The sequence below is a fragment of the Kitasatospora sp. NPDC058243 genome (assembly GCF_042882025.1).
GTDB lineage: Bacteria > Actinomycetota > Actinomycetes > Streptomycetales > Streptomycetaceae > Kitasatospora.
On sequence record NZ_JBHVWW010000057.1, the window covers coordinates 1 to 45,304 of the forward strand.

At 70.8% G+C, this 45,304-nt stretch carries 27 protein-coding genes, 2 pseudogenes and 1 CRISPR repeat array; of the genes and pseudogenes, 17 read left to right on the forward strand and 12 right to left on the reverse strand.

Annotated features, from left to right (window positions below; genetic code table 11):
- Positions 1-548: 548 nt before the first annotated feature.
- Positions 549-686 (reverse strand): annotated as a pseudogene (locus ACFVX9_RS29300) (exodeoxyribonuclease III); the annotation flags it as partial.
- Positions 687-811: 125 nt separating this feature from the next.
- Between ACFVX9_RS29300 and ACFVX9_RS29305 the strand changes: the two are divergent.
- Positions 812-2,332 carry a recombinase family protein gene (locus ACFVX9_RS29305; RefSeq protein ID WP_387984390.1) on the forward strand — a complete coding sequence of 507 codons (1,521 nt, stop codon included), beginning with the start codon at positions 812-814 and terminating at the stop codon, positions 2,330-2,332.
- 548 nt (positions 2,333-2,880) lie between these two features.
- Here the strand turns inward: ACFVX9_RS29305 and ACFVX9_RS29310 are convergent.
- Positions 2,881-3,051: a hypothetical protein gene (locus ACFVX9_RS29310; protein ID WP_387984392.1), complete on the reverse strand. Its 171-nt coding sequence runs from the start codon at positions 3,049-3,051 to the stop codon at positions 2,881-2,883.
- 3,492 nt (positions 3,052-6,543) lie between these two features.
- On the reverse strand, positions 6,544-10,158 hold the full coding sequence (locus ACFVX9_RS29315; RefSeq protein WP_387984394.1) for a hypothetical protein: 3,615 nt from the start codon (positions 10,156-10,158) through the stop codon (positions 6,544-6,546).
- A gap of 454 nt (positions 10,159-10,612) precedes the next feature.
- Between ACFVX9_RS29315 and ACFVX9_RS29320 the strand changes: the two genes are divergently transcribed.
- Positions 10,613-12,394, forward strand: coding sequence for an ATP-dependent endonuclease (locus ACFVX9_RS29320; RefSeq protein WP_387984396.1), 1,782 nt, complete (start codon positions 10,613-10,615; stop codon positions 12,392-12,394).
- On the forward strand, positions 12,378-13,052 hold the full coding sequence (locus tag ACFVX9_RS29325) for an SAM-dependent methyltransferase (RefSeq protein ID WP_387984398.1): 675 nt from the start codon (positions 12,378-12,380) through the stop codon (positions 13,050-13,052). Before ACFVX9_RS29320 ends, ACFVX9_RS29325 begins: the two co-directional genes overlap by 17 nt.
- A 1,360-nt stretch (positions 13,053-14,412) precedes the next feature.
- Here the strand turns inward: ACFVX9_RS29325 and ACFVX9_RS29330 are convergent.
- Positions 14,413-15,672, reverse strand: a pseudogene (locus tag ACFVX9_RS29330) (ISL3 family transposase).
- A 1,270-nt stretch (positions 15,673-16,942) separates the two neighbouring features.
- On the opposite strand from ACFVX9_RS29330, the gene cas3 reads away from it, so the two are divergent.
- From cas3 to cas7c, 4 genes are all read left to right on the forward strand, one after another.
- Entirely contained in the window at positions 16,943-19,081 is a 2,139-nt protein-coding gene (cas3, locus tag ACFVX9_RS29335) for a CRISPR-associated helicase Cas3' (protein WP_387984399.1), read from the forward strand.
- Positions 19,082-19,507: 426 nt separating this feature from the next.
- Entirely contained in the window at positions 19,508-20,239 is a 732-nt protein-coding gene (gene cas5c / locus ACFVX9_RS29340) for a type I-C CRISPR-associated protein Cas5c (protein WP_387984400.1), read from the forward strand.
- A 2-nt stretch (positions 20,240-20,241) separates the two neighbouring features.
- The gene (cas8c, locus tag ACFVX9_RS29345) at positions 20,242-22,104 is read left to right on the forward strand and encodes a type I-C CRISPR-associated protein Cas8c/Csd1 (RefSeq protein ID WP_387984401.1); all 1,863 of its coding nucleotides are present in this window, start codon (positions 20,242-20,244) and stop codon (positions 22,102-22,104) included.
- A 32-nt stretch (positions 22,105-22,136) separates the two neighbouring features.
- Entirely contained in the window at positions 22,137-22,994 is an 858-nt protein-coding gene (gene cas7c, locus ACFVX9_RS29350) for a type I-C CRISPR-associated protein Cas7/Csd2 (protein ID WP_387716853.1), read from the forward strand.
- Between the two features lie 86 nt (positions 22,995-23,080).
- A CRISPR array of direct repeats spans positions 23,081-24,623; the repeat unit is 20 nt; unit sequence GGGCGGCCGAGGATCGCAAC.
- Between the two features lie 1,848 nt (positions 24,624-26,471).
- Here the strand turns inward: cas7c and ACFVX9_RS29355 are convergent.
- The gene (locus tag ACFVX9_RS29355; protein ID WP_387984424.1) at positions 26,472-27,266 is read right to left on the reverse strand and encodes an exodeoxyribonuclease III; all 795 of its coding nucleotides are present in this window, start codon (positions 27,264-27,266) and stop codon (positions 26,472-26,474) included.
- A gap of 286 nt (positions 27,267-27,552) precedes the next feature.
- On the opposite strand from ACFVX9_RS29355, the gene ACFVX9_RS29360 reads away from it, so the two are divergent.
- Positions 27,553-28,326, forward strand: coding sequence for a GntR family transcriptional regulator (locus ACFVX9_RS29360; protein ID WP_363376523.1), 774 nt, complete (start codon positions 27,553-27,555; stop codon positions 28,324-28,326).
- 215 nt (positions 28,327-28,541) lie between these two features.
- Here ACFVX9_RS29360 and ACFVX9_RS29365 read toward each other — a convergent pair whose 3' ends face one another.
- The 3 genes from ACFVX9_RS29365 to ACFVX9_RS29375 form a co-directional block, all read right to left on the reverse strand.
- Positions 28,542-29,720, reverse strand: a complete 1,179-nt coding sequence (locus ACFVX9_RS29365) for an ROK family protein (RefSeq protein WP_063346257.1) — start codon at positions 29,718-29,720, stop codon at positions 28,542-28,544.
- Between the two features lie 248 nt (positions 29,721-29,968).
- Positions 29,969-30,328 (reverse strand): hypothetical protein, encoded by a 360-nt coding sequence (locus ACFVX9_RS29370; protein WP_387984403.1) that lies wholly within the window; start codon positions 30,326-30,328, stop codon positions 29,969-29,971.
- 20 nt (positions 30,329-30,348) lie between these two features.
- Positions 30,349-31,929, reverse strand: coding sequence for a hypothetical protein (locus tag ACFVX9_RS29375; protein WP_387984404.1), 1,581 nt, complete (start codon positions 31,927-31,929; stop codon positions 30,349-30,351).
- 278 nt (positions 31,930-32,207) lie between these two features.
- Here ACFVX9_RS29375 and paaK point away from each other — a divergent pair, with 278 nt between their 5' ends.
- Positions 32,208-33,584 (forward strand): phenylacetate--CoA ligase PaaK, encoded by a 1,377-nt coding sequence (paaK, locus tag ACFVX9_RS29380; RefSeq protein WP_380485065.1) that lies wholly within the window; start codon positions 32,208-32,210, stop codon positions 33,582-33,584.
- Positions 33,585-33,710: 126 nt separating this feature from the next.
- Here the strand turns inward: paaK and ACFVX9_RS29385 are convergent, their stop codons facing one another.
- The gene (locus ACFVX9_RS29385) at positions 33,711-34,526 is read right to left on the reverse strand and encodes a hypothetical protein (RefSeq protein WP_380485063.1); all 816 of its coding nucleotides are present in this window, start codon (positions 34,524-34,526) and stop codon (positions 33,711-33,713) included.
- 55 nt (positions 34,527-34,581) lie between these two features.
- Positions 34,582-35,184, reverse strand: a complete 603-nt coding sequence (locus tag ACFVX9_RS29390) for a hypothetical protein (protein WP_380485061.1) — start codon at positions 35,182-35,184, stop codon at positions 34,582-34,584.
- Positions 35,185-35,319: 135 nt separating this feature from the next.
- Between ACFVX9_RS29390 and ACFVX9_RS29395 the strand changes: the two genes are divergently transcribed.
- The 6 genes from ACFVX9_RS29395 (at position 35,320) to ACFVX9_RS29420 (ending at position 41,565) form a co-directional block, all read left to right on the forward strand.
- Positions 35,320-35,997, forward strand: a complete 678-nt coding sequence (locus ACFVX9_RS29395) for a response regulator transcription factor (RefSeq protein ID WP_380378996.1) — start codon at positions 35,320-35,322, stop codon at positions 35,995-35,997.
- A gap of 1 nt (position 35,998) precedes the next feature.
- Positions 35,999-37,522, forward strand: coding sequence for an ATP-binding protein (locus ACFVX9_RS29400; RefSeq protein ID WP_387984405.1), 1,524 nt, complete (start codon positions 35,999-36,001; stop codon positions 37,520-37,522).
- Between the two features lie 94 nt (positions 37,523-37,616).
- Complete coding sequence (locus ACFVX9_RS29405) at positions 37,617-38,615, forward strand: substrate-binding domain-containing protein (RefSeq protein WP_387984407.1); 999 nt, start codon at positions 37,617-37,619, stop codon at positions 38,613-38,615.
- Between the two features lie 89 nt (positions 38,616-38,704).
- Positions 38,705-39,481: a class I SAM-dependent methyltransferase gene (locus tag ACFVX9_RS29410; protein ID WP_387984409.1), complete on the forward strand. Its 777-nt coding sequence runs from the start codon at positions 38,705-38,707 to the stop codon at positions 39,479-39,481.
- A gap of 66 nt (positions 39,482-39,547) precedes the next feature.
- Positions 39,548-40,015: a GNAT family N-acetyltransferase gene (locus tag ACFVX9_RS29415; protein WP_387984410.1), complete on the forward strand. Its 468-nt coding sequence runs from the start codon at positions 39,548-39,550 to the stop codon at positions 40,013-40,015.
- 137 nt (positions 40,016-40,152) lie between these two features.
- On the forward strand, positions 40,153-41,565 hold the full coding sequence (locus ACFVX9_RS29420; RefSeq protein WP_380485052.1) for a pyridoxal phosphate-dependent aminotransferase: 1,413 nt from the start codon (positions 40,153-40,155) through the stop codon (positions 41,563-41,565).
- A 68-nt stretch (positions 41,566-41,633) separates the two neighbouring features.
- On the opposite strand, the gene ACFVX9_RS29425 is transcribed toward ACFVX9_RS29420, so the two are convergent.
- Together ACFVX9_RS29425 and ACFVX9_RS29430 are read right to left on the reverse strand one after the other, a co-directional pair.
- On the reverse strand, positions 41,634-43,070 hold the full coding sequence (locus ACFVX9_RS29425) for an aminopeptidase P family protein (protein WP_387984412.1): 1,437 nt from the start codon (positions 43,068-43,070) through the stop codon (positions 41,634-41,636).
- Between the two features lie 220 nt (positions 43,071-43,290).
- Positions 43,291-44,331 (reverse strand): Scr1 family TA system antitoxin-like transcriptional regulator, encoded by a 1,041-nt coding sequence (locus ACFVX9_RS29430; protein WP_380345191.1) that lies wholly within the window; start codon positions 44,329-44,331, stop codon positions 43,291-43,293.
- Positions 44,332-44,438: 107 nt separating this feature from the next.
- On the opposite strand from ACFVX9_RS29430, the gene ACFVX9_RS29435 reads away from it, so the two are divergent.
- Positions 44,439-44,777: a hypothetical protein gene (locus tag ACFVX9_RS29435; RefSeq protein ID WP_380378983.1), complete on the forward strand. Its 339-nt coding sequence runs from the start codon at positions 44,439-44,441 to the stop codon at positions 44,775-44,777.
- Positions 44,774-45,001 (forward strand): hypothetical protein, encoded by a 228-nt coding sequence (locus tag ACFVX9_RS29440; protein ID WP_380345195.1) that lies wholly within the window; start codon positions 44,774-44,776, stop codon positions 44,999-45,001. The genes ACFVX9_RS29435 and ACFVX9_RS29440 overlap by 4 nt, the downstream gene beginning before the upstream one ends.
- The last annotated feature ends 303 nt before the right edge of the window (positions 45,002-45,304 follow it).

Genomic DNA, 45,304 nt, shown 5'->3' on the forward strand with positions numbered 1-45,304 from the left:
GCGGGACGCAAGTGAGATGACCTCTCATGCCATCAGTGTGCTCGCGACCACTGGCAGCGCCCCCGCGGCCCGGCAACGCCCATCTGTGACACGGCGGGCGGCGACGACCGGCGGGTGCTGGCGGGTGCTGGCGGTGCTGGGATTCCGAAGGAACCGGTCGGCCCCGGGCGCTCGCCGAAGGCCCGGCCGACGCGGGGGCGGCGAAAAGGTTGGTGTGCAGGGCCGACGGAACCGGGTAACGTCTTTGCCATGTTCTTCCAGACGCCGACTTACGAGTGAGCGCGCTGGGGGTCAAGGGGTTGCGGGCGGTGGCCGTATCTAGAGGGATGTTCGGGTCTGGATCGTCGGGGGAGCTGATCTGGGGCGGACAGGTGCTTCGCTTGTGGAAGCAGGGTCACGTGAATCGCTTTGCTGAAAAATCCACTCCGGGAGTGCCGTGCGACTTCCTTCGCCGCTGGCGTATTTGCTACCGAGAGGAAGCCCCGACGTGTGGAATGCCCCGCGTCGGGGCCGCCTCTTGATTCTGTCGAACTACCAGTTTCTGCTGCCTAGTTGTTCAGATCGAACACTGCCGTGACCGGTGCGTGGTCGGACCAGCGCTCGGTGTGGGTGGCGGCCCGCTCGACGTAGGCCTCGACGGCCTTGGCGGCGAGGCCCGGGGTGGCGACCTGGAGGTCGATGCGCCAGCGGAACGACACCTTTTCGAAAAAGGTCCACCCGTTCGAGCGCAGCCTGTTCGAGGGTGCCTGCTGGCCTGGGCGGTAGGGGACCTCCTGTGAGCATCATGACGGCTTCGGCGCCGGTTCGGGCAGTGGTGGGTTCGCGTGTCTCGGACACGCACGGCAACGAGGGCAAGGTCTCGCACCTGATCCAGGCAGAGACAGCGACCCGGCACGCGGTCTCGAAGGAGTGGGAGATCGTCGGGTCCTTCGAGGACCTGGACGTCTCCGCGGAGGTCACGCCGTGGAAGCGTCCGGACCTGGGGCCGTGGCTGACCGAGCGGCAGGGTGAGTGGGACGCGTTGGTGTGGGCCAAGGTGGACCGGGCGTTCCGGTCGGCGAAGGACTGTGCGGACGTGGCGCACTGGGCTGAGGAGAACCACAAGGTCCTGGTGTTCACGGACGACGGCATTACCCTGGACTACCGGGAGGGCCAGGAAAGGTCGTTCGGGAACGAGCTGGCCAAGGTCTTCCTGATGCTGGCGTCGATCTTCGCGGAGATGGAGCTCAAGCGGATCAAGGCCCGCGTCACCGCCGCGCACAAGCACTTGCGCAAGACGGACCGGTGGGCCGGCGGGCAGCCGCCGTACGGGTATCGGATCGTCGACCGACCTGGCGGTGGCCGCACCCTTGAACCGGACCCGGTGACCTCCGAGGCCGTGCGGTACATGGGCAAGCTGCTCCAGGAGGGGCAGAGCCAGTGGATGATCGCCACGGCCCTGGAAGCAGCCGTCTTCGACACGCCATCGATGCACGCGTTCAAGAATCAGGGCGAGTCGTATTCGAGCAAGCGCAAGACGCCGCTATCGAATCACTGGAACCCGACCAGCGTGGGGAAGATCCTGCGCTCGCCGGCGACGATGGGCCTGAAGCTGACCGGCCGCTCCGTGAAGGCACGCAAGATCGCCCGCGACGCCAAGGGTCTGCCGATCCGGATGGCCAAGCCGCTGTTCACGGATGAGGAGTGGGCCGCGATCCAGGCGGCGATGGACGAGCGGTCGGTCACCAAGGAACGATCGAACGGTGCCTCGCCCTGGCTCGGCGTTGCGCACTGCGACCGCTGCGGCGACCGGTTCTACCGACAGGTGAACCTCGCCAAGAACGGAAAGATCTACGAGTACTACCGCTGCGCGAAGTCGGCCGGGAAGCCGGCCTGCAAGGGCCAGTCCGTCAAGGGCGAGCGCGTCACAGCGGCAATCACCGTCCTGGTCGAGCGCCTGGCCGGGCTGGCGATGACGGTGCGCAGGTTCATCCCCGGCGAGGACCACACCGAACAGCTCAACCACGTCACCCAGGCCATGAAGGACCTCCGCGAGGAGAAACGCCGCAACCTGTTCGACTACCCCGGCGGCGACGACGAGTACGCCGAAGCCCTCGAAGTCCTGGTTGACGAACGCCGCCGCCTCGCCGCCCTCCCACAACGCCCCTCCGCCTGGGTCGAGGCCGAGACCGGCCAGACCTTCGCCGACGCCTGGACACAGGCCGACCAGGAACACCGCCGCCAGCTCCTCCTCGGCCTCAAGGCCCGCCTCTACATGACACCCGCCATCGAAGGCTGGTACCTACCCGCCGAACTCGAAGCACGCGTAGGACACGTGAAGTGCGCAGCGTGACCTGGATCGTCGTCGGCCGGAACTCGTCGTGGGTCGGGGCGGGCCTCGTCGTGAACGTGGTCATTTCCGCAAGAGCGGACATGTCGGCGCCCTCGCGGAGTGTGGCTGGCAGGTCGCCGACGTGTCCGCTGGAGTCGAGGAGTTCGGCGTCCACCACACAGCTGATTGGCATCCGCAGGGGCAGGTCCCACGCGAGTACGGCGTCCGAGGATGCCAGGCCTGTGAGCCAGCGCGGAAGAGGGAACCGGCTGGCGGGCGTCTCTCCGTGACGGCCGTGGCGAGGCCGGCAATCAACTCCTCGATCAGTGCCTGGTTCTTATGAGTTCGCGCCTTCAACGACTCGATAAGTGGTTGCAGCCCTGGTATCCGGGAAGGCCGCCGTGATGACCCTGCACGTCGGCGGCGAAGGGAAGCCCTTCGCAGGACGCGGTCGGCCACGCCCCGGCGTCCTTGTGAGGGACGCTGACCTTGCCGCCGTGGGCCTCGGCGATGTGCAGACTGTGCTGCCAGGGACAGGGCCCCTCGCCGACGTCGTGTACCTACGCCAGCTACTCGGCAAGCTCGTCGGCGTCGATGGAAGTGGCGAACTGCTCTGCCAGCAGGGCTGATCCGCGCAGGTGCTCCTCCAAGGTGTGACGTTGGCCTGATAGGTTTCGGCCGTGCGCCCACAGCGGCGTCACATCGCTGCTTGAGTCCTCCATAACGATCAGATTTCTCATGACCCGGACCGTACCGCCGTCGGCCGACGTGCGACGGGCATGATTCGGAAGCCGATGGGCACAGGCGACGCGCGTTTCACGCCGAAGTGAAATGCCCGAATCAGGCACATCCGATTTCTGGAGTACCTCTTGGCTTGGCGTGGGATGGCCAGTTGTTGCTGGGGTAGCCAGTGGCGGTCGCCATCCAGGACGACCGAGGATCGCAACCGTCACCATGCTCACGGTGGGACGGGTGCGGGGTCGTGGTGGTCGCCCTCCCGGGCGGTCGAGGATCGCAACGAAGGCGCGAAGGCCGTGATGTCCATCGCCGCCGAGGTGGCGGTGGCCCTTCCGGGAGGCCGAGGATCGCAACCAGGAGTGGAAGGACGACATCATCTCCGTTGACCCGGCGGTCGCGCTCCCGGGCGGCCGAGGATCGCAACGACCGCTGCTCGTCGACATCGCTAACCAACGTGGCGGTCGCACTTCAAGGCGGCCGAGGATCGCAACTCGCCCCACTTGCCCAGGTTCCGGCCGCTGCGGCCGGTGTGGCGGTCGCCCTCCAGGGCGACCGAGGATCGCAACACCGCGGCGCCGCTAGCCGGCGACGACCTCGTCGAGGTGGCGGTCGCTCCCCGCTGTGGCCGAGGAGCGCAACGACATCATCACCCGCGCCATTCAGTCAGGCGTCGAATGGCAGTCGTCCTTCGCGGTGGCTGAGGATCGCAACCACGGTCACGTCCGGCCTGGTTGGTGGGCTAGGTTGGTGACGGTCGCCGTTGGAAGCGGCCAGGGGTTACAACTCGACCACGACGGCGCCTGAGCAGTGGGCATCCAGCAGTGGCGGTCGCTCTCCTGGGCGGCTGAGGATCGCAACCAGACCGGTTGATGGAAGTTGACAGAGGTTCTGCACAGTGGCGGTTGCCCTTCAGGGCGACCGAGGCTCGCAACACTGGCATCACCGTCCACTACGGCGATGGCGTGTCCGTGTGTCGGTCGCCCTCCCGGGCAGCCGAGGATCGCAACGTCGACTTCGACGGGCGCCACGTCCTGGTGTTGATGATGGCGGTCGCCCTCTGGGGCGGCCGAGGATCGCAACCTCAAGAGTGCCCTGAACACGCGCATCGCCGCCGAAGTGGCGGTCGTCCCCCCGGGGACGGCCGAGGATCGCAACGCTTCGGTGGCCGATCTGATGGGCCGGCTACTGCCCGAGTGGCGGTAGCCCCCCCCGGGGGGGGCGGCCGAGGATCACAACTGCGTGCGGATCCAGCTGAACAAGCGAAACACGCCATGGCGGTTGCCCCTTGGCGGCCGCGGACTGCGGTGCTGAAGTGGACATTCAAGCGGGCCCCAGGCAGCTACCCCGCAACTTGAGAACTCAACAGTGGACGTGCATTCGGACCGCGGCCAGGCCAATGCCCTCTTGGGCCGCCGAGGATCGCAACCGTCCCCGCCCCTCGGCCGCGGGGCGGCCTTGCGGTGTGGCGGTCGCCCTTCGCGGCGGCCGAGGATCGCAACGCCCTGGTCCCGGCTGGCCACGGTCGGCGTGCGGCGGTGGCGGTCTCCCCCGGGGCGACCGAGGATCGCAACACCTCCTACCGCCGTCTGCTGCCCTACCTATCCGAGGCGGCGGTCGCTCTCCGGGGCGGCCGAGGAGCGCAACGATATCCATGCGTGGGCCGAGACCGAATCTGCCGCGGTGGCGGTCGTTCTTCGGTGCGGCCGAGGATCGCAACGTCACGGCGACGCCGTACGGGAATCCGGCGTGAACGGTGGCGGTCGTTCTTCGGGGCGGCCGAGGATCGCAACATGCACAAGACCGTCGAGCTCGCCTACCGCACTGGTGGCGGTCGCCCGTCGGGGCGACCGAGGATCGCATCCACTGGAAGTCGAGCTCTGCCTGGGCCTGTTCCAGCAGGTGGCGGTCGGCCTCCGGGGCGGTCGAGGATCGCAACAAATTGTTGACCACCGCGGAGGAAGACGGTCCGCTGATGGTGGTCGCCCCCCGGGCGGCCTAGGGTCGTAACTTGATCTTGGAGATGATCCGGCCGCCGATGTCGGCGGTGGCGGTCGCCCTATGGGTTGGTCGAGGATCGCAACGTCGTGCAGGACGAGACGGGCTTGTGGACGGTCGCGTGGCGCTCGCCCTTCGGGGTGGCCGAGGGTCGCAACAGCATGCTGCGCCACGGCTGGGCCTGCCTCCCGCTGGTGGCGGTCGCCCTGCAGGGCGACCGAGGATCGCAACACGCACGTTCCGCACCTGGAGCCGGCCGAGCCGTCCCGTGGCGGTCGCCCCCGGGGGCTGAGGATCGCAACATCGGCTTCGGCCCGAGCGCGCGGTTCCTGCAGCAGCGTGGCGGTCGCCTTCCCGGGCGACCGAGGGCCGCAACCACGCGCCGTAGGCGGTGGCCGTGGTGAGCGGGTAGGTGGCGGTTGCCGTCTGGGTGACCGAGGACCGCAACACCTTCTCTCTGGAGGGCTGTGCGACTGCCTCTCGTGGCGGTCGCCGTCTGGGGCGGCAGAGGATCGCAACGTCGAGGAGGTCATCCGCCTCAAGCCCGCCCTCACCTCGGCGGTCGCCCTCTCGGGCGGCTGGGGATCGAAACAGGACGTCCTTTGCGGCGGTCCAGGCCACCCCGGCCGTGGTGGCCGGCCTCCGGGCGGCCGAGGATCGCAACCTCAACTCCCTTAAAGGGGGTACTCCTTGAGTGACTGTGGCGGTATTCCTCCGGGGCGGCCGAGGATCGCAACGTGACCAACGCGCCGTTCACAGCGGTAGCCGGATGTGGCGGTTGCCCTTCGGGGCGGCCGAGGATCGCAACCCGGAGGGCCGGCGTGCAGGGCGTCCAGCAGCCCCGTGCCCGCTGGCCGGTCGATGAGCACCTTCGGGCCCGCACCCCACAGCGGGCGGCCCGTTTCGGTGTCCTCAAGGACACTGCTCATGATGCCCGGCACCACGATGCAGGCATCCCGAGTTCGGTCGTCGAAAACCTTCGGCATCCCGGTGTGCGGCACGACACCGAGGTATCGACTGAACTCATTACTCGTAGTTCCCACGTCACTTGACGATAGGGGAGAAAACTCGTCGGCCGCGTGGGCTTGGGCTAGAAAGGGCCTCAGTGTCAAGGATCCGACTGCAGCCTGGGGTGATGGCACGCGCCCGATCTGCCGGCCGGGCAGGGTCTTCCGGCGGTTACGTCCGATGGTGTCCACCCTCCCTGCGAGCAGGCCACGGCCCGCCGGGCCGGGTTCGGCTCCAGGCCACCCTCGTCGTCTGCGGCGCCACCACCCCCGACCGCTCTCGGCATCCCGCCCCAGGTTGGGCTCTGCCCAGTTCGTCGCCCTCGAAGTCCGTGTCAGTTTGCCTGATGGTGGCCCCGCACGAGATCGCCCTGGGGTGCCGTGGTGGGGGCGTTCTGCCTGGTGGCCCGGAACCAGGTTTCCCCGGCGTTGTTGCGATGCGGCTGAAAGTCCCCGATGTGACGGGTGGACTCCCCACAACCGTCCCGACCGTCAGACGACGGCTTCGAGGAAGTCGGCGTACTGGGCGAGGGCCTCGCCCAGTTGCCTTCGCCCTGGTGTGTCCGGTCGGGCCGCAGTCCACAGGGCGATGCCCGTGCGCTTGATTTCGTCCAACCGATAGCTGGGCAAGCCGGTGCCGGAGATGTCCTCGTACAGCGTCAGTAGTGCGGCGACGATGCGGTGGGCCGTTTCTGCGTCGGGGTGCTGGGCAGCCCGACGGGCGACGGCGTCCGCAGCGGACACGGCTGCGGTCTGCTCGACCGTGAGCGCGGTCATCTCCAGCCACACCGTGTCGTCCAGGGCCTGCGCGTAGACGAATTTGCCAGCGCCGCGCAGGTGCCCGGCGTCGTCGGGCAGATCGAGGCCGAGAACGTCGCGCCACAGGTCGACGGCACTTGTGAAGATGCCCTCGTTCGCCTCGGTGGCCTCGGGGGGCAGGAGCCGCCCGACTACGCTCAGCAGGTGGGAGACGGCGGCGGCTCCGTCGTTGTCGGTGGCCAGCAGCGCGAGGAACGCCTGGCGGCCGCCGAGCGTGGCGGGGTCGATCAGTAGGAGAGCCGCACACACCTCCCACATCGTCTGGTTGACGCGGTCGTGCTGGCGCAGGTGTTTGGCGAGCTGGCCGCGGTCGAGGCGGCGCAGGAGGTCTATCGCGGCCTGGTCGGCGACGCCCCTGGAGGTGATGCCGGTGAGGGCGGGGCAGTGCGGCCGTTCCAGGTCGAACAGCTGCGCTCGGTGTTGCTCGGCCCAGTCGGGGGCGTGTTCCAGAAGGGCGGGGAGGCGGTGGCCGATAACGGCCAGGGCGCGGTGGTTGGTGCCTGCGTCGAGGAGGTCGGAGAGGACATCCTCGGCCGGGGCGGGGAGCTCGTCCGGCCCGGCGGTCCGGTTCAGGCCCCAGTTGATCAGAGCGTCCAAGGCGAGGCCGCTGATCTCGCCGTAGGCGGCCCTCAGTGGATCGTCGGCCGAGGGGCCGGTAGGTACGATCCAGGTCGTGACAACGGCGGTGAGCCACTCGGTGACGAGCGGTTCGACCGTCCCGAGGTCGACGCCGCAGGCCCACGCCTCGTCCAGGTGCAGGCACAGGGTGAGCTGCGTCTGGGTCGCGCCGGACGGGTCACGGCCGGGGTCGGCGACCAGCTCCCACAGTGCGTCGATGGCCGCGCGCCAGGTTGCGGCCGGGTCAGGGAGCGGGCACGGTTCGGCGGTCAGCGGGGTGCGCAGCGCGGACAGGTAACTGTGCTGCAGGGCGGGTTCTTCGAGGGCAGCGACCACCGTCGGGACGGAGCCGGTCCAAGAGGCGGGGTCGGCGGTGACGAGCTGGCCGAGGATGATGCGGGCGTAGTCGGGGGACAGCGCGCCGGTGCGCCGGCGGTCGAGCAGGGTCGCAGCGGCGGCCAGCGCGCCCTTCTCAGAGGCCAGCTGGGAGAGTTCCCGCACGGTGGTGGCGAAGTGATCGAGGTAGGGGACAGGCCGCAGGCGGGTGAGCGGCTTGCGGGGTGCGGCGCCGACCAGCTCGGCTATTGCGTCGACCACGGGCTGCCACGGGGCAAGGACGGCGGGCGGCAGGACGGGGGAGAGTCCCCAGACCGTGGCCCAGCCATCTGGCACCCTCACCGGCCAGCCCGCGAGGGCTTGCAGTCCGTCGTCGAGGGCCGACCCTGCCGGGGCCGGTCCGAGCGCCGTCGTCAGCAGCGCTTCCAGGTCGGGCAGGGCGTCGGGTCGGCAGTGCTCGAGGGCGGCGGCGACCAGGTCCACGATGTCGGCACCCACCCGCGCGACGGCGCCGAGCCGGGAGAGGACGTCGTGGGCGGCCGACAGCCAGGTCTGTTCGTCGTCCTCGTCGTCCTGCTGCCTGGGAATGGTTTCGAGCAGGTGCGCGGCGAGCAGGCGGTCCGTCCAGCGGCGCGGGCCGGGAAGGCCCGCCCACCCGGCGGTTCGCTGTGCGAGGGTGACACCGCCTGCGGCCTCGGTCCGTGCGAAGTCGAGGAGGGCCCGCACCGCGATGCGGGCGACGGAAGGAGTGAAGTCGTTCGCGGAGACAACCTGTCGCAGGTCGTCCGCCACGTCGAGGTCGGCGAGCTCCAGTTCCGATTCCATGGCGCCAGCGGCAACTGCTGTCAGCGCGGCGCGCACCGCCCGGATCACCGCCGTGTCCCGCAGGCCGCTCGCGCTGTAAGCGGCCTTCTGCAGTTCCGTCAGCTGCTGCTGGATCTCCCAGCGCTGCCCGGCGCAATGCTCCACCACGTGCAGCAGCACGCGTTTGGCGACCTCAACCCACGCCGGGTCGCGCTCGATCGCGGGGACGTCGAAAAGCCACAGCACCACCAGCTGCCACAGGGCATCGATCGGGAAGCCGTCGCTTCCGAGCACGGCGCGGACCAGGGACGTGCCCGGCCCGCCGATCCGGCGCGCCACCTGCAGCAGGCCGGCCAGCACTTCGGGGTCCACGCCGCGGAAGGCTGCCTCCTTCTCGCTGAGCCAGGCCAACGCCCTATGCGGGTTCGTGGCGGCGACGCGCTCCAGGTACGGCTGAGCCGGCCAGTGCCCGCGCTCCGGCAACAGCCGCTGATCACTGACTAGGTCCAGCCAGCCGGGGCTGACCGCGTGCACGAAGAAGTACCGGACGGCGCGCGGCTGCTGGAGCGCGGCGACCACCTCGCCGTCTTCTGGCGTCGGCCTCTGGGCCCGGACGAGTGGCACCAGCAGCGGCGCCAGTCTGGGCAGGCCGAGCACCAGCTGCTCCACGTGAGCGACGAGATCGGCGAACAGCTTGCGCGTGCTCGCCTCCCCCTCCCCAGCGCTGCCGTGGAGCACGCTGGAGGTCTGCTGGTAGAACTTCGCCCACGCCCGAAACGCTTCCTGCTCACCCAGCCCAGGGACGCTGCCCGTCCGCTGCTGAACGATGTGGGCCAGCTGGCGCCGACGGAACGCCCCGCCGTCCTGCTGTTCCCGCATGCGGTAATCGAACGCCTCCCGCAGACCGGCCAGACCGTCCGCCCGGGCGGCGAGCTCGGCCGCGCCAGAGTGGCGCCGCGCCTGCTGCAGCCGACGCAGGACCGCCACCAGGGCCCGCTGATCCTCAGGCGTGGAAGGCAGGGCCTCCAGCGTTGCGACGGTGTCGAGGAGTTCGAGCTCGGCCTCGTACTGCGGCCGGGGGTCGACTGGGCAGGGAAGGCGGTCGGGGGGAATTCGGATGAGCCGCTGGATGCCCGCTCCGACGCCGGCTTTCGGCTCCAGGATGTCGGGGATGTCTGCCGTGCTGTCGAGCGCCTCGGCCAGCCTCTCCATCGCGGTCTGCTGTCCCAGGGACCGCTTCAGTAGGGCGGCGACCTCCTGGTTGACCCTTTCCTGGGCGTCGCGCGGTCCTTCGAACGCCTCACCAGCCTCCTTGAGGAGGCTGTCGATCGCGGATCGGCAGGACGCGAGCGCGCTCTCCAGCGGTTGCGACCACCGGTCGGTCTCGGCGAGCTTCTGCTGTGCGTCCCGCAGGTGACCGAGTGCTCGGATTCCGTTGGGTCCAAGGTTGGTGAGGGCGTCTGCGAGATGGGAGCCATCGGCCAGCCGGGACGCGTCAACGCCCGCGCCGGGCGCGTCGGGAGGGATCACCGCGCCACGCTAGCAGTGCGCGCGCCGATCAGGGCGAAGTTCTCTTGGCGGAGGCGTTGACGGGGATGGCGCCCGGGCCCGGCAGGACGGGGTACTGACCGCTGCCTTGCTCAACTACCTGGTTGAAGACATCGCGCTCGGTCCCGCAGGGGTGCGGGCTCGGTCGTGATCATTCCTTCTACTCGAGGCCCGGGATGGTCGAAGGGTTGTGCGGGCGGAGACTTGAGCCTGGATCCATCATGTCGCATCGCACTGACGACCCTCCAGCGGGCGCTCCGGAAGCCGGGAATCGCCGAATCGGGCGAGCTGCGCGTGGGGCCGAAGCCGTCGTCAAGAGGGGGCCCAGCGCCGCGCGGACTATAGCGCGTCTTAGCTCGCCCTGGAATTGATTATCTGGAATCCGTCTGGAGGAGTACTGTCGGATCCTACCTGATTCTCTCCTCCGGAGCCTTGTATGCGCGCGACTCGCCTATCCCTGCGGAACTTCCGCGCAATAAGGGAAGTGGACATCGAATTCGACAAGGTAACGGTGATTTCCGGCAAGAACTCCACTGGTAAGTCGAGCGTACTTGAAGCCCTCCATCACTTGGCGGGAAACTCCCTTCGGCAAATCACGGAAAGCGTCGGCCCGTTCAGTTCCACCGCTTCTGGCGAGCTGTCGATTTCGTTCGATGATCTTGAGCTCGACCTGGTCGGCGAGGCGTATGCCAGGAGGCTGGGCAAGCTGGCCGTGCGAGCTCCCGGATACATGAGGCGGGTCGCCTTCCAGGCTGACGGCACCCGTGCCCTGACCAGCAGCGAAGAGCTGAAGGTGGCCTTCTCGCCGGAGTTTCGAGCCCAGTACCCCTTCGCTAATACGACGCTCGTACGCCCGGGCGAGGCATTCGCGATATCCGGCCGCCCCGTCATCGGCCTCGGAGTACCGTTCAACGCCCAAGCGACAGTTCAGTCTCACGCCGGGTACAACGATCCGACCGTAGACACCGAGGGCTACCTGGCTTTCCTCGACTACCAGGCCCTGCTGACTGAAAGGGACGGCTACCAGGGCGACGACGGATTCACCGAGATCGCCGAGCTGTTCCGCGATGTGACCGGCCGCCAGCTCCTACGCCCTGCCTCCAGCAAGGTCAGCGGCTTTACCCATCTCGCCGTCGCCCTGCCCAACGGCCGACGCCATGGCCTGGAGGGGCTGTCCAGCGGTGAGCGGGGCGCACTCGGCCTGCTGTGCCTCGGCCACCATCTGCGATCGACCAGGGGAATCGCCCTGCTCGACGAGCCCGAGCTCCACCTTCACCCGTCACTCGCTGCCACGGTGGTCTCGGCCTTCCTGGAGCTAGCGTCGGCGGCGCAGGTGGTGATGGTGACGCACTCGCTGGAGGTGCTGTCCGCCGTACCGGCCGACCGGGTGATTGAGCTGACGAGCAGTGACCAGAGCGGAAACCAGGCACGGCACCAAACCGCCGCCTACGGCCGCCTCAGCCGGGTCGCGGCAGGCAGCATGCTGGCCGAGTTCGAGATCATCGTGGAGGGTGAACGTGACAGTGACGATCTCCACACACTCTTCCCCGGCGAAATGGGACGCGCGAAGGTCATCAAGGCAGGAAACTCCAACCAGGCCCTGACCTTTCACCGGCATCACCAGGACACTGAGGTGCCCCGACCGTGGATCGTCCTGCTAGACCGTGACCTGCGAACAGCGGCGGAAGTGGACGCCCTCCACGCGCGCTACCCGAACCTGCACGTCTGGCCGCTGCGCGCCATCGAGAGTCTGATCCTTCACCCCCCGCTGGTCGCAGCGGTCTACACCGACAACGCCCGGCACCTCACCACCGAACAGGCGCAGAGCCTGCTCTGGGAGGCCGCCCTGGACCTGAAGAATGGCGTGGTCGAGGCGCTACTCGAGCACGAGCTCAACCGGCTCCACCCGACGCCCAAGAAGGGGAACGCCTCCTACGAGGAGCATCGCCGAGCGATCGCGCAGGCCGAGCTCGACCGCGCCGACTCCGCCGCACAGGCCCGAGCGGAGCTCGCCGCGCAGGTCGAGCAGCGCTGGGAGGCCGAGTGGCTGACCCTGGCTGACCCGAAAGTCCTCCTGGCCGTCTTCCACCGTCGGTCGCGATTGTTCGTGACACCCGAGGACCTGCGGGCGGCCCTGATGGCCCGGGCCGGGCGGGACGAGAGCGTCCGCCATCCGGCACTGGAGGAGTTCCGGTTGAAGCTTGCCAGCCTGCGGTAGGCCGGCCACTTCGCGCGAACAGGCCGCCAACCGCTCCACCAACGCCCCCGCCCAGGCCGGCATCGCCCAGTTCCTCGACATCGGCACCGGCATCCCCACCTCGCCCAACCTCCACGAGGTCGCCCAGGCTGCCAACCCGTGGGCCCGGGTGCTCTACACCGACAACGACCCGATCGTCCTCGCCCACGCACAAGCCCTGTTACTGAGCAGCCCCGAAGGGCTGACCACCTACCTCCAGGCCGACGTCACCGATCCGGACGCGATCCTCACCTCACAGGAACTGGCGCGGAAAATCGACGTCACCGCCCCTGTGGCCCTGAGCCTTAACGCCCTGCTCCACTTCGTTCCCGACGACCAGAACGCCTACCGGATCGTGGGACAGCTCAAGGACGCCCTCCCCAGGGGCAGCGCCCTGGTGATCAGCCACGGCACCCCCGACTTCGGACCGGCCGAGGCCGCGTGGATCACCCAGGTCTACGCCGCCGCCGGCACCACGGTCCGCATGCGCACCCGTGAGCAGATCGAGCGGTTCTTCGACGGCTGGCACCTCCTCGACCCAGAGGTCTGCCCTACCCACAGGTGGCGGCCGGACGGCTCTGAGCAGGGGGTCACCGAAGCCCAGGTGAGTGCCTACGCCGCCGTCGCGGCGAAGCGGTGACACGTGCACCCAGTGAAGCGCCATCGGTGCCAGCGGATGCAATCGTTCGCTGACGAATCCCGGATGTCGACAGCCTTCCGGCCGGGCCCGGGTCGGGGTCCTCACCAACCAGGACGCGCCGCCCCGTTCCGGTACGTGCCGACGGTCGACCTGAGGTATAGCGGGAGTTCCGGGAGCTGCCCGACGGTGTGCCACAGAAGGTACTCGCGGACCCGGCCGGCGACGTGGCGGTCGTTGATCTCCAGGACGGTGGTCGGGCCGTTCGCCTTGATACGGACACACTGAGGTTCGGGGGCATGGGGGGCGGGGGCATGACCTTCGGAGTGTGGGGTGGAGTGGCGGGCGGCTGAGGATCGCAACCTCATGGCCCGCCGCGGCCGCAAGACGGTCACGAGTGGCGGTCGCCCTTCCGGGCGGCCGAGGATCGCAACTCCTTCGCCATGTCGGTGCCGTACTACACCCACTGGAGTAGCGGCAGCCCTCCTGACCGGCCGGGTATCGTAACCACATCGAGCTGTACGGCCTTCACCAGCTCCAGATCAGTGGCGGTCGCCCTCGTGGGCGGTCGAGAATCGCAACTAAGTATCCGGCGCGGACGGGTCTACCCAGCGTGCGGTGGCGGTCGCTCTCGCGGGCGGCCGAGGATCACAACGCCCCGCACTACCCGGAGATGCGGACCTACAGCCTGCGGTGGCGGTCGTCCTCCTAGGCAGCCGAGGATCGCAACACCCTCAAGCAGCACGATGGCCTCCACCCGGAGGAGTGGCGGTCGTTCTTCTGGGCGACCGAGGATCGCAACCTGGACGGCGACTGGGACATCTTCACGGGCCATATGGTGGCGGTTGTCCTCCCGGGCGGCCGAGGATCGCAACATTGAGGCCCACACGGTGAAGCCCGCCGGACACGCGGTGGCGGTCGCCCTCCCGGGCGGCCGAGGACCGCAACTCTTAAGGGTGTCCGACTGGTGGGTGGACCCCCGTCCGCGTGGCGGTCGCCTTCCCGGGCGGCCGAGGATCGCAACCACATCATCGTGGACCCCGGGCACAGAGCCGAAGAGTGGCGGTCGCCCACCGGGGCGGCTGAGGATCGCAACGGCATCCGCGTGATCAACCACCGCTGGCCCCCAGGCCGTGGCGGTCGCCCTCTGGGGCGAGCGAGGATCGTAAGGCCAGCTCCACCTGGTGCTCGCGCACGATCCACAGGTGGTGGTCGCCCTCCGAGGCGGCCGAGAATCGCAACTCGTCCGGGAGGGAACGGATGTGGCGGCGTAGCCAGGTGGTGGTCGTCCTCCGGGACAGCCGAGGATCGCAACAGCAGGCCGGTGCCCACGCTTTTGGGGCTCTCCTGCTTGATGTGTGGGTCAGGCTGTCGCGGGTTGGCGTCCTGGGAGGGTGGGGCGAGGGCCCGCCAGGGTGAGCATGACCAGGGTGATGACGGCGTCTGCGGAGTGGAAGCCGAAGCCTCGGCGGATGATCAGTCGGGTCTTGGTGTTGGTGGACTCGATCAGTCCGTTGGACAGGCCGGTGATCAGCGCGGCGCGGATGGCGTCGTAGTGGCGCACGATCGTGCGTTGGAGATCGACGAAGGCGGGGATGCGGTAGCGGCGGGCCCAGCCGATCCACTGGTCCAGGGCCTTGAGGGCGGCGGTCGGGCGGCGCTTGGCCAGGGCGAAAACGGCTCGTAGGGCTTCCTTAGGCGCCAGGCGCGGTGCAGGCGCGGGTCTGTGGCCGCGATCCAGGCGGGCTTGGCGGCCTGGCGGTCAGTCAGGTCCTCGGCGTTCTTCCACAGCGCGAAGCGGGAGTCCTTCAGCGCCCTCGCCTTCTCCCGGTCGCCGAGCTCGCGCCGGGCCCGGTTCCACGAGGCCCGGCGCTCGGTGTTCAACGCCTCGGTGGCCCAGGCGACCACATGGATGGGGGTCCCCCCGGGCGGAGCTTGGGGGAGGGTCCATCACCCGCAGCACGCGCGGTGCCCGATCGGCGATGACCTGGGCGATCCAGGCGGCGCCGTCGGCACTGATGTGCGTCAGCCGCGCGGCCCGGACCTCGCCGAGTTCGTCGAAGAACCGGGCGAGGACGTCGGTTCCGTGGCCGTCGGCCATCCACACCACACGGGCGGTGTCGTGGTCGACCACGACGGTCATGTAGCGCTGGCCCTTGCGGTAGGAGATCTCGTCGATCCCGATCCGGCGCAACCCCGCCAGCCGGTCCGTGCCCCGGTCGCGGTCGGCGGTGTAGCGCTCGACGATCCTGCCGACCGTGCGCCACGAGCAGCGCGACAGCTCGGCCGCCGCGCTCTTGGAGCATTCGGCGGCCATCCATGCGGTCTGCTGGTCGAAGGCCAGGGTGTGGCCGGCGTCGTGCCGGGCCCATGGCACCGCTGCCACGGTCGGGCCGTGCCGGGGGCAGGCGACCCGCGGGGCGTCGGCCTCCAGGAACACCCGCACCGCCCCGTGGTCCAGGTCGCGCCACCGGCGCCGGCCGCGTCCCCGGTCGTACCAAGGAGCCGGGCGCCGGCACAGTCCGCACCGTCCACGCCGCCGCGCGTCAGGCCGTACCGACGCGACTACACATTGTTCCGATTCGTCCCAGCTGGCACCCTCGACCACGGTGTTTTCGACCATCAGGGTGCGCTTCCATATGCTGAAGGCAGGCACGCCGTCTCTCTGCTTGATCCAATTTGGGCTTCGACACCTCAAGGATCACAGAAGACGGCGTGTTTCACGTCCAGCCGCAGATCAGCGCACCCACACATGCGGCAGGAGAGCCGCTTTTGGCCCGGCGCCAGTGGCGGTCGCCTTCCGGGGCGGCCGAGGATCGCAACACCGGTTTCGCGTCCGCGCGGTCGTACAGTGGGGTGGCGGTCGCCCTTCGGGGCAGGCGAGGATCGCAACCTGTCCCGCCGTGCCAAGCACTCCGCTACCACCAGGGTGGCGGTCGCCCTTCGGGGCGACCGAGGATCGCAACAACGATGAGAAGACCGACTACAGCGACGAGTTCACCGGTGGCGGTCGCCGTCCGGGACGACCGCGGATCGCAACCTCATGCAGGAGGCGCGAGGTGCTGGTACGGTGCCGGTGGCGGTTGCCCTCCGGGGCGATCGAGGATTGCAACCGGATGACGGATGAGCCGGACGCCGACGAGGACGCCCACGGCGGTTGCCCTCCGGGGCGGCCGAGGATCGCAACTACTACTACGCCGTTTTCGTCGCCGTGCCACTGCTGTGGGCGGTCGCCCTCCAGGGCGACCGAGGATCGCAACCCCGCCACCTTGCCGCCGGCGCGCGGTCTGCATCACGTGGCGGTCGCTCTCCGGGGGCGACCGAGGATCGCAACGCCCCGGTCCGTCGGCCGAGCCCGCGGCCCTCCAAGTGGCGGTTGCCCTCCAGGACGACCGAGGATCGCAACTCCGGAGTTCGGCGCAGGAGCGTCCCGCAGCCCGGGGTGGCGGTCGCCCTCTGGGGGGACCGAGGACCACCCGCCCCGCCCTGCCTTGCCCTCCTTCCTCGTCCCACGTGGCGGTCGCTCCCCGGGGGGCCGAGGATCGCAACGTGCGCACCAGGGCGGGGATCAGCTCGTGCCCGGCAGTGGCGGTCGCCTTCCGGGGCGATCGAGGATCGCAACACCGACATGCGGGTGTACGTCGACCGGCCCGGCCTGTGTGGCGGTCGCCTTCTGCGGCGACCGAGGGTCGCAACGCTGGCGCGGAGACGAGGTCGAAGCCAGTGACGGTGTGTGGCGGTCTTTCTCCGGGGCGAACGCGTCACCGGTGGCGGTCGCCGACATGAGGATTGTCATTCTCCTCTGGCTGGTTTGGGCTTGTGCGGCGACCTGGTGCGGGGCTTGGTCGCAGTCGTAACTCCTGTGTCGTGTCGGATGGGTAGCCTTGTGGGTCATGCGTGACGAGCCTCTTTATGCCCACTCGCCCAATGGTGCTGGTCGGTGGCATCTGCTGGGTGATCATCTTCGTGGATCGGCTGCACTGGCTGCTCGGTTCGGTGCGGTGTTCGGCATGGCTGCCGCGGCTGAGTATCTGGCGCTTGTCCACGATGTGGGGAAAGGGGGGTGTGCGTGGCAGGACCGACTGGTGGAGGTTGCCGATACCGGAGGGACGGTCGGGATCGACCACAAGAGGGCAGGGGCCCATCTTGCGGCGCAGTGTCTGCCGGGGCCGCTTGCCGGGGTGGTGGAGGGGCACCACGGGGGCTTGCGGTCCTGGGGTGAGATGCGTGCTTTGCTGAGGGAGCTGCGGGCGCGGCCTGACCTTGTGGACGAGGCGATTCGCCGGGTCGCGGCGGAGGTTCCCGAGATCGAGTCTGCGGGGATCGCGGTGCCGCAGTGGCTGTCAGACCCCGATGGCGACAATGACCTCGCTGATGTCGACCTGATGGTCCGGATGCTGTTCAGCTGCGTCATCGACGCCGATCGCCTAGACACCCGCGCGCACCGTCTCGGCCGTGTTCCGTATGTGCGCCCGGACGCGGACATGGCCGCTCTCGCGGAGCGGTTCGAGGAAGCCCGGAAGGCCATGCTCGCCGGCCGGGAGCCGTCGCGGATCGACGAGATCCGCACGAGCATCTACGAGCAGGCCGTCGCCGCGGCGGACGGCGAGCCCGGGATCTACCGGCTGCACGTGCCGACCGGCGGGGGAAAGACCCTGGCCGGGGCTGCGTTCGGGCTGCACCATGCCTCGCGCAACGGTCAGCGGCGGATCATCGTCGCGGTGCCGTTCATCAGCATCACCGAGCAGAACGCTTCCGTCTACCGGAAGATGCTCGGCGAGCGGGACGTCCTCGAGCACCACTTCTCTGTCGATCTCGACGGTGCGGGGTGGGCCCGGTTGGCGGCGGAGAACTGGGACGCGCCATTCGTGATCACGACCACGGTGCAGCTGTTCGAGTCCCTCTTCAGTCGTTCGCCGTCGAGGATGCGAAAGCTCCACCGGCTTGCCGGTGCGGTGATCGTCCTGGACGAGGTCCAGGCGCTGCCGGACCGGCTGCTGGTGCCCATCCTGTCGGCACTGCGGGGTCTGGCGGAGCGGTTCGGCACGACGGTGCTGCTGTCGTCCGCGACCCAGCCGGAGTTCAGCAGCATCGACGGGACCGGGCACCGGCACGTCATCTCCGACCCCGCGCCGCTCTTCTCGGCTCTCGAGCGCGTCCGCTACGAGTGGCGCGAGGACACCACGCTGGCCGCCATGGCCGGCGAGGCATCCCGGCACGAGCAGATGCTGATGATCGTCTCCACCACGCGCGACGCCAATGCCGTCCACCAGCAACTTCCCGCGGGCGCCCTGCACCTGTCCACCCGCATGACGTCGGGACACCGCCGGGAGACGATCGAGGAGATTCGCAGCCTGCTTGCGGCCAAGCAGTGTGTCCGGGTTGTGTCCACGTCGCTGATCGAGGCCGGGGTCGACCTCGACTTCCCGATCGTCTTCCGTGCCTGGGCCCCGCCGGAGAACCTTCAGCAGGCAGCCGGCCGCTGCAACCGCGAAGGCCGCCTGTACCGCGGAACGGTCGTCGTCTTCAAAGCCCACGACAGCGGCAGGATCCCGGACCCGTCGTACATGCTCTCGCTCGGCATCGCCAACAACCGCTTCGGCGACGGCCCTAACAAGGCCGACCCGGACAATCTCGCGGCGCTCGCCCACTACTCCAGGACCCGATACCGACTCCAGGGCCTCGCCAACCTCGGGAACCCGATTGAGACGCTGCGCCGGGAACTCGACTTCCCAGCCGTGGCGGAGCAGTTCGTCATGATCGGCGAAAGCATGGCGAGCGTCGTCCATGTCCGGCCCGAGCTGAAGCCCGAGGACCAAGCCGCGGCCCGCGCCGCCATCGACATGCTCCGCACAGGCCAGCCCTGCGGACCTGAGACCCTGCGCATCCTGCAGCCCCACATCGCCGGCATCCCCAAGGCCGAGGCGGACACCGCGCTGGCAGCCGGCCACGCGAAGCTCATCGTTGACGACCTCGTCGAGTGGGTCGGCCCCTACCATCCACAGCGTGGCATCGAGCCGCCCAGCCGGTAGTGGCGGCCCAGACGACTGGTGGTGACCGCGACAACTTTCCTGCGGGAGGATGCCGTTGGCCGCGTGCATGGGCTCTTCGTGCTCCTTCCCTGTCCTCAGCGTACGGCGGTCCGGCGGGGAGAGCCCGGCGGGAGGGTGCGGGTTGGGTAGGCTCCCGAGGCGTGGCGCCGCCTTCTCGCGGGGGCGGCGAGGATCGAAACACAGGCGTGCTGGTGTCTGTCCGCACGTTCGCGCCCCCGTCGGCTTGCCGGCGGGGGCGTCATTGTCAGTGACCCCTGATACACATTCGGCAACGGTACGGGTCGTGGTCAACACGGCGCTGCTGAGGCTGTCAAGCCCTCGCGGGAAACAGCTTCACAGGAGTGCTAGTGCTGCTACGGTCCATATCTGACACGTCGTCACATTGCCCTGGAGAGGGTGATTGCCTTGCCTAGCCATGCCCAGACGTACTGGCCGGAGCCGCCGGTGACCGTCGAGCTGTGGGGACCACTGGCCTGCTTCACACGGCCCGAACTGAAGGTCGAACGGGTGAGCTACCCCGTCATGACACCCTCCGCGGCCATCGGAGCGCTCAGCGCCATCTTCTGGAAACCGGAGATGCAGTACGTCATCCAGTCGATCGAGGTCCTCACCCCGATCGACTGGATCAACATCCGACGCAACGAGGTCAAGTCCGTCATCACCGCACCCCGCATCAAGGCCCTGCGCGCGAACCACAGGGAGCGCTACGACGTCGAACAGGACCGGGACCAGCGCAACACCGTGGCGCTGCGCGACGTCGCCTACCGGGTGAACACCCAGATCGTCCCGACCCGCAGTGCCAAGGCGCCGGCTGCCAAGTACCGGGAGCAGCTGCGGCGCCGCACCGAGCGTGGCGGGTGCTTCTCGCAGCCCTTCCTCGGATGCCGGGAGTTCTCCGCGAGCTTCGGCCCGCGCGGCTCGTGGCCCGGCAGCCCCGCCGACTCGAAGGCCGGCCCCATCGAGCGCACGGAGGAACTCGGCGTCATGCTGCACTCGATCAGGTACGGCGACCGCGGCCAGGAGACCTACCACTGGTTCCGCGCCAGCCTGGACAACGGCGTGCTCCACGTTCCGCGGCGCCCCCTGGGCGACGACGAGGTCCACATGCCCGCCGGCTCCTGGCGAACCGGAGCCTGACCATGCTGCTGCAACGCCTCACCGAACGCGTCGCCGACCAGGAACAGTCCTACACGAAACCGGCGACGATCAAATGGGCCGTGCTCCTCGACGGCGACCAGGCGCAGGTCCAGGACCTGCGAGTACCCAAGGGCCAGCCCGCGCTGCGCCTGGACGTGCCGACCTCCACCCGCACCGTTGCCATCGCACCGTGCCTGCTCGCCGACAACGCCCAGTACGTCTTCGGCGTGCCGAAGGCCGACCCCAAGACCGGAGAGGTCAAGGACAAGGACGCCGCCCGGGCCGCGAAATGCCGCACGGCCTTCGCCGACCTCGCCCGGCAGTGGGCAGCCGCCAACCCCGGCGACCCCACCGCCGAGGCCGTCGTCCGATTCCTCGCCACCACCACGACGAGGGCCCCGGCAGACATGGCCGCTGGCGACCTCGTCGCCATCAGCGTCGACGGACAGTGGGCCCACCAGCACCCGAGCGCACGCCAGTTCTGGGCGGACAAGGTCAGCGACTCCAAAGGAGCAGGCAACACGGGCCTGTGCCTCGTCTGCGGACACGAACGGCCGTTGCTCGCCACCGTGCCGATCTCGATCGCCATGGGCGCCATCCCCGCCAAGCAGGCCAAGAGCACCCAGCTCGTCAGCGTGAACACCGCCGCACAGGGCCGCGCCGGCGTCACCTCCGGACTTGCTGCCACCCCGCTGTGCGAGAGGTGCGGGACGGCTGCCACCACCTCGCTCGGGGAACTTCTCGCGGACCCGAAGCACCGCAGGCGCGCCGACACTGCGGTGACGGTCTGGTGGACCCGCGAACCGGTCAAGCGCAACCACTTCGGAAACCTGGACGACCCGCAACCCGAGGACGTGGCCAACCTCATCGGGAAGATCTTCAAACCGGGCACGGGGACCACCGAATACTCCGCCGACGTCAACAAGTTCTACTCCGCCACCCTCGGCGCGAACTCCTCACGCGTCGTCGTACGCGACTGGATCGACATCCCCCTGCCCGTCATCGAGGACTGCCTCGGCCGCTGGTTCCGCGACCACCGGTACCTCGACCCCTGGTCCCCCCACGCTACCCACCAGAGCACCGCGGACCGCCCCGGCCCGGGCACCGACCTGCAGTACCAGGCGTACCCGCTCTGGAGACTCACCCTCGCCTGCGCCCGATGGGTCAAGACCGAGAAGAAGTACCACCCCAAGACCATCCCCGAAGGCCTCGATGAGGCACTCCTCCACAGCGCCCTCCACGGCACACCACCCCCCGCCTGGATGCTCCCCCGACTCCTCGCCCGCATCCGCGCAGACCGCCGCATCGACGGCCCCCGCACCGCCCTCCTACGCCTCGCCCTCACCCGCCACCACACCCAGGAGCACGGCATGCCCGGCCTCGACCCTGACGCCAACGACCGCGCCTACATGTGCGGCCGCCTCTTCGCCACGCTCGCCGCCGTCCAACGCCGCGCCGCCAAAGACGCCGGACGCAATGTCAACACCACCATCACCGACAAATACTTCGGCACCGCCATGAGCAGCCCCGCCACCGTCCTCGCCAACCTCCGCGCCGGCGCCGAAAACCACCTCCGCATCATCCGCCGCCGCAACAAGCCCACCGCCAACGCCCTCGAAGCCCGCATGCGCGACATCTACCAACACCTCGATGACGTCCCCCTTCTGCTTACCGTCCCCGAGCAGGGCCGCTTCGTCCTCGGCTACGAGCACCAGCGTGCCGCCGACATCACCGCCGCACTCGCCTACAAGGCCGCCAAGGAACAGGCAGCGGAAACGGCCGAACCCCAGCCCGCCGAGGACGGTGCGCTCTTCGACGTCACGGACCTCATCGAAACCGCCCCGGCCCACTCCGAAACCGCCTGACCACCCCACCCGCCAGGAAGCGAGAACCCACCATGACCGTCCCCGCCCACCTCGACCCCGCGCGCAAGCACGACTTCGTGTTCCTCTTCGACATCGTCGACGGCAACCCCAACGGCGACCCCGACAACGGCGGCGCCCCCCGCACCGACCCCATCACCATGCAGGGCTACATCACCGACGTCGCCCTCAAGCGAAAGATCCGCAACACCATCGCCCTCCTGAACGCCGGCCGCCCCGGCTACGACATCTACGTGGAAGCGGGCGTCGCCCTCAACGCCCAACACGAGCGCGCCTACGACACCGGCGGCGCCGCCAATGAGTCGGAGGCCCGCGACTGGATGTGTCAGACCTTCTACGACGTCCGCATGATGGGCGCCGTCATGACCACCGGCAAGAACCGCGACCGAACCGCCGGCCGCGTCCAGGGCCCCCTGCAGCTCACGTTCAGCAGGTCCATCGACCCCGTCACCACGATCGAAGTCCCCATCACCCGCGTCACCCCGACCCGAGTCGAGGACCTGGCTACCAAGCAGACCGAGATGGGCACCAAGAACATTGTCCCCTACGGCCTCTACAGGGGCGCCGGCCACTTCTCGGCCCCCCTCGCTTCCAAGACCGGTGTCACCAGCGACGACCTCCAAGCCCTGTGGCAGGCATTCGAGATGATGCTGGAACACGACCGCGCCGCCGCCCGCGCCTCCATGGCCCTGCGAGGACTCTGGGTCTTCAGCCACTCTGACGCCTACGGCCAGACCCCCGCGCACAAGCTCCTCGATCGAGTGCACGTCACCCCGCTCGGCCATACCGCGGCACGCTCGTACGCCGACTACAAGGTCACTGTCGACGCAGACGTCCCGGAAGGAGTCACTCTTACCGCACTGGTCGACTAGCCAGACCCGAACAGCCCCAGGCAGCTGCCCCGCAACTTGAGAACTCAACAGTGGACCGCATTCGGGCCGCGGCCAGGCCAATGTCCTCTTGGGCCGCTGAGGATCGCAACCACCTGCACTTGCACGTTGTCCCCCGCGTGGATGAGGGCGGCGTTCGCCTTCCGGGGCGGCCGAGGATCGCAACCTCATCATGGAGGAGCGAAACGACTTCGCGGAGGATGTGGCGGTCGCCCTTTCGGGCGGCCGAGGATCGCAACGTCATCCACGAGGCACTGCTGATGCAGAAGCTCACCGTGGCGGTTGCCGTCCGGGGCGGCCGAGGATCGCAACATCGTGCCGCACGACTCCAGGTACTGCCCGTGCCAGGTGGCGGTCGTGCTCCGGGGCGGCCGAGGATCGCAACGCCGTCAACCGCGGTGTAGTCGTGGTGGTCGTGCGCGAGTGGCGGTCGCCTTCCGGGGCGGCCGAGGATCGCAACAACGCCACCCTCGGCGGGAAGAAGATGACCAGCCGTGTGGCGGTCGCCCTCGGGGGCGGCCGAGGATCGCAACGTGCACGACGCGTGCGGACAGGAGGTGCCGCTGCCGGTGGCGGTCGCCCTCCCGGGCGGCCGCGGATCGCAACCAAACCCAGATGACCCGGGTCCGTACCGGCGCCGGGTGGCGGTCGCCCTCCGGGGCGGCCGCGGATCGCAATGGCACTATGACGGTGGAGGCGTACAGCGGGTGGCAGGTGGCGGTGGCCCTCCGGGGCGGCTGAGGATCGCAACGCCTCATGTCCGGCGGTGAACAGCGGTGACCGCTCGTGGCGGTCATTCTCCGGGGCGGTCGAGGATTGCAACACCGCGTGGTCGCTGGCGATCACCGACGAGTCGCTGGGGGCGGTCGAGGATCGCAACACCGCTCAGTTTGTCCTCGCCGAGGTGCGGGCGGCGTGGCGGTCGCCCTCCGGGGCGGCCGAGGATCGCAACAAGTGGCACCTCCCGATCGGAAAGCTCCAGCACAACCGTGGCGGTCGCCCTTCGGGGCGGCCGAAGATTGCAACTGGCGAACGGCCCGGCCCAGGGCCTGGACGATGTCGTAGCGGTTGCTCTCCGGGGCGGCCGAAGATTGCCACTCGATGGGCCGGGACGACGAAGGCGCCGTCGTGGTGAGTGGTGGTCGCCCTGCAGGGCGACCGAGGATCGCAACCTGGCCAGATCGAGCGCGAGGTTCAGCCGCTCCTGTGTGGCGGTTGTCCTTCGGGTCGGCTAAGGATCGCAACACCCAAAAGCAGATCGAGACGCTGACCTCGGCGTACGTGGCAGTCGCCGGCCCGTGCGGCCGAGGATCGCAACGACGAGTAGACCGCCGACGTCTGGGGCGACGTCCTTGAGGCGGTCGCCCTCCCGGGTCGCCAAGGATCGCAACGTCCGTTATCACCTCGGCATGTGGACGACGGTGGCCGGCGGCGGTCGTCCCTCGGGGCGGCCGAGGATCGCAACGCGTGAGACGGCCAGGCGGCCAGGTTCCGCGACAAGGTGGCGGTCGCCCTCTGGGGCGGTCGAGGATCGAAACATGGCGTAGTACATGTCCATGAGCTCGCCACTCGCGGTGGCGGTCGTGCTCCAGGGCGGCCGAGGTTTGCAACATCTGTCGGGACAATGGTGAGGAGTCCGTCCAAGAGAAGCGGTCCATCTTCCTCGACGATCGGTGATCGCAATCTGACCGCCCCCGACACCTGGGAGAATGTCGTCGACGTGGCTGCTGTCTTTGGGGAGAGTTGAGTGCCGCAACGTTGCCCCGGTCGGTGGCGGGCGCAACTCAGTGGGGAATGGCGGTCGTCCCTCGGGGCGGCCGAGGATAGCAACATGTCCTGCGCGTCGTCGACGAGAATCACGTCGCTGGTAACGGCTGTCCTTCGGAGCGGGGCAATCGCTTGCCCACGGTCCTCTTCCGGGAGCAGCAGCGGTCGCAGTCGGGGGCGACCGAGGATTACAACGGCTCCACGGCTCCTGCCGGCATCATTGCTCCGGGCGGTGGCGGTGGCCCTCCGGGGCGGCCGAGGATCACAACATCGAAGGCCTGCTGTAACAACGGCCGCTGCCAGCAGGCCCAGTGGCGGTCGTCCTCGGGGGCGGCCGAGGGTCGCAACAAGGCGCTGCGGGGCGAAGCCCTCCTACTGTCCCTGTGGCGGTTGCCGTTCGGGGTGGCCGACGATCGCAACTCGATGGACAGGATGCGGGCCCGGATCGCCGCCCGCGTGGCGGTCGCTCTTCGGGGCGGCCGAGGATCGCAACAAGCGGCACCCGCGCTGTGACTGCGGTATGGAGCCGATGCGGCCGTCGCCCTCCAGGGCGGTTGAGGATCGCAACGTCACGGAGGACCACCGGACGGACCGGCCGGTGGCCGGGGGCGGTTGTCGCCCTTTGGGACGGCCGAGGATCGCAACCCCGCGGCCTGGATGCCGCTGCTCACCAGCGACCACGTGGCGGTCGCCTCCCGGGGCGGCCGAGGATCGCAACAGGATCACCGCCGACCTCGACACCGCTGAGCGTTACGTGGCGGCCGTCCTTCGGGCGTCCGAGGATCGCAACCCGTCGTGTGACAGGCGCCCGTCCCGGCATGCGTTCGTTGACGGTTGCCCTTCGGGGCGGCCGAGGATCGCAACAAGACCATCGGCCTGGACGGACCCACCGTCATGGGTCGTGACGGTCGCCCCTGGGTCGGCCGAGGATCGCAACATGCGCCAGCTGGCGCACGCGCCGGAGCCGAGGCGTGGGCGGTCGCCCTTCGGGACGGCCGAGGATCGCAACCTCCACCTGGAAGAGACGATCTGGAGCGACCAGCACGTGGCGGTCGCCCTCCCGGGCGGCCGAGGATCGCAACCTCCTTGGCTACCGCCGCCAGCGCTCCTACCTCTGCGGGTGGCGGTCGCCCTCCCGGGCGGTCGAGGATCGCAACGCGATGCCGCGCTGTCCGCGCACCCAGCGCCGGAGGGTGGTGGCGGTTGCCCTCTTGGGTGGCCAGGATCGCAGTTCTGGTGCGGTGCCGACAGTGCCGAGCTGGACCCTGAGACGAGAGTGGTGATCGCTTCCTGGAGTAGCCGAGACCGAGTCGGGGGGACTTGCTGGGGACCACGCGTCGTTCACCGCCGTCTCTGAGGTGCCTTTCGGTGAACGAACAGCGCGAGCTATCTACCGTCTGACGTGCAGCGGTGGCTACGCGCGGGCGACGGGGGGTCAAGGGGTTGCGGGCGGTGGCCATATCTAGAGGGATGTTCGGGTCTGGATCGTCGGGGGAGCTGATCTGGGGCGGACGGGTGCTTCGCTTGTGGAAGCAGAGTCACCTAAATCGCTTTGTTGAAAAATCCACTCCGGGATTGCCGTGCGAGGTCCCTCGCCGCTGGCGTATTTGCTACCGAGAGGCAGCCCCGACGTGTGGCATGCCCCGCGTCGGGGCCGCCTCTTGATTCTGTCGAACTACCAGTTTCTGCTGCCTAGTTGTTCAGATCGAACACTGCCGTGACCGGTGCGTGGTCGGACCACCGCTCGGCGTGGGTGGCGGCGCGTTCGACGTAGGCTTCGACGGCCTTGGCGGCGAGGGTGGGGGTGGCGACCTGGAGGTCGATCCTCCAGCCGGAGTCGTTGTCGAAGGCGCGGCCGCGGTAGGACCACCAGGAGTAGGGGCCGGTGCGGTCGGGGTGGAGGGTACGGACGACGTCGACGTAGCCGGCTTCGTCGTAGACGCGGGAGAGCCAGGCGCGTTCTTCGGGGAGGAAGCCGGCGGACTTCTGGTTGGCCTTCCAGTTCTTGAGGTCTTCGGGGCGGTGGGCGATGTTCCAGTCGCCGCAGACGACGACCTCGCGGCCGTCGGCGGCGGCGCGGGTGCGGAGGGCGGTGAGGTGGACGAGGAATTCCGCCATGAAGCGTTCCTTCTCGTCCTGGCGTTCGGTGCCGACCTCGCCGGAGGGGAGGTAGAGGCTGGCGACGGTCAGCCCGGGCAGGTCGATTTCGACGTACCTGCCCGTGTTGTCGAACTCCTCGGACCCGAATCCGATGACGGTCCGCTGCGGCTTCTGGCGGGACAGGACGGCGACGCCGGCCCGGCCCTTGGCGACGGAGGGGGCCCAGACCGCGTGCCAGCCGTCGAGGTCGCGCAGTTCGACTGGCAGTTGCTCCGGCTCGGAGCGCACCTCCTGGAGGCAGACCACGTCCGCCTCGGTGCCGGCCAGCCACTCGACGAAGCCCTTCTTGGCTGCCGCCCGGATTCCGTTCACGTTCACACTCGTCACCACGATCACCCGGGCAGCCTACCGAGTGCCGGGGCCTGCGCCGAAGCGTGACGCGCACCGGCCGTGGGATGACGTGAACGCGGCATGAATGTGTGCGACAGTCGCACCAAGCCGCGCCATTGGTCTTGACCATCTCCGGACGATGCACCTAGGGTCGCTTACTGCAAAGACCTTTAATAAAGAAGGACGGATAAAAGCCCGCTCTCCCACCTGCCGCATCCGCGGACAGCGGGCCCGGGATCCGACCTCCTTACCGCAGGGTGGACAGAGCAGGGTGGAGGACACGGTGGGGACGACTGGACAGCTTTCGGCGGTGCCGGAACCGAAGTACTGGCACCTGCGCACGGTGCTGCTGCGGGCCATCGACTCGGAGTTCTCCACCGGCCAGGTCCTGCCCAACGAGCGCGAGCTCTCCGCCCGCTTCGGGGTCGCCCGGGCGACCCTGCGGCAGGCCCTCGACCAGCTGGAGCTGGAGGGCCGCCTGGTGCGCCGCCGGGGGATCGGCACCCTGATCGCCGCCCCGCGGGTCGGCGTCCCGGTCAACCGGCAGGAGGAGGGCTGGCCCGGCGTCGGCCGCAACCAGGCCTGGCGGACGGTCGACTGCACCACCGCCCCCGCCCCGGCGCAGCTGGCCAAGGGCCTCGGCATCGCCGAGGGCGCCACCGTGCACACCGTCCGCCGGGTTCGCCTGGTGGAGGGCCGGGCGGTGGCCACCGAGTCGCTGCACGTCCCGGCCGCCGCGCTGCCGCACCTGCCCGGCTTCCGGGCCGAGAGCGACCGGGCCCGCTCGGTGCTGCGCCAGCTGGAGCGGCTGGAGGTGGACGGCGAGTCCCGCGCGGTCGAGCTGGGTGTCGCCGAGGCCGCCGAGGGCGCCCTGCTGGAGCGCCCGCCCGGCTCGCCGGTGCTGGTGATGACCACCCAGTACGCGTCGGCCGGCCGCCTGGTGGCGCTCGCCGTCGCCACCTACCGGGCCGACACCTGCAAGCTGACCTTCGGCTCGACCGGGCTGGTCGAGGTCACCCCGGTCGGCGCTGCGGCCGAGGTCCGCACCGCCTCCTGAACCACTTTTCCGACACCCTCAGGCCGAGGCCCGGACGCCCGATTGGCTTCCGGGCCTCGGTCGTTGTCCGGGCGGAGCTGGGTCCGGACCGCCGCCCCGGGTTCAACCCAGGGCGTGATGGTTTGGTTTTTGGTTGTGTTTTGGTTGGGGGTGGGGGGGGGGGTGGGCCGCCCCCCCCGTCCGGCCGCACGCGGGGGCTGCCTCCCCGGGGCCCGTCAGGCGCGGCCGTTGCCGGTGGTCGGCGGGTCGACGGCGAACAGCTGGTCCTCGACGTGGTCGAGGGCGACGCGCAGCGCGCCCATCGCCACGACCTCGGAGCCGAGCGCGGCGAGCGCCACCTCGGGGGCGCGGAGGGTGAACTGGGCGAGGCGCTCGCGCAGCGGTTCCAGGACGCCGTCGAGGCCGGCCGCCCAGCCGCCGATCACGACGAGCTGCGGGTCGATGGCCAGGACGAGCGCGGCGACGCCCTGGACCAGGCGGGTGAGGAAGCGGTCCATGGCGACCTTCGCCACCTCGTCGCCCTCCCGCGCGAGCCGCAGGACGCGGGCGACGGCGGCCTCGTCGAGCGGGTTGAGCGGCTTGCCGGTGGTGGAGAGGAGGCGCTCGGGGGTGACCTCCTGGCCGAGCAGGTGGAGGGCGCCGATCTCGCCGGCCGCCCCGCCGTGGCCGCGGTGCAGCCTGCCGTTGATGAGGGAGCCGGCGCCGGGGCTGAGGCCGGCCATGACGAAGACGACGTCGCCGGCGCCGACCGCCGCGCCCTGCCAGTGTTCGGCGATGGCGGCGAGGTTGGCGTCGTTCTCGATCAGGACGGGGCAGCGGAAGGAGCGCCGCAGCCGGGCGCCGAGGTCGAGACCGGTCCAGCCGGGCATGGCGGTGCCGAGTTGGATGGTGCCGTCGCGGTCGACGATGCCGGGGGTGCCGATGCCGACGGCCCAGAGGTTGTCGCGGGAGATGCCGGCCTTGCGCAGGACCTCGGCGACGGCGGTGCGGACGGCGGCGAGCCGGTCCTCGGCGTCCAGGGTCTCGTCGACCGGCTTGAAGTGACTGCCCACCACCTCGCCGGTGAGGTCGGCGAGGATGACGCGGATGTCGTGCACGCCGACCTCGATGCCGAGGATGTGCCCGGCCTCGGCGCGGAAGCGGAACCAGCGGGCCGGTCGGCCGCGCCGGCCGGTGCCGGGCTGGCCGTCCTCCTTGGGCTGGTCGACCTCGGCGACCAGCCCGGTTTCGACCAGACCCTCGATGACGCCCTCGACGGTCGGGCGGGAGAGCCCGGTCTCGCCGACGAGCTGAGTGAGGGTCACGGAGTGGCCGGTCCGCAGCGCCCGAAGCGTGACCGCCGCGTTGATCCGCCGCAGCAGCGAGGAGTCTCCTCCGGTGAGCCGATCCGCCAATGCGATGCCCTTCGCCGTTCGCGCGACTGCCCTGGCGCGCGGTGTCGAGTGCGCGGTGCCCACCGAATGGCCCGCGGGGGGTGTGCCACCCTCGGAACGCGGCACGGCGGCGCGGGGCCGCCTGCGCCAGGGCCGGAGGACAAGCGGAGCCTACCCGGGGGTGGGCCCGGTGGGCGAGAATCCTTGCAGCTCATCCAGGCTTCGGTATCGAAATGGTACGCATCGGGTGGTGGCGCACGACCCGGGCTTCACGGCCCGGCCACGGGCCGCCCGCCGCCGGGCCGCCGGGACCGTACCGACCAGCGGGAACGGGCGGAGAGCAGCGAGCCGAGGCTCAGCCGGGAGCCGGCCGACAGGGCGCTGAGCACGGAGCCGGCCGACCCGAGGGACAGGACGCTGCCGGCGGACCCGATCGAGAGGACGGAGCCGGCCGAGCCGATCGACAGCACCGAGCCGACGGACCCGATGGAGGCGATCGAGCAGACGGAGGCGATCGAGGAGAGGGAGGCCAGGGAGGCCTTGGACCGGAGCGACCGCGGCCGCCGCTGGGGCTGGAAGGGGCGCAAGGGCGGCAAGCGCCGCAGGAACTGCACGGGGGAGTCGGGCACGGCCCGATGGTAGCGGCGGCTCAGGGCATCCGCGCCGCGAACAGCCGCTGCCCGAGCAGTCCCATCGGGTGCCCGTCCTCGGGCAGCGCGAGGACGGTCGGGCAGCCGGCGGCGGTGAGGGCGGCCCGCCAGCGCTCGGCGGGGAGCGCCGGGGCGGCGGGGGCGGCGGAGACCGCGGCGGCCGGGGAGGCCGGGGAGTCGGCGCCGGCCTCGGCGTCCCCCGTGATCAGCAGGTCGAGCTGTTCGCCGGTGGGCGCGAGCAGCAGCAGCTGCCCGCCGGGCGCGAGCAGGTCGACCAGCTCCGGGACGGCGGTGTCCGGGTGGCCGGTCACGGTGGCGACGACGAGGTCGTAGCGGCCGCCGTCGGGCAGCTGGTGGTGGTCGGCGCCGGGGCGGGGCCGGGTGGCGAGGGCCCGGGTGACGGTGGAGTCGGCGTCGTCCTGGCCGAGTTCGAGGATGCGCAGCGGCTGCGGCCCGTCGTGGGTCTCGGCGAGGCCGCGGACCAGCGCGCCGAGGGCGGCGCCGAGGTAGCCGCGGGCGGCCGTCCAGCGGATCGGGGCGGCGGCCGGGCGGGGTGCCTCCTCGCCGGTGATCAGCCGGGGCAGCCGTAGTGCGCCGCGCCGGATCCGGTCCAGGGCGGCGACCGGACCGAGCCCGTCGTTCCAGGTCTCGACGGCGGGCCGCCAGGCCTCCCGGACCTCGGCCGCGGTGAGTTCGGGTCGGCCGTAGTGGACGTCGTCGTGCCGGGTGATCAGGCCGTGCCGGGTGAGCGCGTCGAGCCAGCGGCCGACCCGGGGCCGCTGGGCGGGGGTGACAAGGGCGGCGGCGAGGATCTCGGCCTCGGTGTGTCCGCGCCCGGGGTCGGTGAGGACGCCGCTCTGCTGGAGGGTCAGCAGCAGTGCGGACAGGACGGCGTGGTCGAGGTGGGTGCCGAAGGCCTGGACCTGTTCGGTGGTGACGCCTATGGCGTGTTTCCAGGCGATGGCGTCGGCGGCGTCGGCGGCGGTGCGCAGTCGCCGGTCGGCGGCTTCGGCGTGGCTGTGCGGGGCGCGGACGTGGGCGAGGACGGCGCCGAGCGCGTCGACGGCGGCGTACACGTCGTCCTGCCGGGGTTCGGGGCCGACGTGCAGGACGAACCGCAGGGCGCCGAGGTCGTGGTCGGCGAGGTCGGGGCGGCGGCTGAGGCGCCACAGCAGGGTGGAGGGGAGGCTGAGGTGGGTGGTGGCGCTGGCGGCGAGGTCGACGAGCTGCTGCTCGGGGTCCTGCCGGGGGTCGCCGCAGTGGACGGTGCCGCCGGCGAGCAGGGTGGCGAGGGCGAGTTCGACGGCGAGGTCGGTGGCGGGGTGGAGCACGGTGTGCCGGATGGGCGGCGGGCCGAGGACGCCCGCCCAGTGCCGCAGCCGCTGTTCGGCGGTGCGGGCGGCGGATGGCGGCAGCGCGGCGTGGGCGGCGACGCGCTGGGCGAGGGCCCGGGGCAGGCCGCCCGGCGGGGAGACGCCGAGCAGCAGGCCGATGCCGCTGATCGCGCGCCCGTCGGCGACGACGGCGGGTCGGTCGCCGAGTTCGCGCAGCGCGCTGACCAGGGCGGGAGTCGTGGGCACGGTGATCACTCCGGGGTGCGGGGGAGAAACCGCACTACTGAACCACGCGGTCGGGCCGGGTGATGCCGTGCACGGGTCAAACTTCTGTAATGATTTTCATATCGGCCAGCCAAGGTGGGTGCCCGATCTCCACCCGAAGTGGTCGGAACTTCGCATTCCGGATCCGGCGTGCGACCCCTTGACAGCCGGTACGGGCGCTGGGTTACTTGGCGTGGGGGCCGTCCTGACCGAACGATCGGTCGGCGCACCCGCCCCGGCCGACCTGCGGAGGAGCGACGATGACCGGCACCGCACCCGCCCCGAGCCCGTACAGCGAAGAGCCCGGACAGCGTGGCGAAGAGCCCGCCCGGCGCCTGGGCGAGCCGCTCCCGCCCGCGCTGCTGGACGCCGGCGAGCGGATGGGCGTCGACGAGCTGCGCGCCCACCAGCTCACCCGCCTCCGGGCCACCCTGCGCCACGCGTACGACAACGTCGAGCTGTACCGCCGCAAGTTCGACGCGGCCGGCGTCGGCCCCGAGGACTGCCGCACCCTGGCCGACCTCGCCCGCTTCCCCTTCACCACCAAGGCCGACCTGCGCGAGGGCTACCCGTTCGGCATGTTCGCCGTCCCGATGGAGCAGGTCCGCCGGATCCACGCCTCCAGCGGCACCACCGGGCGCCCGGCCGTCGTCGGCTACACCGAGCACGACCTGTCGATGTGGGCCGACGTGGTCGCCCGGTCGATCCGCGCGGCCGGCGGCAGGCCCGGGCACAAGGTGCACATCGCGTACGGCTACGGGCTGTTCACCGGCGGGCTGGGCGCGCACTACGGCGCCGAGCGGGCCGGCTGCACCGTCATCCCGGCCTCCGGCGGCATGACGGCCCGGCAGGTGCAGCTCATCCAGGACTTCCGTCCCGAGATCATCATGGTCACCCCCTCCTACCTGCTCACCCTGCTCGACGAGTTCGAGAAGCAGGGCGTCGACCCGCGCAGCACCTCGCTGCGCATCGGTATCTTCGGCGCCGAGCCGTGGACGGAGGAGATGCGGCGCGAGATCGAGGACCGGCTCGACCTGCACGCCGTCGACATCTACGGCCTCTCCGAGGTGGTCGGCCCCGGCGTGGCGCAGGAGTGCGTGGAGACCAAGGACGGGCTGCACATCTGGGAGGACCACTTCTACCCGGAGATCGTGGACCCGTTCACCGACCAGGTGCTGCCCGACGGCGAGGGCGGCGAACTGGTCTTCACCTCGCTCACCAAGGAGGCGCTGCCGGTCATCCGCTACCGCACCCGCGACCTCAGCAGGCTGCTGCCCGGCACCGCGCGGCCGGCCTTCCGGCGGATGGAGAAGGTCACCGGGCGCAGCGACGACATGATCATCCTGCGTGGGGTGAACGTCTTCCCGACCCAGATCGAGGAGGTCCTGCTGCGGACCCCGGGCGTCGCGCCGCACTTCCAGCTGCGGCTCACCCGGCAGGGGCGGCTGGACCACATGACCGTCCGGGTCGAGGCGAGGCCGGACGCCCCGGCCGAGCAGCGGGCGGCGGCGCGGGAGGCGATCGTCCGGGCGGTGAAGGACGGGGTGGGCGTGACGGTCGCGGTCGAGGTGGTGGAGCCGTACGCGCTGGAACGCTCGGTCGGGAAGATCCGGCGGGTGGTCGACGAGCGGGGGTGAGGCCTGCGGGAGCCCACGGCCCTGGAGGCCTGGGGGCCCGGGGGCGTGGGGCCTGCGAGGCCGGAGGCGTAGGGCTGTCCGGGGGGTGATGCCCTACGCCTCCGGCGTCTACAGCAATGTAGACGGTCAGGCGGCGGAGCGTCCAGCCGCCCTCCGGCGACGGCGCGCCCGGGCCGCCAGGGCGAGGGCGGCCGCCATCAGCACCGCCAGCGCCAGGCTCACCGGGCCGGTGCCCAGCCCGAGGCCGCCCCGGTCGGCGCCCACGCCCAGCCAGTCCGCGAACGAGGCGCCCAGCGGACGGGTCAGCACGTACGCCCACCAGAACCCGGCCACCGGGCCCACCCAGCGGGCCCGCGCCGCCACCGCCGGGACGGCGATCAGCACGGCGAAGCCCAGACCGGCCAGCAGGTACCCGGCGCGCAGCGTGGCCGCCGTCAGATCGCCCAGCGCCGTGCCCAGGGCGAAGGTCAGCAGCACCGCGGCCCAGTAGAACAGCTCCCGGCGCAGCCCGGTCACCCGGTCGATCGCCAGCGAGCCCTCCACCCGGTGCCAGAGCACGAACAGCGCGGCCAGCGCCACCGCCAGCCCGCCCGCCGACACCGCGTACGGCACGCCCAGCGCGACGTGCGCGACATCGGCGACCATCGTGCCGAACACGCTGACCAGCACCACCACCGCCCAGTACACCCCGGGCACGCAGCGGCGCAGCCGCAGCTGGACCAGCAGCGCCACGGCGAGCAACAGCCCGGCCGCCGCAACCGCCGGCACCGGGCCGACGGTGTGCGCCAGGAAGTCCGACAGGGTCTCGCCCATGCCGGTGGTCAGCACCTTCACCAGCCAGAACCAGCCGTCCACCGCCGGGACCTTGCTGGCCCCCGCCGGGGCTCCCTCGGCAGGGGTGCCCCCGGCCAGGGCGTCCGGGCGGGCCGCGACCCGGGTCATCGTCGCGGCCCGGGCCGTCGTCGCAGCCCGGGTCGTCGTCGCGTGCCGGGCCACGTCAGCGCCCGGACCCGTCGACGACCGTGTTCCCGGTCAGCTCACCGCTGGTGCCGTCCACGGTCACCAGGTGACGCACGCCGTCCGGGCCCACGACCACCACGGCCCAGGCGGCGGAGCCGCCCTGCTGGGCGACGCGCCGCAGCGACTCGGCCCGCCCGCCGGGGACGGCGCCCTGCGCCTTCTCCAGCGCGGTCGAGGCGGCGAGGGAGGGGAGCGGGGCGGGGGCGGTCCGGCCGCGCTTGGCGTGTCCCTCGCCCCGGTCGCTCCCGGCGCTCCCGGCGGTCCCGTCGGTCCCGTCGTGCGCGTTGCGGCCGCCGTTGCGGCCACCGTGCTCGTCGGACGAGCCGCCCTCGGCCCGGCTCAGCCCGCGGTGGTCCCCGCGCCCGTGCTCCTCGTGCGCGACCGCCAGCGCCACCAGCCCGCCCGCGCCGATCAGCGCGACGGCGGCCACCCCGGCGGCGATCCGGCGCTCCCGTCCGCCCGCCCAACCGCGCAGCCGCGCCGCCCGGGGCCGCTTCGACTGCGGCTGCGCCTGCGAAGCCTGCTGCGCCTGCTCCGGGTCCTCCGGGAGCGGGGTGGTGGACGACGTGGCGTCGCTCATCGGGCGTTCTCCTTGCCTCGGCTGCTCAGCGCGCCCGGATCCCCCCGGGCGCGCCCGGCGATCATGGCGGACCGTTCCTGAACCCCCGCTTAAGCCGCCGACGGACCGCGCGGAACCACCTGGCACCCTGAACGGATGCACATACTCGTCGTCGAGGACGAACGCCGGATGGCCACCGCGCTGCGCCGCGGCCTGGAGGCCGACGGTCACACCGTCGACACCGCCCACAACGGGCCCGAAGGCCTCGCCCTCGCCGACCGCCACCCCTACGACGTGATCGTCCTCGACATCATGCTGCCCGGCCTCAACGGCTACCGGGTCTGCGCCCGGCTGCGCGCGAGCGGCTGCCGGGCCGGGATCCTGATGCTCACCGCCAAGGACGGCGAATGGGACGAGGCGGAGGCCCTGGACACCGGCGCCGACGACTACCTGTCCAAGCCGTTCTCCTTCGTCGTGCTGCTCGCCCGGCTGCGCGCCCTGCACCGCCGGGTCGACCAGCGGCGCCCGCGCCTGCACACCCTCGGCGACCTGGTCCTCGACGCCAACGCCCGCACCTGCGTCCGGGCCGGCCACCCCACCCAGCTGACCGCCCGTGAGTTCGCGATCCTGGAGTACCTGGCCGCGCGCGCCGGGACGGTGGTCTCCAAGCGGGAGATCCTCGACCACGTCTGGGACGCCCACCACGACGCCGACCCGAGCATCGTCGAGGTCCACATCCACGCCCTGCGGCGCAAGATCGACGCCCCGTTCGGCCGCGCCGCCCTCCAGACCATGCGCGGCGCCGGCTACCGGCTCGCCCCCGACGGCGGCTGAGATGCGCCCGCGCCCGCCCCGGCTCCTCGCAGTGCTGCGCCGCCTCCCCACCCCGCCGCGCCGCCCCGGGCTCCCGCGCCCGCTGCGCCGCTTCGTCCCCCGGTCCGTGCGCGCCCGGGCCACCGCCGCCGCCGGTACGGTGCTCGCCGCGGCCCTGGCCCTGGCCGGCGCCGGACTGCTGACCGCCCTGCACGCCGACCTGGTCGCCTCCGCCGCCTCCGCCACCCGGCAGCAGGCCGAGTCCGTCGCCCAACTCGCCGTCCAGGGGCGGCTGACGCCCGTCCTGCACGCCGGCCACGGCACCGACTTCCTCCAGGCCGTCGACGCCCACGGCACCGTCCTCGCCGCCAGCCCCAACCTGGCCGGCCGGACCGCCCTCACCGCCGCCCACCGCACCGGCTCGCGCACCACCGACGACATCGACCCGCTGTACGACCACCACCGCCAGCGGCTCACCGCCGTCACCGCCGACACCCCGGGCGGGCCGGTCACCGTCTACGCGGGCGCCTCGCTGCGCGCCGCCGACGAGGCCCTCGACACCACCCAGGCCGCGCTCGCCGTCGCCTGCCCGCTGCTGCTGCTCATCGGCGTGGTCGTCACCTGGCGGGTGACCGGGCACGCGCTGCGGCCGGTGGAGGCCATCCGCGCCGAGGTCGACGCGATCACCGGGCGGGACCTGCACCGGCGCGTCCCCGAGCCCGGAACCGCCGACGAGATCGCCCGCCTGGCCGCCACCATGAACGCGATGCTCGACCGGCTGGAGGCCTCCGGACGGCGCCAGCGGCAGTTCATCGCCGACGCCTCGCACGAACTGCGCAGCCCGCTCGCGGTGCTGCGCACCCAGCTGGAGGTCGCCGACACCCACCCCGACCCGGCCGTCCGGGCCGAACTGGTGCACGGCGCGCTCCAGGACACCGACCGGCTGCAGAGCCTCGCCACCGACCTGCTGCTGCTCGCCCGGCTCGACGCGGGCGGCGGCGCCGAGGACCGGCCCCGGCAGCGGATCGACCTCACCGGGCTGGTCGCCGCCACCGTGCTCGGCCGCCCGGCCGGCCCGCACCGGCGCACCACCGACCTGGCCCCCGCGGTGGCCGTCGAAGGCATTCTGCTCTGGCTCGGCCGGCTGCTCACCAACCTGCTCGACAACGCCGACCGGCACGCGGCGGGCGCCGTCCACGTCCGGCTCGCCGCCGACCGCGCCCGAGGCGTGGCCGTCCTGGACGTCGAGGACGACGGCCCGGGCATCCCGCCCGCCGACCGTGAGCGCGTCTTCGAACGCTTCACCCGCCTCGACGACGCCCGCAGCCGCGACGAGGGCGGCAGCGGCCTGGGCCTGCCGATCGCCCGCGACATCGCCCGCCACCACGGCGGCACCCTGGCCGTCACCCCGACGCCGTCCGGGGCCCGGCTCACGGCGACCCTCCCGCTGGCCGCCGTCCCGCCGGCTCCCGCCCCGGGGCCTGCCGTCGCGCCAGCCTCCGCCTCGCGGACGCCTTTTGACGGACACCCGCTGACGGAGGCCTGAGACCCATTCGGCGCACCGGGATCGTGGTCGCGGCCGAAGGTTCCCAGACTCGAACGAAAGAGGGGTGGACCCAACCAATCGGAAAGGCATCCTCATGAGCATCGGGCTGCGCCGCGTCCTCGCGGTGACCGCAGCGATTTCCCTCGGCCTGGGCGCGGCGTCCTGCGACAGCGCGACGCAGTCGTCCAGCGGCGGCTCCGGCGGCGGACCGCCCCCCCTCCCGGCCGCGGCCGGGAGGGGAGCCGGGCGGATAGCCCTGCTGCTGCCGGAGGCCAGGACGACTCGCTACGAGCAGTTCGACCGGCCGCTGATCGAGAAGAAGATCAAGGAGCTGGCGCCGGACGCGCAGATCGACTACTACAACGCCGGCCAGGACGCCGCCGTCCAGCAGACCCAGATCGACGCCGCCGTGAAGAAGGGCGCCAAGGTGCTGATCCTGGACGCGGTGGACGCCGAGTCGATCCAGGCGTCGATCCAGAAGGCGCACGACGCGGGCGTCAGGGTGGTCGCCTACGACCGCCTCGCCCAGGGCCCGGTCGACGCCTACGTGTCCTTCGACAACCGCAAGGTCGGCGAACTGCGGGGCCAGGCCGCGGCGGCGGTGGTAGGCGGCACGGCGGACGTCGGCGAGGCGATCACGACCAACGGCTCGCCCACCGACCCCAACGCGGCCGATCCCAGCGCGGCCGACCCCAACGCTGCCGTACCCAGCGCGGTCGACTCCAGCGCGTCCGATTCCGAGGCGTCCGGCCTGAGTGTCCCGTTGACCGGCCAGGACTTCCAACTCGACGGCGTGCAGAGGATCCTGGCGGGCGCCCAGGCCATGTCGGTCTACAAGCCCCTCAAGTCGGAGGCCGACACGGCCGCGCAGCTGGCCGTCGACCTGGCCTACGGCCAGGAAATCGGCGGCGCCCTCGTGCCGACCACGGTGACCAGCGGCAGCAGCGACAAGGTGCCGACCGGCCTGATCGCCCCGGTCGCGCTCACCAAGGACAACGTCAAGGCCACCGTGGTCGCCGACGGCCTCTTCACCGTCGCCCAGATCTGCACGCCGGACTACGTCGCCGCCTGCTCCGCGGCCGGCCTCCAGTAGCTGCGGCGGGCGCCGGCTCGCTCGCCCGGCGCGTCCGGACGGCGGCCGGGCGGGCGTGAGCACCCCCGCGTGGGCCCTATGCTGCGGAGATGCCGAGTGAGCTGCGCACTCTCAAGCCGGAGACCGACCAGCCGGAGACCCACCCGTCGGAGACCGATCAAGCGGAGACCGACCAGCCGGAGGCCGATCAACCGGAGGCCGATCAACCGGAGAGCCGCCCGCCGGAGGCCGACCTCGCCTTCATCCGGCGCGAGACCGAGCTGAAGCCCGTCCCGTTCGTCCCCGAGGTCGGCCTGCACATGGCCGAGGACGCGATCACCCTGTGGGAGACCACCGAGCGGGCGCGGGGGGAGGTCGGACTGCCGCCGCCGTTCTGGGCGTTCGCCTGGGCGGGCGGGGTGGCCGTCGCCCGCCACGTGCTGGACCACCCCGAGCTGGTGGCCGGGCGGGCGGTGCTCGACGTGGCCGCCGGGGGCGGGGTGGTCGGCGTCGCGGCCGCGCTGAGCGGCGCCGCGTCCGTGCGCGCCGCCGAGATCGACGCCTACGCGGTGGCCGCCATCGGCCTCAACGCCGAGGCCAACGGCGTGCGCGTGGAGGCCGCCCTGGTGGACCTGGTGGACGGCGACGGCGCCCCGGCCGATGTGGTGCTCGCCGGTGACGTCTTCTACGAACGGGCCATGGCCGCCCGTTTCCTGCCCTTCCTGGAACGGGCCGCCGCGCGCGGCGCCACCGTCATCGTCGGCGACCCCGGCCGGGCCTACCTGCCCCGGGAGCGGTTCACCGCGCTCGCCGCCTACCAGGTGCCGGTCGTCGCCGACCTGGAGGACACCGCCGTCAAGACCACCACGGTGTGGCGACTGGGCTGACGGCCCGTCCGTCCAGGCTGCGGAATTCCTGGCCGCCGGGCGGAACCGCCTGCTAAACAGGCCGCCATGACCGACGAGATCGCTCCGCGCACTCCCGCCCCCGACGGGATCGTCCTGCGCACCGCCGCCCCCGACGAGATTCCCGCGCTGCTCGCCCTCTGGGCCCGGGCGGCGAAGGGCGCCAGCATCACGGACGACGCCCCGGGCGTGGCCGCGCTGCTCGCCCGGGACCCGGAGTGCCTGATCGTCGCGACCCCGGCGGGCGACCCGACCGCCGTCCTCGGCACCGTGATCGCCGGCTGGGACGGCTGGCGCTGCCACCTCTACCGGCTCGCCGTCGACCCCGACCACCGCCGCCGGGGCATCGGCGCCGCCCTGCTCGCGGCCGCCGAGGCGCGCTTTGCCGCGCTCGGCGGCCACCGCGCGGACGCCATGGTGCTGGACGACAACGCCCTCGGCCACCGCACCTGGGAGGCCGCCGGCTACCGCCCCGAACCGCAGTGGAGCCGCTGGGTCAAGCCGCTGACCGCCTGATCCCGCCCCCGTCCGGACGGGCGCCGAGCGCTGGCGGCCGTGCCCGGGGCGTGGTCCGCTGGGGCCGATGCGTGTGCGAACGACCATGTTCCGGCACGCCGCCCAGCCCACCCCGCGAAGCCCGGAGAAGGACTGCCATGACCGACGACACCCGCACCCTCGCCTCCCCCGAGGCGGCCGCCGAACAGCTCACCCGGATGACCGACCTGGAACAGGCCCTCGCCTACTTCCACCAGCACGTGGCGTCCCCCCGAGCGGTCAACCTGTCCGTCGCCGAGAACGTCCTGCTCTACCACCACTCGATGAAGAAGAAGGTCTTCGACAACATCCAGCTGATCCCCGAGCGGTACATCCAGTACATCGACTCGGCCGGGACCTTGGCGGTGCGCCGGCCGGTCGCCAAGCTGCTCACCCTGGCGCTCGGCGCCGAGGTCCACGAGGGCGACGTGTTCGGCGTGGCCGGGGTCTCCTCCGCGCTGGAGTGCATCGCCTTCGCGCTCAAGGGCGCCGACCCGGTCGGCCCGCCGCTCAAGGACGGCGACGAGGTGCTGATCCCCGCGCCGTACTGGCAGGGCTTCAACTGGTCCTTCCAGGAGCGGCCCAGGCTCAGGTGCGTCCCGGTGAACCTGCCGACCGCGGGGGAGGAGCGGTACCGGCTCACCCTGCCCCTGCTCAAGAAGGCCTACGAGGACCGGAAGGCGGCCGGCCGCACGCCGCGCCTGCTCGTCCTCACCAACCCGCACAACCCGCTGGGCGTGAACTACTCGCGGGCCCTGCTGGACGAGATCTACGGGTGGGCGCTCACGGACACCGACCTGCACATCATCTCGGACGAGATCTACTGTCACTCCCAACTCGACAGCAGCACAACGAAGTTCACCAGCGCGCTGGCCCTGAAGGCGTACCAGGAGCAGCCCGCCCGGATCCACGTGGTCTGGGGCTTCGCCAAGGACTTCGGCCTGTCCGGCTTCCGCACCGGCTTCGTGATCTCCCGGAACCTCGCCGTGCGCAACACCATGCTCGGCAACAACGACCCGGCCGAGCCCACCCACCCGCTGCCCTGGTTCAGCCCCTTCGACTCGCTGAAGACCTACGTCATCCAGGACCTGCTGAGCGCCCCCGCCAACGGCTCCGGCGGCGAGCTCTACACCACCTATGCGATGCGGGAGTACCGCACGCTGCTCAAGACCAGTTTCGACAGGGTCAAGGGCGCCCTGGACGCCGCCAGGATCGACTACGTGCACCGGCCCGGCGACAACGCCGCCCAGTTCTTCTGGCTCGACCTCTCCAAGTACCTCGGCAAGCACCCCGTCCACGGTCACGAGGAGGTGGCCGGGCTGCCGCTCGCCCGGTCGAGCGGACTCGACCCGAAGGAGGAGCTGCTGTTCAGGTACCTCATGGCCGAGCCCACCGAGGTCACCCTGCTGCCCGGCGGCACCATGCACAACCCGGCACCCGGCTTCTTCCGCCTCTGCTTCACCGCCCGCCAGCCCGAGGACGTCGTCGCCGCCGTCCAGCGGGTGGGGACGGCGCTGGGGAAGCTGAAGTAGCCGGTACCGTGCGGCACCCGGGAGCTCCCGGGTGCCGCATGCGCCGTTCCCGGACTCAGCCGCCCAGCTCAGCCGCGCAGTTCGGCGAGCCAGGCCTCGACCTCGGTGGAGGTGCGGGGGAGGCCGGCCGACAGGTTCTCGTTGCCGTCCTCGGTGACCAGGATGTCGTCCTCGATCCGGACGCCGATGCCGCGGTACTCCTCGGGCACGGTCAGGTCGTTCTGCTGGAAGTAGATGCCCGGCTCGACGGTGAGCACCATGCCCGGCTTCAGCGGGCCGTCGACGTGCTCCTCGGTGCGCGAGTGGGCGCAGTCGTGGACGTCGAGGCCGAGCATGTGGCCGGTGCCGGCCAGGGTGAAGCGGCGGTGCAGGCCCAGCTCGTACACCTTGTCGGCGGTGAGGTCGCCGAACAGGCCCCAGGAGGTGAGGTGTTCGGCGAGCTCGCGCTGGGCGGCGTGGTGGAAGTCGCGGAAGTCGGCGCCGGGCTTCACCGCGGCGATGCCGGCCTCCTGCGCCGCGTACACCGCGTCGTAGACCTTGCGTTGCAGGTCGGTGAAGCGGCCGCTGACCGGGAGGGTGCGGGTGACGTCGGCGGTGTACAGGCGGTTGGTCTCCACGCCGGCGTCGAGCAGCAGGAGGTCGCCGGGCTTGGCGTGGCCGTTGTTGCGCACCCAGTGCAGGGTGGTGGCGTGCGGGCCGGCCGCGGCGATGCTGCCGTAGCCGATGTCGTTGCCCTCGATCCGGGCCCGGACGAAGAAGGTGCCCTCGATCAGCCGCTCGGGGGTCTCGGTGTCGGTGCCGAGGATGCGCACCACGTCCTCGAAGCCGCGGGCGGTGGCCTCGCAGGCGAAGCGCAGCTCGGCGATCTCGAACTCGTCCTTGACCAGGCGCTGGCCGGACAGGAAGACCTCGAACTCCGCGTCCCGCTCGGCGACGGCCCGGCCCTGGAGGGACTGCTCCACGCCCGCGTCGTGGCGGCGCAGCACGCGCACCGGGCCGGTGGCGGCGCCCAGGTCCGCGCGGACGGTGCGGACGTCCCGGCAGGGCAGGCCGAGCAGCTGCTCGCTCTCGGCCAGGCTGTTGCGGCGGCCGTCCCACAGCTCGCCGTGGTTGTCCAGCCAGAACTCGCCGTTGTCGGTCCGGGAGCGGTCGCGCAGGTAGAGCACGGCCCGGTGGCCGGTGTCGCCGGTCGGCTCCAGGACCAGCACGGCGTCCTGGGACTGGTCGCCGGTCAGGTAGACGTAGTCGGAGGACGGGCGGAACGGGTAGTCGGTGTCGTTGGCCCGCACCTTCGGGTTGCCGGACGGGACCACCAGGCGCTCGCCGGGGAAGGCCGCGGACAGCTCGGCGCGGCGGCGGGCGGTGTGCGCGGCCTGCGGGATCGGCTCCAGGGAGAGGCGCTCGGTGTCGGCCCAGCCCTGCTTCATGTTCTCGGCGAGCTCGTCCGTGACGCCGCGGGTGAGGCCGTTCTTGCGGTACTTGATGGTCTCGGCGGGTTCGGTCACAGCAGACTCTCCAGGTGAGGGTGGTGGATGCGAGGCGCTTCGCTACGCTGACCTGCCCGGTACGTAACAAGCGTTATGTACGGTATATCGAGCAGAGTTCGAAGAGAAGGGGTTGACCCGGTCGGCCTGGCCTTCCACCTGCGCAACGACAACGCCACCCCGGCGGCCTGGATCAAGTACGGCACCCCGACCGGACCCCGCTGGTCGGCAGCCGAGGATCTCAGACAGTGCCGAAGTCGCCGGACTTGACGCCGGTGATGAAGGACCGCCAGGCGTCGGCGCCGAAGGCGAGTCGAGGGCCCTCGGGGTCCTTGCTGTCGCGGACGGGGAGGATGCCGGGGAGCCCGGGTGCGACCTCGATGCATTGGCCGCCGCCGTTGCTGTACGAGGACTTCAGCCAGGAGGTGGGCTTGACCGTCGCGATGGGGAACATGGCGTGGAACTCCTTGAGACGGGTGCGGATGAGGGCCAACGAGTTTTCGCATGAGAGGGCTTGGGCCTGGAGCCAATGGTAAGTCTCTACGAGGGAGCGGATCTTGTCCTCGTCCTCGCGCTCGACGTAGCCCCGTTGGATGGTTTCGAGGTAGGCCATCCACTTCTTGTCCGTGCTGGTCAGCAGGGTGAACGGCATGGTCGCCGGGAGGGCTTCGCCAAGAGTGGACGGCGCGATCTGCAGCATGACGTGCGGAAGGCCGGCCACGCTCTCAAGTCGGCGAAGCTGCTCGGCCATGACGAAGGGGCCGCCAACGGTTCGCAGGCAGCTCTCGTCCAGGACGATGTGGATGGAGGGAGACGGTTCGCGGTACAGCAAGGCCTGCCGCGCCATGCGGACATTCAGGCGTTCGATGGCTTTGTCCTCGGGGATCTCACCTCGTTGGGCTGCGGCGTTGATGAGCGCCGATGCGTAGCCCCGCGTCTGGAGCAGCCCCGGGATGACGTTCAGCTCGAAGATCTTGAAGGCGGTGGCCTTGGCTTCGTGCTCGGTGTAGGAGACGAATCCACCGATCAGAGTGCTGTTCTTCGCGCTCCAGTACAGGAGCTCAAGCGCCTCGCAGGTGTCGAGTTCCTTGTCGCATCGCCGGACGAGGTTCAGCGGCGCGGGACGGTCTCCGTTCTCGATCATGGAGATGAGCGAATCGCTGTAGTTGGTCCGCCGCCCGAGCTCGATCTGAGTGAGCCCTCTCGCCTTGCGGAAGCGCCGGAGCTGAACGCCGATGGCTGCGTTCGGAGATGCGGTCGGGTCTACTTCCCGCTGAGGCATGGCAACCACCCATTTCCACAGTGCTCGCTGTCAAAGTGAAGCTCTTCCGATGCTAGCCGCGATTGGCCACTCTTGGTGAGGAGTTAGCAACAGAGAGGAGTTATTCCGTGGATATGACGAACGTTCAATCCGGCGAAAGCATCGTCCTGCGGCGGAACTTTCCGCCCTGTCGGTGCCCGCAGTGCGGCGATTCCGTTCCCGAGGCGCGGATGGGCAGTGGCGCCATCGCCCCGGCGGCGCCGCCCGTGCGACGGGTGGCGCCGCCGTCCGAGCCTTACCGGCCGACCGTTGTCGGCGAGCGGGTCTACGACGTCCGCTCCGGGCGCTGGGCCGTCTTCATGGGGTGGCAGCACGGGCTGGCCTTCCTCCGGCCCGTCGGAGGTGGCGTGGAGTGGGACACCGAAGCGCGTTGGATCACGAACAGCGAAGAGTGCGATGCCCCATGAGCAGCATGATCGACAAGGTCACGGCCGAGGACCGTCGCGTCGCGGCCGACATCCTCGACGACCTCCAGGCCGTCCTGCGCGCCGCCGAGGTCAAACTGCCCTCCCTCGGTATCGACTGGCTCTCGGCCAAAGCCACCGGAGTCATCCTGATCGACCTCGGGGCCGCCCGGCCGGACGTCATCGAGCGGCTGGTCGTCGTCCTCCGCAGGGGAATGCGACCGTAATCGCCTCCGGTGCCATCGCCATCGGGAGTTTCGCGCTCGCGGGTGTGGTTTTTCTCGCGATTCCTGAGTGTGTTCCCACTGAGGCGAGTGCATTGGTGTGCGTTCTCGTCTTCATCGCCTCCTCGACGGGTGGATTCGCGCTCGCCGCGGGGTGGATGAGGGTGCAGACATGACGGCGCGGGGTTCCAAGGGGCTCGAAGCCCCCGCCCCAAACGCAGTGTCCAGCGCCATTCCAGGCGTCAGTTCGGAAGGTGGCCCACAAGGGGGGGACCTTTTTCTTGCTCCTGTTCCCCCTTCCCGCAC

Excerpts from the sequence above, each read along its gene's own strand:
- ACFVX9_RS29310 (WP_387984392.1), bottom strand. The coding sequence starts at position 3,051 with ATGAGAAATCTGATCGTTATGGAGGACTCAAGCAGCGATGTGACGCCG.
- ACFVX9_RS29320 (WP_387984396.1), top strand. The coding sequence starts at position 10,613 with ATGCGCGCGACTCGCCTATCCCTGCGGAACTTCCGCGCAATAAGGGAA.
- cas3 (WP_387984399.1), top strand. The coding sequence starts at position 16,943 with ATGCGTGACGAGCCTCTTTATGCCCACTCGCCCAATGGTGCTGGTCGG.
- cas8c (WP_387984401.1), top strand. The coding sequence starts at position 20,242 with ATGCTGCTGCAACGCCTCACCGAACGCGTCGCCGACCAGGAACAGTCC.
- cas7c (WP_387716853.1), top strand. The coding sequence starts at position 22,137 with ATGACCGTCCCCGCCCACCTCGACCCCGCGCGCAAGCACGACTTCGTG.
- paaK (WP_380485065.1), top strand. The coding sequence starts at position 32,208 with ATGACCGGCACCGCACCCGCCCCGAGCCCGTACAGCGAAGAGCCCGGA.
- ACFVX9_RS29385 (WP_380485063.1), bottom strand. The coding sequence starts at position 34,526 with ATGACCCGGGTCGCGGCCCGCCCGGACGCCCTGGCCGGGGGCACCCCT.
- ACFVX9_RS29390 (WP_380485061.1), bottom strand. The coding sequence starts at position 35,184 with ATGAGCGACGCCACGTCGTCCACCACCCCGCTCCCGGAGGACCCGGAG.
- ACFVX9_RS29395 (WP_380378996.1), top strand. The coding sequence starts at position 35,320 with ATGCACATACTCGTCGTCGAGGACGAACGCCGGATGGCCACCGCGCTG.
- ACFVX9_RS29400 (WP_387984405.1), top strand. The coding sequence starts at position 35,999 with ATGCGCCCGCGCCCGCCCCGGCTCCTCGCAGTGCTGCGCCGCCTCCCC.
- ACFVX9_RS29405 (WP_387984407.1), top strand. The coding sequence starts at position 37,617 with ATGAGCATCGGGCTGCGCCGCGTCCTCGCGGTGACCGCAGCGATTTCC.
- ACFVX9_RS29410 (WP_387984409.1), top strand. The coding sequence starts at position 38,705 with ATGCCGAGTGAGCTGCGCACTCTCAAGCCGGAGACCGACCAGCCGGAG.
- ACFVX9_RS29415 (WP_387984410.1), top strand. The coding sequence starts at position 39,548 with ATGACCGACGAGATCGCTCCGCGCACTCCCGCCCCCGACGGGATCGTC.
- ACFVX9_RS29420 (WP_380485052.1), top strand. The coding sequence starts at position 40,153 with ATGACCGACGACACCCGCACCCTCGCCTCCCCCGAGGCGGCCGCCGAA.
- ACFVX9_RS29430 (WP_380345191.1), bottom strand. The coding sequence starts at position 44,331 with ATGCCTCAGCGGGAAGTAGACCCGACCGCATCTCCGAACGCAGCCATC.
- ACFVX9_RS29440 (WP_380345195.1), top strand. The coding sequence starts at position 44,774 with ATGAGCAGCATGATCGACAAGGTCACGGCCGAGGACCGTCGCGTCGCG.